The following is a 57,671-nucleotide window of genomic DNA, read 5'->3' as shown; positions in this document are numbered from 1 at the left end:
ATCATCGCCGACCGCCGCAACCAGATCGGCTCCCTGCTGACCAGCACCGATCAGGTGACCACGACGCTGCGCAACCAACAGGGCCAACTGGGGGCCATGATCGGCCAAGGCCGAAATGTGCTGGCGCAGATCATCGCCCGTCAACACGCGATCGAAACATTGCTGAATGCGACGACCACCCTGGTGCATCGGCTCGAGCCGATCGCCGCGGGCGATCAGCCCGAAATCCAGCAGCTGCTGAGCAACCTGACCCGGATGACCGCGATACTCGCCGGGCGCGACGACCTGCTGCGCAACATCCTGCAGATCCTGCCGGTGCCGTGGCGGCTGTTCGCCAACGCCCTGGGCACCGGCCAGGAACTTGTCGGCAATGCCCCCGACGGCGCCTTCATCGACTCGTTCATGTGCGCGCTGAGCGGCTACGCCAAACAACTCAACCGGGCTCCCTACTTCGAGGACTGCAAATGAAATCCGCTGTCCGCGTGGCGAAACTGGCTCTCGTCGTGGCTTCGGCGGTCTTGGCGGCCGGATGCTCGGGCGCACCGTCGGCCGCGCTCGCCGACACCTCGAACACGGTCACCGCCCAGTTCCAGAACACCAACGGCCTGTACGTCGGCAACCCGGTCTCGGTGCTGGGCATGCGGATCGGCAAGGTCGCGGCCATCCATCCTCGCGCAACATATTCCGAGGTGACCCTGAACCTCGACAAATGGGTCGAGATCCCGCGCGACGTGCAAGCGGCCACGGTGTCGGACTCGGTGCTGACCGACCGGCACATCGAACTGACCCCCGCCTACAACGGCGGACCGACCTTGCCGGATCACGCCGTCATCGGCCTCGACCACACCCACACCCCGGTGGAATTCGACAGCCTGATGTCAATGGCCGACAAACTGTCCAAAGCACTGGGCACCGAAGGCCAGGGCCCCGGGCCGGTGGGCGGGCTGCTGGACACCGGATCCCAGATCGCCGCCGGCAACGGCAACAACCTGCGTCAAGCGATGAGCGAGTTGTCCCGCGCGCTGCAACTGGGCCCGGACAACGGCGACGCGACCCGCCGAGCCATCACCACCGTCGCCGCCAATCTCGACTCCCTCACCGCCGCGGCGGCCCACAACGAACAGGCCCTGCGCGAATTCGGTTCGGGCATAGCCCAACTCAGCGACATCCTCGCCGATCAGAACCTGGGCGCAGGCGACACCGGAGCCCAGCTCAACCAGATCATCGTCGCGGTGACCGACTTGCTGCAACGCAACCGCGGCAACCTGCAACAACTCACCGCCAATTCGAAAACACTCACCACGTCCCTGGCGGACTACAACGACAACATCGCCGAGTTCCTCGACAACTTCCCCTTGGTCGCCGACAACGCCTATAACGCCATCGACCAGAACATCGGCGCCCTGCGGGCCACCGTCAGCCTCGACAGATTCTTTCTCGACGGCCAGATGCTCAAAGAGGCCTGCAACCTCATGGGACTCAAAGACCTCGGCTGCGCCACCGGCACTCCCCGCGACATGGGACCGGATTTCGGCATCGGCCAAATGCTCTCGGTCATGGCCGGAGTGCCCGCGAAATAGCAGTGTCATCGAGGAGACAACGACAATGCGACCACCAGTGCCACCACGCCTGCGCGGCATTGCCGCCGCGGTGACCGTCTCGATCGCGGCATGGACGGCCACCGGCTGCTCGACCAGTCTGGACACACTGCCACTACCAGCACCGGGAGTGGGCAGCGGCAGCTACTCACTGACGGCCACCTTCGACAACGCGCTCAACCTGCCGACCAAAGCCAAGGTCCGGCTGGACGGCGCCGACGTCGGCGAGGTCGCCTCGATGCAGGCCGACAACTACACCGCGGTGGTGTCGATGCGCATCAGATCCGGTGTGCGGATACCTGGCGGCAGCACCGCCGAACTCCGCTCGGCCACACCGCTGGGCGACGTCTTCGTCCAACTGATCCCGCCCGCGCACCCGAACCCCGCGGTCCCCGATCTCAGCGACGGGGCGAGCATCCCGCTGCCGTCGACCTCAGCGGCAGCCACGATCGAGGAACTGCTCACCCGCGCCTCGCTCCTGGTCAGCGGCGGCGCCATCGAGAACCTGACCCGGCTGGCCAACAACCTCGGCAAATCGGTCGGCGGACGCGGCGACCGGCTCGCCGAAATGATCCAGCAGACAACACAACTGGTGAACAGCCTCGCCGCCCGCACCGACAGCATCCGCGGCGTGCTGGCCACCACCGCCGACCTCAGCGCCACCCTGGCCGCGCAGAGCAACGGCCTCGGCGACGCCGTCGCCGCTGCCGGACCCGCACTGCAGGTCATCGGCGAGAACACGCAGAACATGGTCGACCTCATCGGACAGGTCGACCGGATCTCCCGGCAACTGGCCCGCTTCCCCTCGGTCAACGGCACCAACGACGGCAGCCTGATCGAGTCGGTGAACAAGCTCGCCGCGGGCCTCAACACCGCCGCGACCAATCCGAACGTCGACCTCAACGGCCTCAACAGCATCCTGCCGATCATCGTGAAGGTCACCGACGCCTCCTCGGCTCATGTCGACGTCGACGTCGCCAAACTCGCCCTCGGCGCGGCTCCCGACCCGAACACCCCCGCCGACTCCGGCGCCAGAGCCCCCGGCCTCACCGACTGGGTGAACTTCGTCGGATCCCTCGAATACACCCTCGACCGCGTGAACGACCACCTGAGGGGACCCCACCGATGAACCCACGCGGCCTCGCCTACGCCTTGCTCGAGCCACCCGCCCGCGCGGCGGTCGTCACCGTCCGCCTGTGCACCCGCCACCGGACGCTCACCTCGGTGCTCGCGCTGGCGCTGGTCCTGGTCCTGGGTACCGGATACCTGATGCTGGGCTCATTGGATTTCAATCCGCTCCGATCGCAATACCAGGTCCGGGTCGAACTGGCCGAGTCCGGTGGCCTGCTGCCAGGCCAGGACGTCGCCCTGCGCGGAACGCGGGTCGGCCGTGTGCAATCGGTACAGCTGGAACCGAACAAGATCGTCGCTGTGGCCACCATCGATTCGGACATCCACATCCCCGCCAACGGCGATATACGAGTTATGTCACTGTCCGCGGCCGGGGAACAATTCCTCGACTTCCTGCCTCGCGCCGACCACGGCCCCTACCTGTCCAACGGCTCGGTGATCACCCCCGAGCACACCGCGATCCCGGTCCCGATGGCCACCGTGCTCGCTGATGCCAGCGGCACCCTCGACCAAATCGACCCGGCCAAGATCGCCACCATCGTGCACCAGGTCGGCGCCGGCCCCGCAGGCCCGGACAAACTCGCCGACATCCTCAACGGCGGCATGTTCCTGCTCACCACCCTGGGATCGGTGCTGCCGCACACGACCGCAGTCCTGGACAACAGCAAAACCGTGCTGGCCACACTCGGAAACGCCGCGCCCACACTGCAATCGACCGCGGCCCACCTGAACCGGACAACAGCGGGAATCTCATCGATGACCGGCGGCTACCGCACACTCGTCGACACCACACCCGCCACGCTGACCGCGATCGATCACCTCATCGCCGACAACTCCGACAACATGGTGAAGATCCTGGCCAATCTCACCACCACCTCCCGCATGGCCAACGGGCACGTGCCCGCCCTGCGGGAATTCTTCTTCCCCCAACAGCGCACCGGCTCGGTTCTGGACGCCATCAGATCCGGATTCCACGGCGGCGGGATCTGGGCCCTGGTCAGCATCTATCCCCGCTACGCCTGCGACTACGACCTCCCACGATCAGTCGGAAGCAACCCCGATTCCCCCGAGCCCTACCTCAATGCCCGCTGCAACAACCGCGACCCATCGGTACTGGTTCGCGGCGCGGCCAACGCACCCCGCCCACCCGGCGACAACACCGGCACCACACCCCCCGGTGCCGACCCCCGGCAACGGGCCGACCACACACCGACCGGGCCGCTCACCATTCCCACCCCCTACGGCGGCCCCCATGTCCCGAAAATCAATGCACCCCAACGATGATCGTTGGCCGCTTCCGGTGCCCGGCCGATATCGCTCAGATCATTCGCCCTGAGCGAATGCCGGTCCCAGGAAGTTCTTCAGCATCTGATACTCCACGTCGGGATCCTTCACCGGCCAGCACCACAAGGCCAAGACCACACGCAGCAACCATTGCGCCGCAACCGAATCCGGTTGCGGGCCGCCGATCATCTCCTCGGCCAGCCGTTCCACGACCGCGGACTCTGTGACCCACGCACCGTCGCGCCCGTTGCGGATCGAACCGATCACCATCGGGCCCAACGGATGCGACCGGATCCGTTGCAACGCCACCACGACGGCGGTGACCACCCGATCCGGCCCCTCGAGCGTCCGGATGCTTTCGAGCACGAGTTCGACGATGCGAGCCGAGATGATGCCGATCACCGCCTCGCGAATCGCTCCCTTGCCGCCCGCGTGCCGATAGATCGTCGCCGGTGAGCAATGAATCTTCGCGGCCAACGTCTCGATCGTGAACGCGTCGAGCCCGTCGCGGGCGATCAATTCCGCTGCCGCAGCATAGATCCGGTCGGACGCCTCGGCCTGACGGTCCCGCCCGATCAGCCAGTCCCTTGTCGACACGGCCCCACACCCTCTGATAGAAATGCCAAATTCTCCTCGCAATGAGAAATTCTATCCAACAATTCTCGCGGGAAGGGTGTTTTCGTGGTGGTATCGATGCTTCCGGGTTCATGGCGGCAACAGCCCATGGGTGACATGGACGACGGCGTGCGTGCGGCCGCCGCGCAGCAGGCGCACCGCATCGTCATGGCCGAAAGCCTGACCACAGTCGGCATCGAACACCGAGCTGTTACGACTGACGGCCGGTCGCATGACGGTTCGGCGGATGGTCGGCGGTGTACTCGTCGAGCTGGGTCCAGTAGCCGGGCGCATAGAACCGGGCAACGCCGGCGGTGCTCACCGCGAGCACCCCACTCGGGCCGAAGGTGTAGCTGTAGCCCGCTCCGTAGTCTACGGCGGTCGAATCGGCAAGATATACGACGAAGGCCATACGTCAGGCTATCGCTTTGTGCGATCGCAACGCCGGTTTGGCCGGATGGCACCGAGGTGACGTGCGTGCCGGCGCTGTCCGGAGTTACTTCCTGAAGCCTGAGAAGGCCCGTTCGGATGGTCCCGGATCGTCGTCGCCGTCAGGATCGCCGGCAGCGCGGTAGCCGGAGCGAGGAAGAAGTTCCAGTGGCCCCGCGGCAGTGCGGACCGGACCAGTGCCGCAAGAACCAGGAGGCAGAACGCGGGGAAGGTTATGCCCGGTCAGGGATGCAGCTCGGTCAGCGCGTGTTCGAGGTGCCGGGCGATGTCCCAGATGTCGGGAACGGCGTCGGGGCAGGCGAGGATGCCGAAATCGAGATGTCCGTCGTAGGACATGACGGTGATGTTGAGGCTGCCCGACAGCTCGGTCAGGACCGAGACGGGGTAGCTGGCCAGGACGCGGATTCCGTTGAGGTACAAGGGTATCTGCGGTCCCGGAACGTTCGACACGATCAGGTTGGCCAGGGGTAGGGCGGCTGCGGCGGCTCGGAGCAGGGTTCGGGTGGGCATGCCGTGTCCGACCGGTGTCAGCAGTGCGGTGATCTGGTGGAGCAGGGTCGGTGGTTGCGTACCGAACCGGTCCTTTGCCGCGAGTAGATCGCTGTGCAGGAGTTCGAGTCGATGGTGCGGGTCGGGTTCGGTGATCGGTAGCGGCGAGAGCATGATGGAGAACTGGTTTCCCGCGCAGCCGAACTGTTCTGGAGTTCGCACCGATACCGGCACCGCGGCCAGTAGCGGCCGGTCGGTGGGGATGGCGTGGTCGTGCATCCAGCTGCGCAGGGCCGAGGTGCACAGTGCCATCACCACGTCGTTGACGGTGCCGTTGACCGATTTCTTGATGGACTTGATCTTGTCCAGCGGCAGCGAGGTGTACGCGAGACTGCGAGCGGCGGTGGTCGGGCCGTTGAACGGCACATCGGGATGCTTGTGGTGCAGATCGTCGCGGGCACGCAGCAGCGCCGGCCCCGCGCCGAGCATGGCGTGTGCGCGCGTCGATTGCCGGGTGACCGCGTTCGGGACGCTGCGGGCGAGCATTTCGATGGCGGAAGGGGTCCGGTCGCGGCGCATGCCGTCCGCGGGTAGTGGTGTGGCCGTGGGTGTTTCGGAGATGTCGAGGACTGCCGCCATGATCTCTGCCGCCGAGACACCGTCGATCACGGCGTGGTGCACCTTGGTGTAGACGGCTTGGCGTCCATCGGTGAGTCCTGAGATGAGGTGGCATTCCCACAGTGGGCGAGATCGCTCGAGTGGTTGGGCGTGCCGCCGCGCGACATACGCGGCAAGGTCCCGATCGGTCGCGCCGTCACGCAGCAGTACCTCGCGGACGTGGTAGCCCAGATCGACGGTCGCACAGTCTTCCCAGTACGGCTGGTCGAGACCGAGCGGGACGGTGCGCACGCGGCACCGTAGCGGTGCCACCAGGTGCAACCGAGCGGCGAACAATCGGCGCAGTGACTTGATATCGAGCGGGCCGCGCGGTGCATCGGCGGAGTCGAGGAGCATGAGCGCGCCGACATGCAGTGGCGTCGAGACCGATTCGCTGTCCAGCAGGTACAGGTCCAGTGCACTCAGTTGCCGTGGCTTTCCGAAGACTGCTGCGTTCGGAATAGTCGTTGCCGAAGGGGGCCGTATCGCGCCCGCTCGGTCTGTGCCCAGTGCTTGACCCGGCGTCTCGATGCGCACGGTCGTGCTACGACCGTCGAGAACTGTGCTGTCCGAGTTGCCCATGAGTTTCCTGCCGATCGTGTCGGTTCCGGAATGGATGCGCCGAGGTCGGGGATAACCGCACGGCATTGATCCCGGATATCTTGCGTGACACCGCGCATCGTGGAGCGGGGTACAGGGTTCGCGTATCGTTGCTCGAACGGAGAGACCGTCTCGATTTCCGAGACCGAGGGCACGAGTCTAGTTTCGATGACGGGTTCGTGGGCTGGGCCGAGAGTTACAGCTCGTTAAGTGTGTGCAAACAATCGACGCGGGACATCTGTCCAGAACGGTCGTGGCGTGGTGCGCGATGGGTTGACGGCGTCTTTCGGGTAGGTCGGTGGTGTGGCGGAGGTAGACGCAGCAGCCGTGGTTGGTGCGCGATATCGTCCCCTCGAGCAGGAGTGCGGCATCCGTCACGGCCGCCCGCCCGGAGCAACAAAATATGGGCAACCGGAAAACGCCTGGTCATCGGTGGTTCGTATCCAGTCTGAAGGTTGCATCGAACGTGTCTGGGTCAGCCGGTTGTTCCCATGTGAAGCTCGAAGGTTCACGTGGTCAGGCGACCGCAACGATGTCGGCGCGTGCGGTGGTGATGGTGGCTGCGGCTGCGGACCGAGCATCGTCGACGGTTCGCCGGCCGAGCCCGCACGCGGTGGCCACCCCGTACGCGTTACGGCCCGAGGCGTGTTCGAACAGTGTGAGCGCGCGGATGCTGTTGTCGACATCGTCGGGACAGACGACACCCGCGATCAGTTGCCAGCCGGGATCCAGTCGTCGCAGCGGACGGTAGAACGCCGGGTCCAACGGCGCCGGATCGGCACCGTAGGCGCAGGGAACATGCACGACCGGCAGCGGCACCCCGCGCTTGCGCAGTAGTCGAGACAGCTGGCCGAGCAGGTTCACCACCGGCCGTAAACTGCTGGGAGTCAGCAGGTTCTGGTGCTTGTGGTCGCCATAGCACAGGTGCAGGGTTGTCGTCGCGCTGATCTCGTGGGTACGGATGAGAAATCCGCCGAGCTGGTGCGCCAGCAACGGCCCCAATGGCCACTGGGCCCGCAGTTGTTCGGCCTTGACGATGCCGAGCGTTGCGATCGGTGATTCCACCTGCCATACAACGTGATCTCCGTACCGAGCGGTCACCTCGGACATCTCCTGCAGTACCGCGGCCGTGAATACCGGCAAATGCCGAAGTGCGGTGACGACCGCATCGAGGTTGCGCACGGCGGGCAGCACAGGTAGACCGAGCGAGACCGCTGCGCCGGCGAAAACGTATAGTGCCAGATCCAATGGGTTGGGCTGGCTGATCTGAACGCGCTTGTTCGCCAACTCCGGGCGGCTGCGCTGCAGGGACTCGAATTCCGAGACGATCGCACCGATCCGCTCGACGCGCCCCATCGCCACATCGCGTGGTTCCAAAACGTGGCCGGGCCGTACACCGTAACTGCGCATATCGCTGTAGTCGGCGTAGTCGCCCGCGCGGACGACATCGAAGGCGTTGCGTTCTTCGAGAGAACGCAGATAGGCGACGACCCAGCCCGCATCGAGGTCGCGCGGCACTGCGGTCAACGGCCAGCTGTCACTGTGGTCGGCGAACCACTCCAGGACTTCTCGATCGCTGGTCATCAGGGCCTCGGGCAGGCTACCGACGAAATGCGCGCACCTGGTCATAGGGGCTCCCTCGATCGACTGCAGATAGCCGACGGGCATCCAACTCGTGGCGCACTGTGTGAACGATTCGCATCGTATGTCTGTCTGCGCGCGGCTGGCTTACCGTTGGCGGGAAGCCGAATCGTCGGTGGGGGCCTGCAGATTGCGCGGTCCGGCGTGTCGTGGCTGGGCGTCGACACCAGCGGAACGTCGTTCACCACGGCGGGTGGGCACCGTGTCCCGGCTGACCAAAATGTTGCCCATGAGGACGGTGACAACGCCTTCCGCAAGTACTGGGCCGGCTGGCAGGTGGTCCCTGTTCGTCGGACCGGTGGGGCTCGTAATCGCAATCAGGGCTTCCTCGTGGTGGCGACAACGCCGCGGCGAGGATGTGGACAAGAGTTTAGGGTGTCGAGGGTCGACGCTACGAGCAGCTGGGATATTGCTATGAGCCGAGGACGAATTCGCTGCGAACCGGCGGGTTGAGATGGACGAGGTCGGTCGCGGTCTCGACGGGGATGGTGAGTGGGTCGTCCTGCCGGAACCGGGATGGGACCCGAATTCGCCACTTCCGACGGTGGCGATGGTCGGCGGCTGGAAGCTCGGCGAGTCCGGTAAACCTGGCCCGTTCCAACCCAACCCCCATTACAGCCCCCGCGATGCCGCCATGCCTACCGATCCCCTCGATGCGGTGCTGCGCCTTTTCGCCGCGGGCGGGGATGTCGGGCACCAGATCGTGCCCGCGGTGCTCGATGCGGTGCTGCAGATCGGATGTGACGATCGCGGTACGCCGCTGGTGGGTCACGCTCCGGACGGAGTGTTGTGCGTCGCGGTGGTCACAGCAGAGGCGCACAAGCGGCGGGTGGCGGCGGACCGCTGGCTGTCCGTCAGCGGCGATTGCCTGCCTGAGGTAACTCCGCCGGGGGTTGACATCCTGTTCAATCCTGGCGGGTCGGCTCAGTTCCGGCTCAGGGCCGGGATACTGCGGCGCGGGGAACGACGTGGCTGATGAGCAGACTCGCATGGCAATTCGAGCAGGTGAGCAAGCGGCTCAGTCAAGGCTTGAAGGAGGGGGCTGACGCAATCGGTGCCCGCCTGATCGACACCCGGGAGCGAATCGGGGCGGCTGCCCGGGAACTGGTCGATAACGATGGCGCGAACCGAATACCATGGCGCGACAACAACGTCGAGTTACGCGGTACCAGCGACGGCGCAAAGTCTTTGCGGTTCAATGCGCGTCAGGTGCGCAGCATCCCCCTGCGGGCGTCCGACGGCGAGGTCATCGGGGTATCGTTCCCATCGAAGGCCGACGATGCCAAGGAACTGCGTCAGTGGGCTCGCATGCCTAGACGGAACGCCGCCACCAAATACCAGGACGTGGAGATGATTCCCACGTACGACGGCGATGGTGTGAAGCACATGTGGGGTTTCGGCCCGTATAAGACGTCGCCCTGGGCCGACAGGGACACCATCTACGCACACGCCCACGGCAACACGGCCTCGTACGACGTGACAGTCAGCAGGTGGACCCTGTTCGGACGCCGGAGCACTGTTGTCGGCCTGGACGGTACGGAGTACGGCAAGTTGCTCGAGGCCAACAGGTACTTCAACCGAGCGGCGGGGGCCGCCAAGGACAAGGACCTCGTGCTGATCTCATGCTTCGCCGGATCTCCCGAGGGCTCCGCACTGGAGGGCACGGCGGGACATCTACATGAATCGGGCGCCCTCACCGGGAGGGTGCACGGGTTCATCAACGAGGTCATCTGGCCGTCCAATCCGGTCACCGGAGAGGCCGACCTCGGCGCCGCGCAGGTGACGGACGCCTCGGGCGATCCCATATCGCCGATTACGACGATCTCGCGCCCGTCCGGGGCAGATCCGCCGTAAGCGCTCCCTGGCGGCTGCTGCGCAAGCGAAAGCGCTTGCCGCGCTTCGAAATGGCACGCAGGCTGCTCGGTTGCCAGCGGGGCCTGATCCCGGTTGCGGGCGGGATTGCCCATGTTTGTGTTTCCCTGCCGATTCGTACCAGGGCAACTGTTCGACCTGTATGTTTCGGTTCGCGTTGGCGACACGGAGTGTTGTGCGGGTCGGGAAACGCACTCACCTGCGGAAACGTCGTCGCAGGTTGGTGCCCGGGCAGGATTCGTACCTGCGGCCTGGCCTTTAGGTGATGGTTACAGCCTCTTGGTGCCCCCGGCGGGGCGCTATAAGGATGGGACCGGCGCTGACCGGCGGTTTTCCTGGGGAACGCTGACGATTGAAACGGGTTTCGGCTATCCGAAGCCAAATTGAATGCGTCGGCCCTAAAAAAGCCTGCAGCTGATGGACGAACTCGGCGCGCGGACCGGCTGCCGCCGGATCGTGTCGTCGACTCGAACTACCCGATCAATGGGCCCTCTCGCAGCGGAATCTCGGTCACCGCCTCAGTGCGCAGTTGCACTTTGGAGACTGCATACCCCGGCGTTTCGGGCAACGCAGGTGCGCGCCTGTCGATGTCTGGAATCCAAGGTTTCAAGATGGCTGGGCGCGGGCGCCGGGAGGGGCGGGTGTCAGGCTGGAGGAAGGGGCCGATCGGAGAGGAGTGTTTAATGTCAAAGCCGAAGATTTTGTTCATCGTGAGCGGGGCCACGTACTGGGTGCTCGAGGACGGCACGAGGTACGCGACCGGTTACTGGGCCGAGGAGTTCGCCAACCCCTACAAGATGCTTACCGACGCAGGCTACGAAGTCGTCGTCGCCACTCCGGGTGGCACCACGCCGAATGTCGACATGATGAGCCTGCGCCCCTCGATGGCGGGCGGTGAACAGGCCGCGCTGGACCTGGAGGCGATCATCCGTGACGCGGAGGCTCTGCGTCGGCCGCTCGAGTTGTCGGACGTGCGCCTGGAGGACTACGTGGCGGTCTATTTGCCAGGCGGCCACGGCCCCATGGCCGACCTGGCGTTCGACGCCGATGCGGGCCGCCTGCTCACGGCGCAGCTGGAGTCGGGCAACCCGCTGTTCATCGTGTGCCACGCGCCGTCCGCGATGCTGGCCACCAGGATCCACGGCGTCTCGCCGTTCCAGGGCTACAACGTCACCGGCTTCTCCAACGAGGAGGAAGAGGCCGTCGGCCTCGCTTCACGGGCCACGTGGCTGCTGGAGACGGACCTGAAGGAGAAGGTCAAGGTCAACTACAGCCGCGGCCCCATCTGGGAGCCGTACATGGTCGAGGACCGTAACCTCGTCACCGGCCAGAACCCGCACTCCGCCGCGGTTCTGGGCGAGCGGATGCTGGAAATCCTGAAGTAGGAACGCGGACCGCCCAGCGGCCACCCAGCACAGAACGCCCCGATCCCTGACGTAGCATGCGCCAGGTCAGTAGCGCGCGCCGGTGGGGGCCGGGATGGCGTCGAGATCGGCCAGGTCGGCCCCGGACAGTTGGACGTTTGCCGCGCCCGCGTTGTCGATGAGGTACTTCGGGGTCTTTGTCCCCGGAATCGGCACGATGTGCTGTCCCTGAGCCATCAGCCAGGCCAGCGCCACCTGTGCCGGAGTCACCCCGATACGCTCGGCTACCCGGCGGACCTTCGCCGCAATGTCCAGGTTGGCGCGCAGATTGTCCTGCTGGAAGCGGGGCAGACGACGACGCTGGTCGCTCTGTGGCAGTTCATCGAAGGACGTGAAACGACCCGCCAGAAAACCACGGCCCAGCGGCGAGTACGGCAGGACGCCGATGCCGTGCTCCTCGCAGTACGGCAGGACTTCGGCCCGGACGTCCCGGGTCCACAGGGAGAACTCGGACTGCACGGTCGTGACCGGGTGCACGGCCTGGGCGCGCTGGATCTGCTCCACGTTCACCTCGGACAGGCCGAGGTAGCGAGCCTTGCCGGCGGTGACGGCCTCGGCCAGGGCGCCCCAGGTCTCCTCGATCGGGACCTCAGGGTCGACACGATGGAGCTGGTACAGCTCGACATGGTCCGTGCCCAGTCGGCGCAGGCTTGCGTCGATGGCAGCGCGGACGTGCTCGGGCCGGCCGTTGGGCCGCACCAGCGGTGATCCGCCGGGTCCGCCTGTCGGATCGATCGCTTCCATACCGACCTTGGTGGCGATCACTGCTCGGTTCCGGTGGCCGACCAGGGCCCGGCCCAGGAGTTCCTCGTTGGTGAACGGGCCGTAGACATCGGCTGTATCGATCAACGTCATCCCCAGTTCGAGGGCCTGGTGGATGACCGAGACAGAAGTGGCCTCGTCACGCGGGGTCGCCATGTCGTAGGCGAAGCTCATCCCCATCGCGCCCAAGCCGATGACGCCGACCTGCGGGCCCTGACTGCCAAGAGTGGTGGTACGCACTTCGTGTTCTGCCTTTCGTGCCGGTGCGAAGGATCGCCGCAGCCGACGAAAGCAGTCGACCGTTCAGCTATTCGGACCGTAAGCGGCGGATCCGCACTTGGGCCAGGACACGATTCCTTCCTTTGATAGGCCTGACCTCCCAGCACTCGTCGGTGCGGCATTCCCCCGATCGGGGGGCGAACCAGAACTTGCTGCGCCGTCGAAGATGGCCAGCTCTCGTGGGTTCGCCGTACGGGGCTGCGAACTTTTCGGCAACCCGTCGGATGCCTGGCGCCATCCTCGAGCGTTCAATCGCTCGCTCCGGTCACCACGAATAGGGTCTCGGTAATCCGAACGTCTTCTCTGCTTGTTGGAATTGCGCGGTGCGAGTAAACTCTTTCTGTATTGCTTGGCGTGTTTCTTTGTGGAGACGTCATGCTTGTTGTATCGGCGGTGTGGATAAATCAATTTATATATCGATAATCACGAGTTGTCGCGTGTCGTCACACAATTTGTCGGGATCGTCGACATGAGCACCAGCCAACCCGCCGGGCAAGAACTCGGGGGCGTGCACCGACTTGCCAAACGCAATATAACTGCGGCGGCTCGCACTCCGGCGAAAGGCCCTGCAGATGACAGCAACTCACGTGGTAGATGATCTCGGCCGGTTCGTTGTCGACACCAACTTCTCCGACATTCCCGCAGTGTCGCTGCAGATGCTCGAGCGCAATGTGCTGGACAGCATCGCGTGTGCGTTGGGAGCCCTCGACGGCGAGCTCATTCCCGCGATACGGGCACAGGCCGAACAATTCAGCAGCCGGCCCACCACCACGTTTATCGGTGGAGGGCGCACCTCGGTTGACCAAGCAGCGTTCTTCAATGCCGTGCTGGTGCGCTATCCCGATCTACTCGACACCTATTTGACTCCCGGCGGGCTGTGTCATCCCGCCGACAATTTCGGCGCCGTCCTCGCGATGGCCGAACACGTCGAGGCCACCGGCGCGGACTTCCTGCTGGCGTTGGCACTCGCCTATGAGGTGCAATGCCGGTTCAGCGCGCAGGTTCCGCTGATGGCGCGCGGGCTCAACCATGCGCTTCAGCTGGCGATGTCCGTTGCGGCCGGGGCATCGAAACTGCTCGGACTCGACGCGGACGGCACAGCGGCGGCCATCGCCGCGTCTACTGCTGACAACGTCTCACTGGCGGCGGTGCATACCGAACCCGTGTCGAACTGGAAGGGCATCTCGCCGGCCATTACCGGGATGCGCGCCGTTTATACAACGCTGTTGGCCGCGCGTGGAGTCACCGGCCCGAAAGCACTGATCGACGGTCCCCTCGGCCTGGTCCAACTGCTTGACCAGCCTATCGACTTCCGCACCGTCGACCATTCACTGACCGCTGTCGAACAGACCTATCTCAAACAGTACTGCTCGCTGATCCACGGCCAAGCGATCATCGACGCGATACTGGCAGTACGTGACGAGTACAACCTCAGCGGTGACGACGTCGCTCATGTGACCCTCGAGGTCTTCCAAGGCGCATACGACTTCGCGGGCGGCGGTAGTTATGGCGACAAAGACCACCCCTGGACCAAGGAACAGGCCGACTACAACCTGAAATACCTCAGCGCGGTGGCGCTTCTCGACGGGCAGGTCGGACCTGAACAGCTCGAGACCGCGCGAGTCCGCCGCAGCGATGTCCAAGATCTGCTGACCCGCGTCGACGTGCGGCCGGCCGCAGACTTGACCGCGGCCTACCCAGAACGGACTTCGGCCCGCGTACACGTCGCCTTGCACGACGGGCGCGGGTTGGACCGTGAGCAATCCGACTTCGAAGGATCCCCGACGCGGCCGATGTCGTGGGAACGTGTCATCGACAAGTTCCATTGGCTCGGTGAGCCGTTCGCCGATGACGGCCTCCGGGGGGACATCATCACTGCGGTCGAGCACCTGCAGGACATTCCGATCGCCGAGCTCACCAGGCTGCTCGGGGCAGTGAGTCCTGAGGCGCGCCGCCCCCGCAGCCGACAACGGTTATAGCGGGCGAGATTCAGCGGAGGGCCTTGCGGCCCGCGCACAATCGTGCCGAGTGCTTTCGAATTCACGATTGCGGCTGGTGCTGCGGCGGAATGAAGCTGGTCCAGAATTCGTGTCGGACCGCGTCCCACAGCTTCGCCAGTTCTGGAAACAGTTCGCGAACCTGCGCCAGGTCGGGGAAGTGGTCTGGGCCGAAGGAGGCGACCGGCGTGGCGTCCCGTGCATAGGTGACGGCAATGACTGCGATGATGTGGTGGCGGATCAAGCGCCAAGTCACCCGCAGGCCGTCGACTTCGGTTCTGCGCACGTCATCCATGTCCGGCACCCTCTTCCCGGTATCGACCGCTTGTTCCTTCGGCCACCAGTGCGGGCCGCCCCAGGATGGCGTGCGCTGAATCGGATTGTGAAGGTGGCCATTCGGTCACTGCCACAGTCTCCGCTGTGGTGCCGACCACGGTGCGTATCATGCGGTGTCCTTCCGAGATCCCCGACACGATTCGAATCCGGTCGTGACGCGGAGTCCAGGACGGTGCTCTTACCTCTGATCGGGCGGACTTTCCACGACAGCCGGCGAAGTATCGCCGCTGACGAGCGTGTCGCGGTGCGGATCGTCGACCGGTGTCCAACACGAGCCGGGCGGAGGGACAGTCCAGCGGTTGTTGCGGGCGAGCGTAACCAGCGACTCGACGGCGTGCCGAACGCTCACGCGGTCGTCGTCGGCGCGGTGCAATAGTGACCACGTCCACAGCGGAATCGGGTCGGCAACGGGACGGTGTCCGAGGGTGGGTGGTGTGACGGCGGTGTGGGCTTTGGGTGAGGCGAGGACGGGCGCCTTGATATCGCGGACGTGAGCGTAGAACGCGTCCCCGGTCACGCCGCCGTCGTCGATCTTCGCGATACTCGCGCCCACTTGGATCGCGAATTCGGTGGCGAACCGGTGCCATGACGACCAGGCCCATTCGTCGCTGTCGACCAGCACGGTGATGCCGGACTCGGACACCGGCTTGATTGAACTCACACCCGGGTAGACCGCCCCGAGAGGTTGTGCGCGAACCAGATGCGCGCTGAGCCCATGGGTATGGGCGGACCTCGCGCTGATCCAAGCCAGTGCGAGGTCGAGGCTGCCTTTGGCGACTCGCTCGGCCTGCACGTGGGACGGCAGCACCCATTCGTCGATACGCAGAGCCACCGTCGGGCCGAGACAGGCGATAACGTTGTCGGGCAACCAACTGACGTAGCCCAGCCGTAGCGGAATCGCCTCAGCCTCCCGCTGCCGGACTCGTTGCCGCGCACCGTCCGTGAGGGCGAGAACCTGACGTGCGTCTTCGAGCAGTGATCGCCCGGCTTCGGTCAGTTGTACACTGCGCCGGTCGCGGCGGAACAGTTGCACTCCGAGATCTCGTTCCAGGGCGATGATCTGCTGGGATAGCGCAGGGCCCGAAATGTACACCCGCTCAGCGGCGCGGCCGAAGTGGAGTTCCTCGGCTACAGCGACAAAATAGCGCAGCTGCCGCAGTTCCATCCATCGATCGTAGTGTCCGACTGCGGCAGGCGCGGACGCCTACCCGTGTGGCCGACTATTCCGTTGTCAACAACAGCGCGGAGGGATTGTGAGCCCGCACCTGCGGCGCGAAGCAGCGGCGGCAATCTGTTCGGGCAAAACCAGCTCACGTACCCGAGCTGCGATGGCTATGTGGTCAGCGCCGTCTCGTGTGTCCTCAGTGCTGCGGCCCGCCGGCGAAGCGCGACCCGGGTGCAGCGCGCTCCGGGTGAGAGGCAACGCCGAACAGAGATAGAAGATCGGTCGTGGCCCCACTGCGCGTGATGCGCTTGCCTGGTTCAGTGACGACAACCGAGACCCACACCCGACCACAGGCTGCCCGGCACCGCCTCGCGTTGGCCGCGATCTGCATCGGCTTCCTCATGATCACCCTCGACGCGACGATCGTGAACGTCACGCTGCCGACGATCCAGAACGCCATCGGCGGTAGCCTCGGTGCCCTGCAGTGGGTCGCCGACGCCTATACCGTGGCTCTCGCGGCGGTGCTGCTCACCGCTGGGACCGCCGCCGACCGCCGTGGGGCCCGGCAGGTCTTCCTGGCCGGCCTCGTCGTGTTCGTGGTGGCGTCCGCGATGTGTGCGTTATCCACGAACATGACCATGCTCGTCGCCGCCAGGTTGTTGCAGGGGGTGGGCGCGGCCGGGCTGCTGCCGCCCTCGCTGACACTGATCGTGCACGAGTTCCCCGACCCCAAGCGACGTGCGCACGCACTCGGCATCTGGGGCGGGATGAGCGGTATCGGGCTCACCGCAGGCCCGGTGCTCGGTGGCCTCGCCGTCGCTACGATCGGCTGGCGGTCGATCTTCCTGGTCAACGTGCCAGTGGGGCTGGCCGCGATCGTGCTGACCGTGCGCACGGTGTCCGAAACACCACGGCAGCCCGGTGCCCGCTTCGACTGGGCCGGTCAGTTACTCAGCATCGTCGCGCTGGGCACGCTCGCCGCGGGTCTGATCGAGGTCGGCCAACTCGGCTGGTCCCATCCGATGGTCGTGACACTGCTCGTGACCGGGCTGGTCGCCGCGGCTGTGTTCGTGCTCGCCGAACACAGGACCCAGGCGCCGATGCTGCCACTGCGGGTATTCGGCAACCATCGGTTCAGCAGCGCCAATGGGATCGGCTTGCTGTTCAACTTCTGCCTCTACGGTTCGCTGCTGTGCATCCCGTTGTACCTGCAGCAGAGCCGACATCAGTCCGCGCTGGCGGCGGGCCTGCTACTGGTGCCGATGACCGCGATCGTCGGGATCAACGCTTTCTACGGCGGCAAGCTCACCGGAAGGGTCGGCGCGCGGATCCCGATGCTGCTCGGCGCGAGCGCCGGCGTCGTGGGGGCGGTGCTGCTGGCCTTCCTCGGTGACAACACATCGCTGGCGTGGTTCTTCGCCGGGTCGGCGATGTTCGGGTTCATTTCGCTCGCCATGCCCTCGATGACTTCGGTGGCGATGCAGGCGCTGCCCGCGAGCCAGGCCGGGATGGCCAGTGGCGTATTGAACGCCGCTCGCCAAACCGGCAGCGCGCTCGGCATCGCGCTGCTCGGATCGCTGCTGTCCACCAGATCCGGAGGGGTCTCGATCCACCGGCCGTTCGCGGTCGTCGCGATCGCGTTCGGCGTGACCGCCGTGCTGGCTGTGCTCGCGACCGCCGACGTCCATCGGGCAGGACAGTCCGGCCGCGCACCCGCACGCCGTGAGCACCAGAAGTCATGACCGTCCCGGAGCCGGGAACCAGGTGATTGCCCGACTGTTGCCCTGGTGCGACCCGAAGATCCGGCGGGAGCATGGACATCAGCAACCATCCCGCTGGCCGACTTTACGAATTCGCCGATCGAGGAGGCGCCGACGATGGAGTTCCTGGTGACCATGACCACCCACGTGCCGGACGGCACGCCGAATGAAGAAGTCGAACGCGTCCGTGCTCGCGAAGCCGCCCGTTCTCGCGAACTTGCCGACGAGGGCCGACTGCTACGGCTGTGGCGCCCTCCGCTCCAGCCTGGCCAATGGCAAACGCTCGGGCTCTTCGCCGCCGAGGACGCGGAGCAATTGGAGATGACGCTCGCCTCGATGCCGCTGCGCGTCTGGCGCACCGACGAGGTCACCCCCCTGTCCCCGCACCCGAACGATCCGGCGAACACCCGAACCTGATGCCCACCGCCGTCTCCCGGCACCTCGCCGAAATCATCACCGGCTCCGACCAACTCTGATCATCCGATTCCAGAAATGAGCAATCTGCCATGAATTCGACACGAAAAGTCGCAATCGTCACCGGCGCGTCCCAGGGCATCGGGGCGGCACTGGTCCCCGCCTATCGCAAGCTCGGCTACGCCGTTGTCGCGACCGCCCGCTCCATCGGCCCGTCCAATGATTCCGAGGTACTTGCCGTGCCCGGCGATCTTTCCCGGCCGGGTACCGGCGCGCAGGTCGTCGAGCGTGCGCTGGCCCGGTTCGGCCGGATCGACACGCTGGTGAACAACGCCGGGATCTTCATCGGCAAGCCGTTCACCGACTACACCGACGCCGACTATGACGCCGTCACCGGAGTCAACCTGCGCGGCTTCTTCGACATCTCGCGCGGCACCGTCGCCGCGATGCTCGCCGCGGGCAGCGGGGGGCACGTGGTGAACATCTCCACTTCGCTGGTCGATCACGCCAACTCACAGGTGCCCTCGGCGCTGGCCTCGCTCACCAAGGGCGGACTGACCGCTGTGACCAAATCGCTGGCGATCGAGTACGCGGCCCGTGGTATCCGGGTCAATGCCGTGGCGCTGGGCACCATCCGCACGCCCATGCACTCGCCCGAAACGTACGACACCCTTGCCGCACTGCACCCGATCGGTCGGCTGGGTGAGATCGGCGACGTCGTCGAAGCGATCGTCTATCTGGAGCAGGCACGGTTCGTCACCGGGGAGATCCTGCACGTCGACGGCGGCCAGAGCGCGGGCCACTGAACTCGAGACAGAGGTGTCGATGAACAGCACGGAGCACAGCATGACAAACAACAAGGCAGCCGACGACAAGATCCTGCGCGATGTGCTGGACCGCTGGAAGTCCGCGGTCGATGCACACGAACCCCATCGCGTCGCCGACAATTTCACCGAAGACGCGATTTTTCAGGGACTGCACCCGTACACGGTCGGACGGCAGGGAATCGCTGATTACTACGATTCGCAGCCGCTCGGCATGACGGCCGTGTACCGAATTCTGGAGATTCGTCGCCTCGCCGACGACCTCGTCCTCGGCTACCTGAGCGTCGATTTCTCGTTCACCGACCGACCGACCCTCTCGGTGTATCTGTCCGTGCTGGTGACCCATTCGCCGAACGGTAGCCAGATCTGCCACTACCAGGTATCCAAACTCGATTGACCAGGCACCACCTTTGCCCGAACACACTGCAAGGCAAGGCAAAGTGCGTTGCATCCGCACCGCCTCGTACCCCATTCGGGTAAGTAGGACGCGGGGCTACGACACGATCAGCCGATCCCGGAATTCCTGCACGCCTACAGAACTCGTCGGTACCAGTCGCCGCTCGAACGCGGTCACGGTCGCCGGGTCCGGCGGCGGGACCATGGGCAGTGCGGTGATGACCTGTTCGGCAAAGTCGCGCAGTTTGCAGCCGCCGATTATCGCAAGAACATCACCGCCGAGTGATGGCGCCGGCCTCAGCGACGCAGTGCCGATACGGCCCCGCGAACCATCCGTCACACCCCTTGCCTCGCGACTGGGCTTCAGTTCGTTGACCTGCAGTGTTAGCTGTCAGCAACCCCCGATGGTTCGAACCTGCGACGTACGACCTGCGGTTTCTGGAACATCCACTAGCTCCGTGCTCGCGGACCTGCTCTGACCTGCAGAAACATGTCGCAGGTTGGTGCCCCCGGCAGGATTCGAACCTGCGGCCTACCCTTTAGGAGAGGGTTGCTCTATCCCCTGAGCTACGGAGGCTGGCCGGTGGTGGGATGGGCACCGGGCTCGGGCGAGTCTACCCGGTTGGGGGTGGATGTGTGGTATCTCGGGTCAGGAGTGGGCGGGGGCGGTGGACTCTTCGTAGTCGGTGGGGGTGAATTTCCTTGTCTTCCAACGGAAGAGGAGGGTGGCGCCGGGCCAGTTGTTGGTGATGCGGCCCGACGTGTTGCGGTACCAGCTGGAGCAGAAGTTCCAGGGGGTGTCCTTCAGGCGGCGCTGGAGCCAGTCGTCCCAGGACTGTTCGACGGTCGCGCGGGCGGACAGATAGTGGCCGGGGCGGGTGGACAGGTACTGGACGATCCGGCGGATGTACCGGGCCTGGGATTCGAGCATGTAGATGATCGAGCCCGCGCCGACGTTGGTGTTGGGGCCGTACATCAGGAACAGGTTCGGGAAGTCCGGCACCGACATGCCCAGGTAGGCGCGCGCACCCTCGGGGGCCCAGACGTCGGCGAGTTTGCGGCCGGCGCGGCCGTAGATGTGCATCGGGGCGAGGAATTCGGTGCCCTTGAATCCGGTGCCGTAGACGATGACGTCCACCTCGTGCTCGACGCCGTCGGCGGTGCGGATGCCGTTCGGGGTGACCGCCTCGATCGCGGTGGTCTCCACGGTGACGTTGGGCTGGCTCAGCGCGGGGAAGTACTCGTTGGAGAACAGGCCGCGCTTACATCCGGCGGCGTAGTCGGGGGTGAGCTTGCTGCGCAGTTCCGGATCCGGAACCTGTTGTTCGCGATGGCGATCCGCGATCGCGATCACCGGGCCCTTGATGCCGGGAATGTCGGTGAGCGCGAGCGCCATCACCTCGAAGAACAGCCAGATCGCGAACCGCTCGGCCCATCGGCTCGGCGGGAAGTAGCTGAACAGCGCGTGGTGGAAACCGGTGTACTCGGTGTCGAATTTCGGCAGTACCCAGGCCGCCGAACGCTGGAAAAGCGTCAGATGCGCGGCCTGCGGCTGGATCGCCGGAATGTATTGGATCGCACTGGCTCCCGTGCCGATGCAGGCGATCCGCTTACCGGTCAGGTCGACGCTGTGATCCCATTCGGCGGAGTGGAACGCGGCGCCGGTGAAGGTGTCGATGCCCGGGATGTTGGGCAGCGCCGGACGTGACAGCTGGCCGACCGCGGGGATCAGCACGTCCGCGGTGAGGGTGCTGCCGTCGGCGGTGCGGACCTGCCAGATTCCCTGCTGCTCATCGAATTCCGCGTCGGTGACCTCGGTGCCGAACCGGATCTTCTCGGGCAGCGCGTATTTGGCCGCCACCGAACGCATATACGTGTGGATGTCGCCCTGCTGCGAAAAGCGCCGCGGCCAATCGTTTTTCGGCTCGAATGACCACGAGTACAGCGGTGAGGGAACGTCGCAGGCGGCGTTGGGGTAGGTGTTCTCCCGCCAGACCCCGCCGAGATCGGCGGCCTTCTCCAGGATCGTGAAATTGTCCAGGCCGTTGCGCTTCAGCTCGAGCGCCATGCCGAGCCCGGCGAATCCGGCTCCGATGATGAGAATGGACGGCGTGCGGGTCATAACCCGAGATTATGTGGTCGAACCGGGTTTTCTAGGGCAACCCCGGACATTCGATCAATATTTTCGGCCAACCTGCACGGGCGAGTGCCGCTGATTCACCCGACCCGACTCTGCCGCGCCGAGCTATTATCTGCGTATGAATGCAGATAGCGAGATGGGGCGTTCGCTGATCGAGGAGGACCAGGTCCGGCTGGTCGTCGAGGTGTTCCGCATGCTCGCCGATCCGACGCGCGTGCAGTTGCTGTGGGTGCTCGCCGGTGGTGAACTCCCGGTCAACGATCTGGCCGCGCGGGTCGGCAAACCTGCGCCCTCGGTCTCGCAGCATCTGGCCAAACTGCGGATGGCCCGGCTGGTCAGCACCCGCCGGTCCGGTACCTCGATCTATTACGCCCTGGAGAACGAGCACGTGCGCCAGCTCGTCGTGGACGCGGTGCACAACGCCGAGCACGCCGGTCCGGGAGTTCCGGCGCATCATCGTGCCGTCGCGTCGGTCCGGGAATTCCCGCGCACGGAGGTGGCGGGCGAATGAGCAACGCACACAACGAGGTTCGGCATTCGCACGAGCGTGACGAACATTCGCACGGGCGCGGTGAGCATTCGCGCGGTGAGTCGCATACGCATGGCGGACACTCCCACACGCACGGACCGCACAGCCATTCGCACGGTGTGCGCGGGGTGCTGCGCGAGCTGCTCGTGCCGCACAGTCATGACGCCGCCGACAGCATCGATGACGTGCTCGAATCCAGTTCCGCGGGCATCCGGGCGGTGAAGATCAGCCTGGTGGTGCTGGGCCTGACGGCGGCGGTGCAGGTGGCGATCGTGCTGCTGTCCGGGTCGGTGGCATTGGCGGCCGACACGATCCACAACGTCTCCGACGCGTTGACCGCGGTGCCGCTGTGGATAGCGTTCGCGCTGGGGCGGCGGGGTGCGACGCGCCGGTACACCTACGGGTTCGGGCGAGCGGAGGACCTGGCCGGGTTGTTCGTCATCGTGGTGATCGCGCTGTCGGCGCTGCTGGCCGGATACGAGGCGGTGTGGCGGCTGATCCATCCGTTGCCGCTGGAACATCTGGGCTGGGTGGCGGCCGCCGGACTGGCCGGATTCGCGGGCAACGAGATCGTCGCGCTGTATCGGATCCGGGTCGGGCGGCGGATCGGTTCGGCCGCGCTGGTGGCCGACGGACTGCACGCCCGCATCGACGGCCTCACCTCCCTGGCGGTGCTGATCGGGGCCGGTGGCGTCGCGATGGGATTCGCGCTCGCCGATCCGATCGTCGGGCTGCTGATCACCGTGGCCATTCTCGGCGTGCTGCGGACCGCGGCGCGGGATGTGTTCGCCCGCTTGATGGATGCGGTCGATCCGGCCCTGATCGCCACGGCCGAAAGCGCTTTGGCGGCCGAACGCGGCGTGCTCCGCGTGCGGAGTGTGCGCATGCGCTGGCTGGGACACCGTCTGCACGCCGACGCCGAACTCGACATCGACCCCGACACCAGCCTGGCCGAGGCGCATCGCATCGCCCACGAGGCGGAGCACACGCTCGCGCACGCGGTGCCACGGCTGGATCACGCATTGGTGCACGCGTATCCGGGACATGCCTGAGGTACATTGCGCCACTGAGCCATTCGAGAGTTTCGCCGCCGAGCGTATGCGTTGTCGGGGTGCACTCGGCGATCGGAAGGGCGTGGGGGATCGGGCGCTGCTGCGGGACCGCGCATCGGTCGTGTTGTGGCGCATCGCAATCGGCATGAGGGGTCGGCGTTTTCCGCGGCCGCGCTGGTTTGCGCGGTATTCGCCAGGTGCAGGGCCTTGGTGAGCTGGGGGATCGGTCGATTCGGTGCTGCGGTTGGGTGCCACCGGCCTGCGTTCGAGCGCGGCCGACTCGGGTGCGAATCTCCAAGTTGATCATGATCGGCGCGTTTAGCCTGCTCTCAGGGTGTGTTGCAGGTTGGTCTGGCTTCAGTCGACTCAATAACGATGACGCGCGGTATCAGCTATCCTCGCGGCAGGTGTGACCTCGTTCACGGTTGAAGGAGTGGCGTTCGGATGTTGAGCACGATGCAGGACGAGCAGCTGTCGCTGGCTACGCTGTTGCGGTACGCGCAGAGTTTCCACGGCGATGCGACGATCTCGACGTGGACGGGTGAGGGTGTTCGCACCACTACTTATCGGGAAATGGGCGCCGAGGCGGCGCGGCTGGCCAATGCGCTGCGCGCGCTGGACATCGGGGAGGGCGACCGGGTTGCCACCTTCATGTGGAACAACACCGAGCACATGGTCGTCTACGCGGCGGTGCCGGCGATGGGTGCGGTGCTGCACGCGCTGAACATCCGGCTGTTCCCCGAGCAGCTGGTCTACGTGGCCAATCACGCCGAGGATCAGGTGGTGATCGTCGACGGCTCGCTGCTGCCGATGTTCGCCGGGTATCTGCCGCAGCTGCGCACGGTCCGGCACGTCATCGTCGCCAACGGCGATCCGGCCGAACTCACCGCGCCCGACGGCGTCCAGGTGCACTCGTATGCCGAACTCCTTGCCGCACAACCGGATACCTACGACTATCCGATTCTGGACGAACACGCCCCCGCCGGGATGTGTTACACCTCCGGCACCACCGGGGACCCCAAGGGCGTGGTCTACTCGCACCGTTCCAACTGGCTGCACGCCATGCAGGTGATCTCGCCGAACAGCATGGGGTTCAACGACAAGGACACCGTGCTGGCCATCGTGCCGCTGTTCCACGCCAATGCGTGGGGAATGCCGTATGCCGCGATGATGGCCGGGGCGAGCCTGCTGATGCCCGACCGGTTCCTGCAGCCGGGCCCGCTGCTGGAGATGATGGCCGCGGTCCGGCCGACCTTCGCGGCCGCCGTGCCGACCATCTGGGGTGGCGTACTGGCCGCGCTCGACGCGCATCCGCAGGACATCTCGCACCTGCGCTCCTGCGCGGTCGGCGGTTCGGCGTTGCCGCCCTCGATGATGCGCGCGTTCCAGGAGAAGTACGGCGTGAAGCTGCTGCACGCTTGGGGAATGACCGAGACGTCGCCGCTGGGCAGTATCGCCCATCCGCCCAAAGGCGCTGCGGGAGAAGAGGAATGGGCCTACCGCGCCACCCAGGGCCGGTTCCCGGCGTCGGTGCAGGCCCGGATCGTCGCCGATGACGGCAGCGTTCTGCCCAACGACGGAAAGTCGGTGGGCGAGTTGGAGGTTCGCGGCCCGTGGATCGCCGGATCGTATTATTCGCCCGACGGCAGCGAGGTGGACTCGGGCAAATTCGACGACGGCTGGCTGCGCACCGGCGATGTCGGGCACATCAGCCCGAACGGCTATCTGACCCTGGTGGACCGCTCCAAGGACGTGATCAAATCCGGTGGTGAGTGGATCTCCTCGGTGGATCTGGAAAATGCGATGATGGGTCATCCGGCGGTCGCCGAGGCATCGGTGATCGGTGTCCCCGACGAGAAGTGGGACGAGCGACCGCTGGTGGCGATCGTCTTGAAGGAGGGCGCCACGGCCGATCCGGCCGAGCTGCAGGGCTTCCTGGTGGACAAGTTCGCCAAATGGCAGCTGCCCGAGCACTGGACGTTCATCGACGAGATTCCCAAGACGAGCGTGGGTAAGTTCGACAAGAAGCGCCTGCGTGCCAGGTACGCCGATGGGGATCTGAAAGTCGTCACGCTGTAGGGGTATTCATCAAATGACGCTGGGGTTGCTCCGCTCCTTGGGAGTGCGGGCGTGGACCGAGCTGGAGTATGTGCGGTTGTGCGTGGGCAGCGGCGTCGTCGGGTTCGAGACGCCCGCGACGCTGCTGTCCGCGGCTGGCGCGCTGCTGAAGTACGGAGTTCTGCCCGCGGCGCTGAACCTTTCGGCCGCTCGCTACGGCGATCGGACCGCGCTGATCGACGAGCTGGGCGCGCTGAGTTACCGCGAGCTGGACGATCGGTCGAACCGGTTGGCCAATCAGTGGCGCGTTCGCGGCTTGCGCGACGGCGAGGGCGTGGCGATCCTGGCGCGCAATCATCGCGGACTACTGGACGCGGTCTTCGCCGCCGCCAAGTGCGGTGCTCGAATCATCCTGTTGAACACCGATTTCGGCGGACCGCAGTTGCGGGACGTCGCCCGCCGCGAGGGCATGGACCTGCTGGTGTACGACGAGGAGTACGAGTCGATTCTGGGGTCGCTGAGCCCGCGTCGTGGGGCGTACCGCGCGTGGTCGGACACCAGGGATGCCAGCGATCTGGAATCGCTCATCGCCGCGGGCGAGGGCGCCGCGCCACCCGCGCCGGGAACGAATTCGACCATCGTCCTGCTGACCAGCGGCACCACCGGCACGCCCAAGGGTGCGCCGCGCCCGGAACCGCGTTCGCTCGAACCGCTGGGCGCGATTCTGAGCCGGGTGCCGCTGCGCACCCGCGAGGTCGTGGAATGTCCTGCGCCGCTGTTCCATACGTTCGGTTTCGCGATGGCGATGCTGGCCGTCGGATTCGGGTCCACGCTGGTGATCCGGCGGCGTTTCGATGCGACGCGGGTGCTCGAGAGCATGGCCCGGCACCGGGTGACCACACTCGTCGCGGTGCCGGTGATGTTGGCCCGGCTGACCGAACTGGACCCTTCGGCGTTCGCGCGAAAAGACCTGTCCGCCTTGCGGATCATCTTCGTCGCGGGAGCGCAGCTGGGTGCGGATCTGTGCTGCCGGGCGACGGCGATCTTCGGGCCGGTCGTGTACAACCTGTACGGATCCACCGAGGTCGCCTACGCGACCGTCGCCACGCCGCGGGACCTGGCGGCCGAACCCGGTTGCGTGGGCAAACCGCTGCTCGGCGCGGTGGTGAAGATTCTCGACGATTCCGGCCGGGAACTGCCGCGCGGGGAGACCGGACGCATCTTCGTCGGCAATGCCGTTCAGTTCCGGGGCTACACCGGCGGCGGCGGTAAGGAGCGCGTGCGGGGCTTGATGGCCTCCGGCGATGTGGGCCACTTCGATTCCGCGGGAAGGCTTTTCATCGACGGCCGGGACGACGACATGATCGTCTCCGGCGGCGAGAACGTCTTCCCGGTCGAGGTCGAGGAACTGCTCAACGCGCACAGCGACATTCGCGAAGCCGCGGTCATCGGCGTACCCGACGACACGTTCGGCGCACGGCTCAAGGCGTTCGTGGTGATCAGCGACGACGCGCAACTCACCGAGGACGACGTGAAATCCCATGTGCGGGCGAGCCTGGCCCGCTACAAGGTCCCCCGCGAGGTGGTGTTCCTCGCGGAGCTGCCGCGCAACCCCACCGGCAAGGTGCTCAAGCGAGTCCTGCAGCAGCTCTGACGTTTCGTTCATCCGGAGCCCGGTGCGGGCGAGGGACCGCCCGCACCGGAATCAGGTCCGGATCAGCAGTTGCGGAGCTCGGGGCTCTGGTTCAGCAGCTGGGCGCGGGTGGAGATGAAGGTGGTGTAGGTGTCGCCGCCGACCGCGGAGATCGGGAAGGCCGCGACGCGGTGGCAGTTCTGGAAGGCCAGTTTGACGCCGAAGTGCCGTTCGAGGCCGCCGCGGATGGAATCCGACGCCATGGCGCGCAACAGCTGGCCGCGTGCCGTCTCGTCCGGCGGCGGAGTCTGGTTGTCAGCCAATTCCGCTGTGCCGGAACGCAGATCGGCAGCCACGCGACTGACGACTTCGTAGGCGTAGGGCAGCGAGTTGCGGACGCATTCGACGAATTCCTCGTCGGACACTTCACCGCGTTCGGCGCGCTCGAGCAGTGCGGTTGGTACGTCGAGTGACATGACGCTCTCCTCCTGGGATGGCGGATGATGCCCTCCGAGTCTAAACGAAAAACGTTGTCAATAACACTGGATTGGGCGCGAAAGTGCTTTTTCCAGAGCCGCTTTCGCCTCCCCGGAGAGCCGGCGAACCAGATCGCCGGCCGGTTCCCGCCCGGCCAGGGCATGCGCCTGACCTGCCCAGAGGTTTACCGCGTCGGCGTCGCCGGAGGCGCGGGCCGCGGCGCGCAGTGGCCCGGTGGCGTAATGGATTTCGGGATAGGCGACCGGCGCTTCGGGGTGATCGAGCATGAACCGGTTACGCAGTCCGCGGGCGCGACGGCCGGTGAATGCCCGGGTGAGCATCGTCGGAATGTCCAGTGCCAGCGCGTCTCGATGCAGCTGCGGGGTCCCGGCCTCCGGGCAGTTCAGGAAGGCGGTGCCCAGTTGGGCCGCGGCCGCACCGGCGGCGAGGGCCGCGGCCACCCCCGCGCCCGTGGCGATGCCGCCCGCGGCGACGACGGGCAGATCCACGGCGGCGATCAGCAATTGGACCAGTGCGAGGGTGCCGAGCGGGTCGGTGCCGTCGTCCTCGGTGCGGTCGGCGAAGGTGCCGCGGTGTCCGCCCGCTTCGGCTCCCTGCGCCACCAGCACATCGGCCCCTGCCTCGCGGGCGATGCGGGCCTCGGCGACCGAGGTGACCGTCACCCAGGTCTCGGACCCGGCCGCGCGCAGGCGCGCGATCTCCTGTGCCGAGGGGCAGCCGAAGGTGAACGAGACCGCCGGGACCGGGTCGGTAGTGAGCAGGTCCAGCTTCGCGGCCCAATCGTCGTCGTCGAACCGGGCTTCACCGAGGGGATGGTCGCGGCCGACCTCCTCCAGATATCGGGTGTATCGGTCCGCGGGCGTCGGGGTGCCGGGGACGAACAGGTTCACCCCGAACGGTCCGGCGTCCAGGGCGCGGGTGGCGGCGATCCGCTCGGCGGTGGCCGAGGCCGCCAGATATCCGGCGGCCAGGAAACCCAGGCCGCCGGCGCGGGAGACCGCGGCGGTCAGTTCGGGAGTGGACGGCCCACCGGCCATCGGCGCCAGCACGATCGGGGTACGGAGCTCGTCGATGATCACTCTCACAGTGTGGCTCCCCGAGGGCTCCGAGATGCTTGTGATCCCACTCTCACCTGCGTTTATTCCGAGAAAGGTTGCGAAAAGGTCACGACGGAGTACAGTTTTCGTCACACCGATGCCGAATCGTTACCGAAATGCAGGTTTCGACCTTCGGGAGCGTGCCGGCATCGACAACCGAAGTGAATCGACGCTAGGACGCACCTTGCCGCAGCACCGGGAGACATCGAGTTCCGTATCGGTCAGGGATCTGCTCGGGGATGGCGTCGTGAGCCGTTCGGCCCGGCACCGGGCCGAACCACGCCACGAGCGGATGCGGCTTGCCGCCGGCACCGCGGTCGCGACCGGCGCACTGATCGGCGTCACCGCCCAGTTCGCCCAGGCTGCGCCGCTGCCGGGTGTGCACACCGCCAACAGCGCCGACACCATCGCGCTCAAACCCGTTGTCGCGCCGGTCGCCGAGGCCACCGAGGCCACCGAGGCCCCCGCGCGGGTGCCGCTGGAGGCCGCGGCGCCCACCCCGGCAGCCGCACCGGTCGCCGCGACGGCGCCCGCCCCCGCAGCCGCACCCGCACCGTTCGGCTTGCAGAATCTGCCTCCCGAGGTGGCCGGGCCGCTCGCGCAGGCCGAGCAGGTGATCAAGAATCTGCAGCAGCAGGCCGCGCCGCAGACGCAGGCGCAGGCACAGGCCGTCCGCCCGGTCTCCGGTCAGCTCACCTCCGGATACGGTTCGCGTTGGGGCGCATTCCATTACGGCGTCGACTTCGCCGATCCGATCGGCACCCCGATCCGATCCGTGGAGAACGGCACGGTCATCCAGGCCGGACCCGCCTCGGGATTCGGACTGTGGGTGCGGGTGCGGCAGGACGACGGGACCACGGCCGTCTACGGCCACGTCAACCAGATCCTCGTACACGAGGGACAGCGGGTGAACGCCGGCCAGACCATCGCGACGGTCGGCAACCGGGGCGATTCCACCGGCCCGCATCTGCACCTCGAAATCTGGGATCCGTCCGGCCGCAAGGTCGACCCGGCGCCCTATCTGGCCGCCAAAGGGGTCGTATTACAGGCGCAGTCGTGGGGATCGGGCCAGTAGCCGTGGGCGCCGCGGGCCGCACGCGGCCACGGCTCGCCGTCGTCGGGGGTGGTCAGACCGACGTGCACGAATTGTTCGACACCGGCTCCCTCTACGGGCGCACCTACGCCACCCTGGTCCAGCATCCCCGGGCGACGCTGGCCGAATTGGCCGCGCACCTGGAATGCCCGCCGGAACTGGTCCAGGCCGCCCTCGACCGGTTGTGCGAGGTGCAGGCCGCGGTCCGGATCGATGCCGCCGGCCGCACCGTCTGGGACGCGCACGCACCCGAGGCGTTGTCCGAGGCCGAGGCGCGCCGCCGTCAGCAGGACACGGCCCGGATGCATGCCGCCGCGGCGCGGTTGGGCGAGACGTTCCGGTCGGTGCGGCGATCGGGTCGCGGCGACGGCGTCATCGTGCCGATGTACGAAACCCGGGAGATCATCGCGGAATTCGAGGATCTGCACCGCGGCGCACGCAAGAACGTGCGGCTGATCGAACGCGGCCCGTACGTCTGCGACGCCGAACGTTCCGAGCGGCTGTTCGAGCTGAAGTCCGCGCGGCTGGCCGCCGGGGTCCGCTATCAACTGCTGTATCAGGACACCATCTATCAGGATCCGGATCGGTTGCGGCACGCGCTGGCCGTCACCGCGGCGGGGGCGCAGGCGCGCACTCTGCCCGATCCGCCGCTGAAGGTGATCGTCGCCGACGGCGAACGGGCCACCATCGTGTTGCACAACGACGAGCGGCGCGGCGATCCGATGGGTCTGCGGATCGGCCCCTCGCCGACGCTGGACCTGATGATGCGCACCTTCGACGTGCTGTGGTCGCTGTCGGCGCCTATCTCGGTGAATCCGAGTGAGCCCCTGGACGAGCGCGATCGCGCGATCCTGACCCTGATGGGACTGGGCGCTACCGATGACACCATCGCCCGGCGGCTGGGGATGTCGCGGCGCACGGTGGTGCGGCGGACCGCCAGTCTGCTCGAACGGCTCGGTGCGAGCACGCGTTTCCAGGCGGGAGTGCAGGCGATCCGGCGCGGATGGTTGTGAGGACCCGGTACCTCCGTGGCGGCAACGCCGAGATCTACAGCCGTATATGCTTTCTCGGACCGTGCGAGTGAGGTTCGACCTGAGTTCGGCGGTGCGGACCGGCCGACCGCGAGAGGTGACATCGCTCGAATGCATACAGCTCGTCGTACCGCACGGGGAAATCGCCGTCGGCGTTCCGGCAACCCTCTGTTCGGTCAATTGCTCACCGCCGCAGTGGAATCGGCCGCCGATGCGGTGGCGATCCGGGGGTATGCCAGCGGTGATCCGGCCGCTGTGCGCGAGCTGACCTATCGCGAGTTCGACGAGGCGTCCTCGCGGCTGGCCCGGGAGTTGATCGCCCGTGGCATCGGGCCCGGCGATGCGGTGGCCGTGGGCATCGATCGCTCGCTCGAATGGGTGCTGGCGGTCTGGGCGATCGCCAAGGCCGGTGCGGCCTGCGCACCGGTGGACCCGGCCGGCCCGGCCGAACGACTCGCCCGCATTCTCACCGAATCCGGTGCGGCACTTGGCTTGACGACCACCACGTGCCGAGCCGACCTCGGTGACGAGCTGGTATGGCTCGAACTCGACGACGCGCACACCGGCGAGCACATCGACGCCCACGCCGCGCATCCGATCTCCTACACCGACCGGGTGCGCCAGCTCACCGAGCAGCATCCCGCCTTCGTCGTGCACCCGTCCGGTTCGGCCGGTGGCGTCGTGGTCACCCACACCGGCCTGGCCACCGTGGTCAACGCGATGCGCGAACACCTCGGGGTGGACGGCGAATCGCGGGTGGCCCAGCTGGGGGCGCCGGATTCCGGCCTGGCGATGCTGGAGTTGATGCTCACCTTCTCCTCCGGTGCGATGCTGATCGTCGGTCCGCCGGAGGTTTCCGGCGACCGGCTCGCGGATCTGCTGCGGCGCGAGCGGATCACTCATCTGCTCAGTAGCCAGGAGGCGCTCGAATCGGTGGATTCGTCCGGCTTGGACGATCTCGAGGCCGTCGCGGTGATCGGCGACCGGTTCGATGCGGAGCAGATCGGCCGTTGGGTACGTGGCGGGCGCGCGGTGCACACCGCGTACGGACTCCCCGAGGCGACGATTCTGGATACCGTCAGCGGCGTCGTTCAGTCCGGCCAGGCCGCGACGATCGGTGCTCCGATCGCGGGAATCGGTGCGTTCGTGCTGGATTCGCGGTTGCGGCCGGTACCGGTGGGTACGGTCGGCGAGTTGTATCTGTCCGGACCGGTACTCGCGCAAGGGTATTCGGGTCTTCCGGGCGCTACCGCCGGTCGGTTCGTGGCCAGCCCCTTCGGCGCGGAGACCGCGCAGCCCGGCATGCGGCTGTTGCGGACCGGAGATCTGGTGCGGCGCAACGAGTCCGATGGTTCCATCGAATTCGTGTCACGGATGCCCGAGCCGATCTCGGCGATGCGGGGGCCGGTCCCGTCCGTGTTGTTGGAGCAGGCCGTCGCGGAAACCTTCGCCGCCCTGCTGATTCCCGCCGACGCCGGGCAGCGCTCGATCCAGGCCACCGACGACTTCTTCGCCCTGGGCGGCGATTCCCCGCTGGCCGAGGTGGCCGCGGCGCGGATCGGCGCGACGTTGGGACTGTGGGTGCCGGCGCGGTTCGTCTTCGAGGCATCCACGGTGCGGGGCCTGGCCGAACGCATCGGGCGGCACGTGGAGTCGGTGGCCGCACGCGAACTGCGGCCCATGCCCCGTCCGGAGCGGATTCCGCTGTCCTATGTCCAGCAGCGGATCTGGTCGCGCAACCGGTTCGATCCGGCGAGTGCGACCGACAACATCCCGGTGGCGATGCGGCTGCACGGCCCGTTGGACATCGAGGCGCTGCGCCTCGCGGTCCGGGACCTGGTGGGGCGGCACGAGATCCTGCGCACCTTGTTCCCCGAATTCCGCGGTGCCGGTTATCAACTCGTCCTGCCGACAGCCGATCCCCGAGCGACACCGGAGGTCCGGGTCATCCGTGCGGCGGAGAGTGAACTGCTCGGTCTGGTATCCGAAATCGTCGGCGCCGGCTTCGATGTGACCGCCGAACCGCCGCTGCGGCTGCGCGTGCTCTCCGCGAGCGAGACCGACCATGTCCTGGTGTGCGTACTGCATCGCATTGCGGGAGACGGCTTCTCGACCGGGCCGCTGAGCCGTGACCTGATGACCGCCTATCGAGACCGGGCGCAGGGCCAGGCCCCGCGGTGGCCCGCGCTCGAGGTGCAGTACGTCGATTACGCCCTCTGGCAGCGTGAGGTGCTGGGTGCCGAGGACGATCCGGATTCCGTTCCCGCGCAGCAGATCGAATTCTGGCGCGGGGAACTGGCCGGACTGCACGAGCAGGCGGAGCTGCCCGCGGACCAGCCGCGTCCGGCCATCGCCTCGCAGCGCGGCGCGACGCTGGAGTTCGAGATCGACGCGCGAGTGCATGCCGTGCTGAATCGGGTGGCGCACGAGCACGGCGCGACCTTGTTCACGGTGCTGCACGCGATGCTGGCGATCCTGCTGGCACGCTTGTCCGGCACCCGTGACATCGCGATCGCCGCCCCGGTCACCGGACGCGGCGCGGTGGCGCTGGACGAACTCGTCGGAGCCTTCGCCAATATCCTGGTGCTGCGCGCGAATATCGATCCGGGCATCGGATTCGCCGATCTGCTGACCGCGGTGCGTGATTCGGACCTCGCGGCGCTCGGCAACGCCGACGTGCCGTTCGAACAGCTGGCGGAGGAATTGGATCCGGTGCGGTCCGCGGCCCGGCATCCGCTGTGCCAGGTCGCGCTGACCTTGCGCAATAGCGCACGGACCCGTCCGGAACTGCCGGGCCTGACCGTCGACGATATCGAATTCGACACCACGCGAGCCGAATTCGACCTGCAGCTGACCATGTCCGAACGTCTCGGCGAACACGGCGACGCGCAGGGGATGACGGCCCGGTTCACCTATGCCACGGATCTTTTCGAGGATGCGACCGTCCGCGATTTCGCGCATCGTTTCGGCCGGGTGATCGATGCCGTCACCGCCGACGACCGGGTGATCGCCGGCGATATCGACGTGCTGCTGCCGGGTGAGCGCGAACTGGTTCTGCGCGAATGGAATACGCCAGGGACCGTGGTTCCCGCGGTGACGCTGGTGGATCTGATCGCCGAGCGGGCGAACGAGCGTCCCGGCGCGATCGCGATCCGATCCGGTGATACCGCGTTGAGTTTCGGCGAGCTGATGCGGCGGGCGAACCGGGTCGCGCGGGCGTTGATCGGCCATGGTGCGGGGCCGGAGTCGGTGGTGGCCGTGGTGGTCGAGCCCAATGCGGACCTTGCGGTGGCGTTGCTCGGCGTGCTGCTGTCCGGGGCGGGTTACGTTCCGATCGATCCCGACTCGCTGGTCCGGAACGCCACGGCCGCGAGTACGCGGCCCGGTTCCGGGCCGGATCCGCTCGAGTCCGTGCTCGCCGACACCGCGGCGGTCTGCCTGCTGACCACGGCCGAGGTGCGAACTTCGGTGCACGGCAACCAGATTCCGGTCGTCGTCCTGGACGACGTCGAACAGTTCCACGACGCTCCCGTGACCGACGCCGACCGGATTCGCCCGTTGCGGCCGGAGAACACGGCGTATCTGAACTACTCCGCGGGTCCGGGCGGTACGCCCAGGGCTGTGAACATCAGCCACCGCAACGTGGTCGAGCTGTTCGTCAATGCCCGGCCGCTGTTCGATATCGCCGAGACCGACGTGTGGGCACTGTGCCATTCGTACACCGACGACCTGTCGGTGTGGGAGTTGTGGTGTGCGCTGGCGACCGGCGCGGCCGTCGTGGTGGTCGACCGGCCGACCGCGCTGTCACCGGAGTCGTTGCGGGAGTTGCTGGTTCGGGAACAGGTGACGGTGGTACAGCAGACGCCGCCGGAGTTCGACGGGCTGGTCGAGGCCGATCGGGCCGCGAGCGACAGCGAATTGGGCAGCTCGGCCAGGCTCGCGCTGCGCTATCTGGTGCTCGGTGGGGAGGCGCTGAACCCGCAGTCGGTGCGGCGCTGGTACGAGCGGCACATCTCGAATTCCCCTCAGCTGGTGAACATGTACGGAATCGCCGAGAGCACGGTGCACGCGTCGTTCCTCGCGGTGGACGAGCACTGGGCGGACGATCCGGTGAACGCGGTCGGGCGGGCCCTGCCGGGGCTGGCCTGTTACGTGCTGGACGAGCGGTTGCATCCGGCTCCGATGGGTGTGGCCGGGGAGATGTACCTCTCGGGTGGACAGCTGTCCCGCGGTTGTGCCGGTCGGCCCGGACCGACCGCGACGCAGTTCGTGGCCGATCCATTCGGGGAGCCCGGATCCCGGATGTATCGCACGGGTGATGTGGGCCGCTGGATCGGTTTCGGAGGCGAGGCTGTGCTCGAGTATGTCCGGCGTGCCGAGCGGGTTCCGGTGGATGCGCCGCCTCGGACGACGGCGCGGAGCCGCATCGCGCAGCCCGAACCGGACTACACCACAACCGAACTCGCGCCGCTGGATGGCCGTGCGGCGGGTACGGCCGGTCCCGCGTTGGCGCAGGCGCTGGCGGCGATCGTCGAGGACGATCCGGACGGGCCCGCGGTGGTGTCCGGTGCGAGCGCGTTGTCCTTCGCCGAACTCGACGTGCGATCCTCGCGGCTGGCCCGGGTCCTGATCGACCGGGACTGCGGCCCGGGCGTCGGCGTCGCGGTCCGGTTCGACCGCGGGTTCGGCGCGGTGGTGGCCGTCTGGGCGGTGCTGAAAGCCGGTGCGGCAGTGGTGTTCACGGCGGCGAATGCGCCGGAGCCCGAGGTGTCGGTCGGGCTGACCGGCGTCCCGACGTACGGTTCGCACATCGACTGGCTGGTTCCGGCCAATCCGGCGGTGGCCGCCGAGATCGACAGCCGATCGGCTCGTCCGGTGACGTACGCCGACCGCACCCGTGCGCTGCGGGGTGGAGATCCGGCATTCGTCACCGCGGATACCGTTCTCGATTACGACGAATTGGCCGCGGCCGTGGATCGATTGCGCTCGGGCACCGAATTGGATATCGAATCGCGCACTTTTCATCTGGGGGCTCCGCAGTCTCCGGCGGCATTACTGGAAATTGTGGCGGCCGGTGCGGCGGGCGCGGCACTGGTATTGCCGCCGCCGAATCCGGACGAAGCGGTCGACGCCACGGTGCTTGCCGCGGAATGGGTGACGCATCTGTTCACCGACGCGGCTGGGCTCGCGCGGCTGGATCCGGCGCCGCTGGCGGATTTGCGGGCCGTCGTTCTGGACAATGGCGCGGCGCCGGCCGAGGGCTTCGGCGTCGTGCGGACGTTCATGGTGCTCGACGAGTTGATCCGGTGAATTCCGGCCCACCGGGTGACCATCGGGCCTTCGTACTCCACAATGGTCTGGTTCCGCGGGCGGCCACCCTCCGCCTCGGAATATCCGCACGACGGTGATATCGGCCGCTGTCGTGTTCGATCGATCGAGGGTGGCGTCCCCAGCGGCGCATGAGCAACAACAGGCAGGGTGTGAGGCAACGTGCTTCGGGTGTTCGGACGGCGCAACATGATCCGGCAGGGGATTCCGGCATGAGCCGCCCGAGTCGCCACCGGTCTGCCCGCAGCCGCCGGACGCGCGTGGTCACCCTGCCTCAGCTGATGTCGACCGCGGTCGAGGCCGATCCGGACGGCACCGCGATCGTCCTCGCCGATGCGGCCGGTACGCTCGCGGAGCTGACCTATGCCGAGCTGGACGAGCGTTCCACGCGTCTGGCGCGGCTGCTGATCGCCCGCGGTATCGGTCCCGAAGACCTGGTCGCCGTGGCTTTTCCGCGTTCGCTCGAGGCGGTGATCGCGCTCTGGGCGGTTGCCAAATCGGGCGCGGGATTCGTTCCGATCGATCCGGACGATCCGGCCCAGCGCATCGCGCACATCGTCGTGGATTCCGGCGTGGTGCTGGGCCTGACCGTGGCCGCGACCCGCGCGGCACTGCCCGGCACGACGCCCTGGCTGGCCGTCGACACCGCCGCGATCGCCGTGGAGCTGGAGGAATTCGACGCCGATCCGGTCACCTACGCCGACCGCTTGCGGCCGCTGCGCGCCGAACATCCCGCCTACGTGGTGTACACCGTCGACGCGATCGGCGCACCGCACGGCGTCATGGTGACGCAGGCCGGACTGTCGGTGCTGTCCGATGCGCAGCGGACGCGTTATCAAGCCGACGGCGATTCGCGGACGCTGGCCTTCGCGGCTCCCTCGGACGATGCGTCGGTGCTGGAACTGCTGCTCGCCGTCGGCGGGGCGGCGACGATGGTGGTGGCGGCGCCGTCCGTGCGCGGCGCCGGCGAACTGGCTCCGCTGCTGTTGCGCGAGGACGTCACGCACGCGTACCTGCCGCCCGAGGCCCTGGCGGCCATGGATCCGGCCGGACTGGACGAATTGCGCGTGGTGATCTGCGCGGGCCGGTCGTATCCGCCGGAACTGGTGGACCGCTGGACGCAGCCGATCGGCGCGGGTCCGTTCGGCGCGGCCGTGCGCCGTTTCCTGCACGGATACGGGTCGGCGGAGACCACCGTCCTGACTAATATCGGCACGCCGAATTCGCCGGCGGAGGCATCCGGGATCGGCGCGCCGAATCCCGGGATCACCGAATATGTGCTGGACGAGCGGCTTTCGGTGGTGCCCGACGGGGAAACCGGTGAGCTGTACATCGCCGGTGCGCAGCTGGCGCGCGGATATCTGCGGCGTCCGGCGCGGACCGCCGCGTATTTCGTGGCGAATCCGTTTCTCGGCGGACCCGAGGGCGCGGGTCTGTCCGCCGCCGATTCGCGGCTGTTCCGGACCGGGGACCGGGTGCGTCGTTCGGCCGACGGCTCCATCGAGTACATCGGCCCCGCCACTGCAGTGGTGACCGCCGGTCTCATGCCCGGGGTGCGGGATGGGCTCGATCGGGCGCCGGTCGAGGGGGTGTCCGGCGCGGGTGCCGATGCCGGCCGGGCGAGCGTCGACCCGCGTCCGGCTTCCGGGCAGGAGGCGGCCGATCGGCCTTCGGCCGTGCGGGATTCGGCGGTCGGTGCGGGTTCGTGGGACAGCGCGCGGGGTGGCGATCGCACCGCGGGCGCGGCATCGGTCGAGAACGCGTCCGGTGCGTCGAGGATCGATGGGCCGTTCGCGGATGCGCCCGCCGGGTGGGGTTCGGGGTCGCGGTCGGCGGATGCGGATCGGCGTGAAAAGGCTGTTACCGGGGCGGATTCGCTCGAGTTGGGGCGGGACCGTTCGTTCGCCGAGCCGGATTCGTCCGGCGAACGGCGTTCGGACGCGTGGTCCGCGGATGGTCCGGGCGACGTCGGTGCCGATTCGGTTGTGAGCGGGGCCGACGCATCGGTCGCGGCGGCGCGTGGCAGCGATTCCGTGGCGCCGGAGGACGCGGACGCGAACCGGCGGCAGGCGGCTGGGGGTACTGCGCCGGATTCCGTCGATGCCGATGCCTCGGTGGGAAGTGATCGGTCGTTCGCTGTCGAGGATTCGATCGGTGTGCGGGAATCGGCGGACAGTGCCGGTGCGGCCGGCGATCGGGCTTCGGAGCCCGACAGTGTGGGCGCGTTGCCCGATTCGGGCGCACGGCCCGAGCCGATTCCGTTGACGGCGATGCCGCGGCCGTCGACGACCGTGGAGTTCGAGGACACGGTGCTGCCGGGGGTGCCGTTGTCGGCGGCGCAGGAGCGGATGTGGGCGATCAATCGCTCGAATCCGGCGACTTCGGCGCACAACGTGTGTTTCGCCGTGCGGATCAGCGGGCGGATGCGGGTGGAGGCGCTACAGGTCGCGGTGGTCGACGTCATCGAGCGGCACGAGATGCTGCGGACGGTCTATCCGCAGTCGGACGGGACCGGATATCAGGTCGTGCTGCCGCTGGACCGGGTGCTCGCGGATCTGACGCCGGAGCCGCTGCGGGAATCCGAGATCGAGGGCTGGCTGGGCGATTACGCACGCCTTGCCTTCGACGTGACCGCCGAGATCCCGGTTCGGATCGGCGTCGCCCAGATCGCCGAGGACGAGCACGTGGTGGTCGTCGTGGCGCACCGCATCGCCGCGGACGAGGCCAGTGTGACGCCGTTTCTGCGCGATCTCGCGGTGGCTCTGCTGGGTCGGCGCAATCGAGCCAAGCCGTCGTGGGCGCCGCTGCCGTTGCAGTATGCCGACTACGCGCTGTGGCAGCGCTCGGTGCTCGGCGATGCGACCCGGCCGGGTTCGCCCGCGGCGCGGGAGATCGCTTACTGGCGAAGAGCTTTGGCCGGTATCACGGACGGGCCGAGTCTGCCCGCGGACCGGCCGCGGCTCGCGACGCCGTCCGGACGCGGTGCGGTGTACGCCTTCTCGGTGGATCGCGAGGTTCAGGCCGCACTCCTGGAACTCGCCCGCACCGCGGGCGGCACGCTGTTCACCGCCCTGCACGCGGGATTCGCCGCGCTGATCGGGCGGCTGTCGGGTGCGAGCGACGTCGTCGTGGGCACCTCGGTTCCGGGCCGCGATGCGCGTGAACTCGACAGTGCCATCGGCCTTTTCGAGAATCCGGTGGTCCTGCGCACCCGGGTCGATCCGACCATGTCCTTCGCCGATCTGCTGGCGGCGGTGACGCGGCACGACCTTGCCGCGTTCGAACACGCCGAGTTGCCGTTCGGGCTGTTGGCCGAGGCGCTGGGCGCGGGGGCCACGCGAGCGTACCCATCGTGGTTGCGGGTCGCGCTGACGGTTCGCCAGGAGCGTTCCGCGCAACTGGATCTGCCCGGATTGTCCGCTACGGCAGTCGAATTCGACGGCGGTGGGGCGGAATTCGACTTGCGGCTGGACGTGTTCCCGCGCACGCGGGACGGTGTGCCCGACGGGTTGTCGGCCTCGTTCTGCTATGCCACCGACCTGTTCGACGAGATCACCGTGGCCGGATTCGCCGACCGCCTGGTCCTGTTGCTGGAGGCGGTCACGGCCGATCCGCGTCGTCCGGTCGGCGATGTGGAGTTGCTGCAACCCGACGAGCGGATGCGGATCCTCGGCGACTGGAACAACACCCGGTACGCGGTCGAGCCCGGACTGCTGCTGGACGGCTATCGGCGTGCGGTGCGGGAGCATCCGGACGCGATCGCGGTCTCCAGCGCCGACCTGGAACTCACCTACGCCGAGTTCGATACGCGGGTGAATCAGCTTGCCCGCCTGCTGATTTCGCGCGGGGTCGGGCCCGAGACCACGGTGGTGCTCGCGATCGCGCCCTCGCTGGATCTGTTGATCGGCATGTACGCGATCGTGACCGCGGGTGGGGCATACGCACCGGTGGATCCGGACCATCCGGCCGAGCGGATCGGGTACATCCTCGAGACGGTGCGGCCGGTGTGCGTGGTCACCACCGTCGCGGATTCGGTTCCGGTGCCGCACGATACGCAGAGCCTGCGGTTGGACACGATGGATCTGAGCGGATTCGATCCGAGTCCGGTGCGGGCCGAGGAACTGACGCGCCCGCTGCGTCCCGGCCATCCCGCCTATGTCATGTTCACCTCGGGATCGACCGGGCGGCCCAAGGGCGTGGTCGTCTCGCACGCGGCCATCGACCACCAGCTCGCCTGGATGCTCGCGGCCTACCCGCTGGCGAGCGATGATGTGTACCTGCAGAAGACACCGCCGACCTACGACGCCTCGCTGTGGGGATACTTCCTGCCGTTGCGGGCGGGGGCGCGGCTGCGGCTCGCCGCGCCGGACCGTTCCGATCCACTGTATCTCGCGGAATCCATTATCGCGCACGGCGTTACGGTCACCGACTTCGTGCCCTCGCAGCTCGCGGCATTCGCGGACCGCACCGCGCCCGGAATCTGCCCGACGCTGCGGGAGATCTTCGTGATCGGCGAAGTGCTGCCGGCCCGGACGGTCGCGGCGTTCGCGCGGATCAGCGATGCGCGGGTGCACAACCTGTACGGTCCGACCGAGGCCACGGTCTCGGTGACGTACTGGCCAGCCGCCGGCGCGGACGGGATGAACGTCCCGATCGGGTTGCCGCAGTGGAACACTCGGGTCTACGTGTTGGACGACCGGCTGCGCCCGGTGCCGGTGGGCGTTCCGGGCGAGTTGTATCTGGCGGGTGCGGCACTGGCCCGCGGCTACGCGAATCGGCCCGGCCACACCGCGGATCGATTCGTGGCCGATCCGTTCTCGGAGCAGGATGCCGGGGGGCGGATGTACCGCACCGGCGACCTGGTCGTCTGGCGCGAGGGTTCGGGCGAACTGCCCGCGCGGCTGGATTTCCTGGGCCGCACCGATTTTCAGATCAATATCGGTGGTCGTCGGATCGAACCCGGCGAGATCGAAACCGCTCTGCTAGCGCAATCCTCGGTCGGAGACGCGGTGGTGGTGGCGCGGGACGACCGGCTCGTCGCCTATGTCGCACCGCGTCCGAACAAACGGATCGTGACCGAACGGGTGGCCGCCTCGCTGGCGGAAGTCCTTCCGGAGGAACTCATTCCGGACGTCGTGGTCCCCATGGACGCGCTACCGCGCACGGCCGCGGGCAAACTCGACCGTGGTGCGCTGCCGGACCCCGCACTCGGCGTCGCGACCTCGTCCTCGCTGAAGGTCGTCCGCGTCGGCACACCCGCACCCCGCACGCCCGAACCCGCGTCGCCGCCCCCGGTACGGAAGGAGACCGACCCCGCGGCGGAGACGGGTTGGCTGTCCAAGCAGTGGAAGCTGGACCCGCTGTCGGGGTCGGACACGCCGGTGGAACCGGAGCCGGAGCCCGAGTCCCGAATCGAACTTCCGCGCCGGTCGACAGCTGAGCCCGGCCGACCGGGCGATGCCGATCAGTCCGCTGCTGGTTCGGATTCGGAGGTGTCTGCGGAGCCGGAGTCGGGGGTGATGCTGCCGCGGCGGTCGCGGGCCGAGGCGCGGCGGCGGGATGATGCCGAGACGGATTCCGGTGCGCAGTCGGCGTCGGTGGAGTCTCGGGCGGGGGTGGGACTTTCGGGTCGGTCGGAGGACGAGTCTCGTAGTGGTGCTGATGCCGATGAGTTCGGTTCCGCCGCGGGATCGGAGGCGTTTGCGGAGCCCGAGTCGCGGGTGATGCTGCCGCAGCGCTCGCGGGGCGAGGCGCGGCGGCGGGATGATGCCGAAGAGTCCGGCTCGGCTCCGGGTTCGGGCTCGTCGGAGTCCGAGTCCGGGATGGGACTTCCGCGTCGGTCGCGGGGCGCCGCCGGCCGGCAGGTCGATGACGGCGTGGCCGAAGCTGCTGCGCAACAGACTGCGGCGCAGGGTGATTCGACCTCCGATTCGGGGGACGCGGGACGGTCCGCGAGGTCGCATGCCGGATGGTCGCCGCGGTTGGTGCCCTCGGAGGAGAACGGCGCGGCGGAAGATGCTCGGGCGGAAGCTGATTCGTCGTCGCGTTCGGAGCCCGTTCGTCTGCCGCGTCGTGCGGCGGGGTGGTCGCCGCGGGTGGTGTCGTCGCAGGAGTCCGGTGCGGGGGATGAAGGCGTTTCGGAGTCCGATTCGTCGTCGCGTTCGGAGCACGTTCGTCTGCCGCGTCGTGCGGCCGGATGGTCGCCGCGCGCGTCGTCCTCGGCGACCCGCGGAGCGCAGGACGACGGTGCTGCGGAGCCCGCGCCCGACGAGTCGGCGGCAGAGGCGAAGCTGGATTCGCTGCAGCCGGGGTCCGGGTTGTCGTCGCTGCGGGCGGGCTTCGACCGTGGATTGCGTTCGGGCGCAGGATGGTCGGATGAGGCCGAGTCGTCGTCGGTGCCGAGTGCGGAGCAGACCGCGGAATCGCCGGAGCGGCCGGGCCTTCCGCTGCGGCGACCCCGCGACGAGGCGGATTCGGACCAGGAGTCGCTGTCGGACAACGGTTCTCAGGCGGAGTCTCGGACGATGCTGTTGCCTCGCTGGTCGGTGCCGCAGGAGTCGGAGGCGCCTGCCGCCGGTGCGGCTCGGGCGGATGTCGAGCCGGTGCCGTTGTCACCCACGCAGGAGTGGCTGTGGGCCTTCGGCCGGGACGAACAGGGCGGGCATGTCCCGGCGGCGTTCCATCTGCCGTTCGCGTTGCGGTTGGCGGGAAGTCTGGATGTCGAATCACTGGGTGCCGCGCTGGACGACGTGATCGCTCGGCACGAGGTGCTGCGCACGGTGTATCCGCCTGCGCGAGAACCGGATTCGGGCGCCGTGCAGCGGATCCTGGCTGCCGTGCCGCGTCCGCCGCTGACGACACGGCGGATCGCGCGCGCCGACATTCCGGCGGCGGTGCGAGAACTCGCGGCCGCGCCGATCGACGTGACCGCCGAACCGCCGCTGCGGGTGCAGTTGTTCGAGATCACCGATCTGGCACCGGGTTCGCGCCGCGAGCACGTGCTGGCCATGGTGGTGCATCGCATCGCCGCGGACAGCTCCGCGCTGGGCCCGATCGTGGCCGATCTGATGGTGGCCTATGCGGCGCGGACCGCGAATCATCCGCCGCGATGGGCGCCGCTGTCGGCGCAGTACGCGGACTACGTCCGCTGGCAGCAGTCCATGCTCGGTGCCGAATCCGATCCGGAATCGGTCGCCGCCCGGCAGATCGCCTACTGGCGCGGTGAACTCGCGGGGCTGCCCGACGTGCTCGACCTGCCCGGAGCCCGCCCGCGCCCGGAAGTCGCGTCGATGGTCGGTGCGTGGACCGGCGTCCACATCGATGCCGACACCCACACCGCGCTACTGGAACTCGCGCACACCCATGCGACGACCCTGTTCACCGTCGTGGAGACCGCCGTGGCGGCGTTCCTGGCCCGCCTGTCGAACGGTGACGACATCGCGATCGGCGCTCCGGCCCCGGGACGCGCCGCGGGTGAGTTCGAGGATCTGATCGGCTCGTTCGGCAACACGGTGGTGCTGCGCACACGACTGAATTCCGCGGAGTCCTTCAGCGACTTGCTGATTCGTCAGCGGGACAGTCAGGAACAGGCCTTCGCACACGCGGACCTGCCGTTCGCGAGTCTCGTGGAGGCGCTGGGCATCCGCCCGTCCACCGCCCGCAATCCGCTGTACCAGGTGGGTGTTTCGGTGCAGGCGCCCGCACGCACGACGGTGGAACTGCCCGGCCTGACGGTCGAGAATCTCGATACCGAACTCGAGGTCGCACCGGTTGACCTGAACCTGACCGTCACCGAGACCTACGACTCCGACGGCAATCCGTCCGGCATCGACGGCAGGATCACCTACGCCACAGACCTTTTCGACCAGAGCGCGGCAGAGAGCCTGGCCACCGGCCTCACCGGCCTGCTGACCACCCTCGTCGCCGACCCCACCCGGCCCCTGGGCGCCATCGGAATAGGTGGCCTCGACGCGGTCGGCGAATCCGACGCCCCGGCACCGGCACACGCCTCCGAAAATGCCGCCGCCCAAGCGGAGCATCGGGATGCCGAGCCCGCCGATCGAGCCGATGCTCTTCCGCCCCTGGCTCAGCGTCGCGGAACCCGCGGCGCGGCACCTGAAACGAATGTCGCGAGTGCCACTGCGAGTGGGGATTTCGCTGGTCGCGGGGATTCGGGACGTGCGAGTGACTCCGCTCGCGTGGATGCCTACTCGGAGCATCGGGATGCCGAGCCCGCCGATCGAGCCGATGCTCTTCCGCCTCTGGCTCAGCGTCGCGCAACTCGGGGCGCGGCACCGGAGTCCGCGGCAGCGAATGCTGCTTCCGATGCCGGGCAAGCGGTTCGCGGGGATTCGAACGACGCGAGCGTGGATGCGCGGTGGGGCCGGGATTCCGACGCGGCCTCGGACGAACACGGCGACGGGACGACCCTGGTGTCGCTGTTCGAGGACGCGGCGGAGGCCGAACCCGACCGGGTGGGAATCATTTCCGCCTCGGCGGAGAATGCCGGTGGGCCGGCGGAATTCGCCCTCGGCGAGCTGGACGCCTGGGCGAACCGGTTGGCGCGGTATCTGATCTCGCTCGGTGTCGGCCGGGGATCGGTTGTGGCGCTGGCTGTTCGGCGCTCGGTCGATCTCGGCGTCGCCGTCTACGCGGTGGCCAAGGCCGGTGGTGCGTCGCTGCCCATCGATCCGGAGGGAGATGCGGACCGCAATCGGGAGATCCTCGCGGGGGCCGGGCCGGTCTGCGTGTTGGCCGATGCGGAATATCCGTTCGTGGCCTCGAATCGCCCTGGCGGTGACGGGAGTTTCGACGCGCCGACCGAACTGCTCACCCCGATCGGGCGCACGCCCGCGCATCGGCCCGCCGCGGGCGGACAGCCGATGGTCGTCCGGGTCGACAGGCTGAATCTGGACGGTATCCCGACCCATCGGCTCGCCGATGCGGAGCGAATCGAACCGCTGCGGGCGAACCATCCGGCGTGGATCATCCAGTCCGCGGGTGCCGATCGCGCGGTCGTCTCGCACGCCGGCGCCGTGGGGCAATTGACCGGCAGTGCAACCGAATTCGGGCTGGACGCCGAGGGCCGGGCCCGGTTGGCGACTGCCGCGACGGCAGATCTTTCGGTGTGGGAATTCTGGACGGTCGCGGTGGGCACCCCGGTTCAGCTCGGTGAGCAGGCCGCCCGGCCGCGCACCATCCCGGAACTCATGACCTCGGCCGTGGCCGCGAACCCGAACGGTGCGGCGGTGGTGTTCCGGGGCCGCAGCTTCACCTACACCCAGCTCGATCGCGCCTCATCCAAGCTGGCGCGGCGGCTCATTCAGCTCGGTGCGGGCCCGGAGAAGCCGGTGGCCGTGGCGATTCCGCGCTCGCTGGAGGCGCTGGTGACGCTGTGGTCGGTCGCCAAGACCGGCGCGGCGGTGGTGCCGGTCGAGCCGAGCCTGCCCGGTGATCGGATCACCGATCTGGTGTCGGATTCCGGTGCGGTCCTGGGCGTGACGGTTCGCGCCGTGGTCGCGGGGCTGCCGCAGATCGACGGCGAATGGCTGGTGCTGGACCATCCGAATTTCGCCGCCGAGGTGGATGCGCAAGCAGGCGAGCCGGTTTCGGATTCGGAGCGGATCACCTCCCTGCTTCCGGACGACGGCGCGTACGTCCTGTACGGCTCCGCCGACGTCGATCACAGCCAGGGCATCGTGGTTGCCCACGAAGATCTGGCCGATCTGGCCGAACAGGCGAATCACTATCGGCTGCATCATGATTCACGGGTCCTCGCACTCGCCGCGCCGTCGTCGGACGAGGCGGTGCTCGAGCTGGTCCTGGCCCTGGGGGCGGCGGCGGCACTGGTCGTGGCCCCCGCGACCATCGGCGGCGGCCCGGAACTGGCGCGACTGATCCGCTCCGAACGGGTGACGCACGCCTTCCTGCCCGAGGCGGCGCTGCGGACGGTGGACCCCGCCTCGCTGGACGGTGTCGAGGTCGTGGTGACCGATCGCGCCGTGGCCGGGGAGGAGCACGCACCGGAGGTCGACTACTCGGGTCAGGCGGGCTACCAGGACCAGGACGGGTACTCGGCACCGGGCGGATACACCGAACAGCGGGCCTACGCCGAACAGGCCGACTATGCGGAACACGTCGATTATCCCGCGCAAGCGGAACCGGCGGGACAATCCGGCTACTCCGAACAGGACGGTTATCCGGAAGAATCCGGGTACGCCGATTACCCCGAACAGCCGGAGTCCGTCCGAGACCCGGAGTACGCCGAAGACGTGGAGTACGCCGAACAGCCGGAACACCCCGAGCGTCCCGGATACCTGCCCGAGGCCGAGTACTCGCGTTCGGAGCAGACGACGGATCCGGAGCAGGCCGAACACGCCGGATACTCCGAGCCTCACCTACCACCCGAGCGTCCCATGACGCCCGCGGAACGAATCATCGCGGAGGCTCGCGCGAGCGCCCCGCCCCCGGAGGAATTCGACAGCGCCACAGTATTGTCCGCGCCGATGCAGCCCCGGCGGGCGCTGCCGAACCGTGCCGCTGCCGCGCTCCCGCAACGGGACGCACCCGAAGCCGTGCCGGCCGAACCGGAGGCGCAGATCGAGGCGGCGAGCCGGCGATCCGAGCCGGACGAGCCCGGCACACTCCCGCTGTCCCCGCGAGCGGTGCGCCTGTTGGAGGTCGACCCCTCCGGCCGCCAGAGCCGCGCCATCGCCCTGGACGTTCCGGCCGGCGTGCCCACGGAGAGCATCCGCACCGCCGTGCGGACGATCATGCGGCGGCATCCGCTGCTCTCGGCTCGCCTCGCCGTCCCGGGACGATCCGGTGACGACTCGTTGCGTGCCTGGTCGCCCGTCTTCGCGGGGTCGGCACACGAGGCTCGGCTGGTACTGGCGCAGACACCGCCCGAGTTGTCCCCGCGCCGGTTCGCCCACTCCGAGGGCGCCGCGGAGATGGCGGTGCGCACGCTGGCCGTCGAGCTGGATCCCGGTCAGGGCCGCAATATCGGCTTCGGGCTGATCGATCCGCCGGAATCGGCCGAGCCGCAGGATGATTCACGAACCCTCGTGATCGCCGCCAATGGTCTGGTGGTGGACGACGTCTCGTGGCGGATCATCATCGACGAACTGTCCCGGGCCTGGTCGGACGGCCACACCGAACTCGCCGACCCCGCACAGGCCGCACCCGCCGCAGTCGCGCACGCGCTGTCGCGGCGCGCCGCCGACGGTGCGGTGCGCGGCGAGGTCTCCTGGTGGCGGCGCGCACTGGCCGACCTGCCCGCCGAAAGTCCGCTCGACGGTGTGGATCTCACTGCCCGCGGCCGGGTTTCGCTGGTGATCACCGCGGAGGGCGCGGCGGCGGTGTCCGCGGTGGCGGCCTCGTATCACACCGATGTGGAAGACGTTCTGCTGACGGCACTGGCCCTGGCGATGATGCCGGACACCCGCGCGGCCGAGATGCTCGGTCCGGTGGTGCAGTTGACCGTGGACGGCCGGTCGATCGCGGGCGGTGAATCCGCCGGTGCGGTAGGCGGATTCACCGCAACCTACCCGATGGCGCCGAATGTCGGCGGCATCGATCTGGACGAGGCCCTGGGCGGCGGCGCTGCGGCGGGTGCGGCCATCTCCCGGGTGAAGGAGCAGCGGCGCGCGGTTCCCGCGGGCGGCGCGCAATACGGTCTGCTGCGTTATCTCGATCCGGCGACCGCGACCGAGATGGCCGCACTCGCGCACGGCCGCATCGCATTCCGCTATCGCGACCTGAGGCCCGCGCGTCCCTATCCGGACACTCCGGCGGCCGACCTGTTCCTGGATCTCACCGTGGACGCCACCGAGGAGGGCTTTCGCGCCCGATTCGACTACGCCTCGGCGGTTCTGGAGGCGGACGAGGTCAAAGAACTTGCCGGGCACTGGGTTCGATCGCTCGGTGGCCTGGCCGAGCACGGAACCCGGCCGGAGGCAGGCGGTTTCACCCCTTCGGACTTCCCGATGGTGCCGCTGACCCAGGACGATATCGACCGGCTCCAGCATGCGAACCCCGATCTCGCCGAGGTCTGGCCGGTCTCACCCGGACAGGCGGGTCTGCTGGCGACCGCGCACCGGACCGGTGGTGCGCAATTCGCCGTCGACCTGCGCGGCCCGCTGGACGACCGGCGACTGCGCCTGGCCGCACAGGCCGTGCTCGACCGGCACGACGGTTTGCGCGTGGCCTTCGGCGAATGGGCGGGCGGCCCGGTTCAGGTGATTTCCGATCCGGTCGACATCGCCTGGCGGACGGTCGATTTCACCGATCTCGCGCCCGCCGACGCGCGGGTGGAGGTGGAGCGGTATCAGGCCGCGGACCGGCTCGCGCCGTTCGATCCGCACAGCGCGCCGCTGATCCGTTTCGTACTGCTGAAGTCGGCGGGCACCACCCATCGGATCCTGCTCACCGCGCATCCGCTGCTGCTCGACGATCGATCGTTGCGCCTGGTGATGCGTGATCTGCTGACCGTGTACGCCCGTGGCCCGCGCTCGCGGCAGTTGCCCGACGTGTATCCGTATCGCGCCTACCCGACGTGGCTGGCCGCCCAGAACGGCCCCGCGGCCAGGGCGGTCTGGCGGGAGGCGTTGTCCGGATATCGCGCACCGGCATTGCTCGGCCACGCCGAAGGGACCGAAATCGCCTCCGCCACAGCGGAAGTCGGCGTCGAACTGCTGCCCGCCGATGCGGTGGAGCTGAGCGGTCTGGCCACCCGCCTGGGCGTGACGGTGCAGATGGTGGTGCAGGCGGCCTGGGGCCTGCTGCTCGCGCGATTCGCCGATCGCGACGACGTGGTGTTCGGCGTGTGCGCGCCCGGACGTTCCCCGCAGGTGCCGCACGTCGACAGCCTGGTGGGCCGGTTCGGCGGCATCGTCCCCGTGCGGGTGCGGCCGGAACCGCAGGAGTCCCTGGAGGAGCTGCTGCTGCGGATCCGGGCGGAGTGGTCGGCCCGCCCCGGCTACTACTGCCCGAGTCAGGCCGATATGGCCCGGTCGCTCGGAGTGGACCGGTTGCTGGATTCGGTGGTGATGTTCCGGGACGACGCGGCCGACCTGGCCGAACTGTCCGGAATCATCGACGGCATCCGGATCGCCGAGGTCGATTCCGCGCCCGCGTTCGCCGATCGGGTCGCGGTGGCGGTGGTGCTGAACGGCCCCATCCGCCTCTCGCTGCGCTACCTGACCGAGGAGGTCAGCGAATCTGTGGCGAACGTGCTGTCCTATGGGCTGGCGTCGGCGATTCGGCAGATCGCGGCAGCACCGCACACCCTGATCGCCGATCTGGATCTGCATATCGAGCATGCGCCGAGCGATGCCGGGGTCGGCCGATAATGTCCGGTTACCTCGGCTGTCGCGGCGCGGGAGTGAAATCTATTCGGACAGCGGCGATCCGGGATGGGAAGGGCGGCGCTGGTGACGTATCGTCGGGCGGGATGTCGCACGGCCCGCGGGGGAGTCGGCGCACCGGTTCCGACCGGACTGCTGGAAATTCGAACCGATAGTGAAGGTGTGCACAAGTGATTCGTCGACGCTTCCGGCGTGGCATTCGAGCCGCCGCCGTTCTGGCGGCCACAGGGGTTCTCGCAGGTGTCCTGACCGGGGTCGGCGCGACGAGCGCCGCGGCCGACGATCCGATCATGACGGCCAAGGCCCTGCTGGCCGATCCGAAGGCGCCGGACGGCTCACACATCACTCGCGCCACCTACACGGACAACCGCAATATCCGGCTGTACGTGTACTCGGCGGCCATGGACGAGACCTATCCGGTCGACGTGCAGCGCCCCGCCGACGCGTCCAAGGCTCGCCCGACGCTGTACCTGCTCAACGGGGCGGGCGGCGGCGAGGACGACGCGTCGTGGGTGAAGAAGACCGATATCGTCAAGGGCTTCCTCAGCGACAAGAACGTCAACGTGGTGCAGCCCATCGGCGGTAAGTGGAGCTATTACACCGATTGGATCAAGGACGATCCGGTACTGGGCCGCAACAAGTGGAAGACCTTCTTCACCCAGGAACTGCCGCCGCTGATCAACGCCGCGCTGGGCACCAACGGCGTGAATGCCATTGCGGGCCTGTCGACTTCGGGCACCAGCGTGCTGAATCTGGCGATCGCCAAGCCGGGTCTGTACAAGTCCGTCGCGGCGTATTCCGGATGCGCGCAGACCGCCGATCCGGTCGGCCGGGAGTTCGTCAAGCTGACGGTGAACGTCTGGGGCGGCGGCGATGTGCTGAACATGTACGGCCCCGACGGCGCACCGGCCTGGGCCGCGAACGATCCGTATGTGCACGCGGACAAGTTGCGCGGGATGAACCTCTACATCTCCACGGGCAACGGCCTGCCGGGCGTCTACGACACGATGAACAACAAGTACGCCCTGCCCGGCGCCTACGGCCTGGCCAACCAGCTGCTGATCGGCGGCGTCATCGAGACCGGCGTCAACTACTGCTCGCACAACCTGCAAACCAAGCTGAACTCCCTCGGTATCCCGGCCACCTACAACTTCCGCAACTCCGGCACCCACTCCTGGGGCTACTGGCACGACGATTTCCTGAGTTCCTGGCCGGTGCTCGCCAAGGGGCTCGGGCTGTAGAACTCGGCGCCAGTTCGGGCCGTCACATTTTCGGGTGCCCTATGGACGAAAGTTCGGGCACCCGTAAACTGGGTGGATGAGCATCGCGATCGGTACTCCGGCCGCCGCGTTCCGGCGTGTGCGGTCGGCATCGATGCTGCTCGGGCCAGCTTTCGTCGCGGCGATCGCATATGTGGATCCCGGAAACGTCGCGGCCAACGTCAGCGCGGGGACGCAGTACGGCTATCTGCTCGTATGGGTGGTCGTGCTGGCCAATCTGATGGCCGCGCTCGTGCAATACCTCTCCGCGAAACTCGGCCTGGTCACCGGACGCTCACTGCCGGAACTGGTGCACGCCGCCGCCGGGCCGCGAACCAGGCTCGGATATTGGGTCCAGGCCGAATTGGCCGCGATGGCAACCGATCTCGCCGAGGTGGTGGGCGGGGCGATCGCACTGCAACTGTTGTTCGGGCTGCCGCTGCTGCTGGGCGGCGTGATCACCGGCGTCGTCTCGATCCTGCTGCTCACGGTGCAGAACCGGCACGGACAGCAGCGGTTCGAGCGGTTGATCATCGCGCTGCTGGCGGTCATCTCGATCGGATTCGTGGCGAGCCTGGTGATTTCGCCGCCTTCGGTCACGAAGACCGCGGGCGGGCTGGTACCGCATTTCCAGGATACGAACAGCGTGCTGCTGGCCGCGGCGATGATCGGCGCGACGGTCATGCCGCATGTGATCTATCTGCATTCGGGGATGTCGCGTGACCGGCACGGCCACAGCGCACCCGGCCCGGCCCGGACCCGGCTGCTGCGCGCGAACCGGTGGGACGTCGGCATCGCGATGCTGATCGCGGGCGTGGTCAATCTGGCCATGCTGCTGATGGCCGCGCACACCTTCGCCGGACACGGCGACGTCTCGACCATCCAGGACGCCTATCACGCGGTCCACCACTCGCTGGGCGCGCTCGCGGCACTGCTGCTCGCGATCGGTCTGCTGGCCTCGGGCCTGGCCTCGACGTCGGTGGGCGCCTACGCGGGGGCGATGATCATGGACGGCCTGCTGCGCCGCCGCATTTCGCTGCTGCTGCGGCGCACGGTCACCCTGGTCCCCGCGCTGCTGATCCTCGGCGTCGGATTCGATCCGACGCGGGCGCTGATCGTCTCGCAGGTGGTGCTCTCGTTCGGAATCCCGTTCGCACTCATCCCACTGGTGCGGTTCACCGCGAATCGCACGCTGATGGGCGTCGACGTGAACCATCGCGTCACCACCGCGCTGGCCTGGGGCATCGCGATCCTGATCACCGCCCTCAACCTGTTCCTGATCTACCTCACCGTCACCGGTGGTGGGGCATAGGCCCGCCCGCGCATTGCTAGCATCGCGCGGATGCGGCGCAAGCTCACGATCATCGGCGCGGTTCTTCTGGTTGTTCTGTCAGCGGTTTGCATCGGGCTGTACGCGCTGATGAACTCCCGCACATACCAGGTCGCCGGACGACTGGTGCATCATGTCGATACCAGCGACAAGGTGGTCGCCCTGACCCTGGACGACGGGCCGTCCGACCGCACCGGGGAAATTCTCGAAACTCTTTCCGCCGCAGGCGTTCACGCCACCTTCTATCTGATCGGCGCCGAGATCGCCGCACACCCCGGCCGGGCCGCCGCGATCGCCCGCGCGGGCCACGAGATCGGCAACCACTCCTATCACCATCAGCGGATGGTGTTCATCACCCCGGCCACCGCGCGGGAGGAGGTCGAGCGCACCGACACACTGATCCGGAACGCCGGTTACTCGGGTCCGATCACCTTCCGACCGCCCAACGGCAAGAAGCTGTTCGCCCTGCCGCTGTACCTGTCGCAGCACAACCGGATCACCGTGACCTGGGATGTGGAACCCGATTCCGGCGTCCACCCGGGGGCGGACCGGATCGTCGCTGACACGGTGTCCCGGGTCCGCCCCGGATCGATCATCCTGCTGCACGCGATGTACCCGTCCGGTGCGGAGTCGCTGGCCGCGATCCCGCGGATCGTCGGCGAACTGCGCGGTCGCGGCTACCGATTCGTCACCGTTTCCCAGCTGATCCGGCACTGAATTCCGGCGACCCGTGCGAGCGAGTCGCCGGAGTTTCTCAGCCGCTGGACTCCGCGGCGCGCCGGTAGCCCCGAATGGCCGGATAGGCGAAGACGACGATCGCGCCGAGCGTCCAGGCGAGGGTTTTCAGCAGCGGCAAGGTGACGGGGCCGTCCCAGCTCAGCCCGCGCATGGCGTCGATGGCCGTGCTCATCGGCTGATTCGCCACCGTCGACTGCATCCAGGTGGGGTAGACCGTGGTGGGCACGAATCCGGAGTTGAAGAACATCAGCAGGGTGTTCACGATGGCGACGATGTTCACCAGCATCACCCCGCCCGAGACCGTGGCCAGGGAGGTCACCAGCACCGCGAACGCCACCCCGAACAGCACCGGAATCGCGATCATCGCGAGCGAGGCCAGCGGCCCGTTCCAGAAGCGGAATCCGATGCAGCACCCGACCGCGATCACGAACAGCGTGGTGACCAGCACGCGGATCGCCTCGGCGAGCAGACGTCCGGTGAGTCCGGCGGCCCGATGCACCGGCATCGTCCACATCCGGCCCAGCAGCCCGGTGTACTGCTCGTTCTTGAATCCCAGCGCGCTGACCACCGCACCCGACATCGCCGCGACCAGCGTGATCATCGGCACGGTGCCGTACTCGCTGGGTACGCCGGTGGCCTTGGTGATCGAATCGCCCAGTACGACGCGCAGCATCAGCAGCGTCAGCGCGGGATAGATCAGCGTCTGGATGGTCGTCGCCGGATCGCGCAGCCACACCAGCAGCAGTCGTTTGCATTGAATCAAGCTGTGCCGCAGCCATGCCCCGAGCGCGCGCTCGGATTGCGGCGGCACGACCGGCAGCGGCGCCTGCCTGCCGGAGGTCTGCACGGGTTCCATGACAACAGCACTCATTCTCGCCTCATACTCGCCCAGATCGCCAGCGGCACGAAGCAGACCGCCAAACCGCCCAACCACACCAGCGGCACCCACAGCACATGCCAGCTCACTCCGCTCGCGGCCATATCGCGCATGGCGAAGGAGAACTGCGATATCGGTTGATTGCGCGCGAACGGCCGGACCCACGCCGGAAAGCCCGTCTCCGGGACGAATCCGCAGGAGAGCATGCCGAAGATCAGAGTGGGCAGCGTCAGCGCCTGACTCAGCGATTCCGGGCTCTTGGTCAGGCAGCCCAGCGCGTCGGCCCCGATGGCCAGAACCGTGCCGACCCCCAGCGCGAACGCGCAGAACAGCACCGACTGCCACACACCCGAATGCAACCGGAAGCCGATCACGTACCCGAATATCAGCGCGGCGACCAGCGAGGTCACCGAACGCACCAGTCCCGCCGACAGCCGCGACAGCAGCGGGACCACCCGGCCGACCGGCATGGTCTGCATGCGTGTGTTGAGGCCGCTGGCCGTCTCGAACGCCGCGATCTGCGCATTGGACATCATCGTGAACGACATGGTCTGCAGCACGATGATCGGCATCACGAACTGCCCGTAATCGATGCCCTGGACCCGCATCACCCACCGCAGCGGCAGGTAGAACCCGAGAGTGAAGACCAGCGGCGTGATCACCGCGACGATCAGTTCGCCCCTGGTCGCCATGGTCCGGACGATCCGTCCGGTCAACGCCCGCCACTGCGCGAATCCGGACGGGCGCACCCGGGTGACCCCGGCGAACAGCCCACTGCCGGACTCGGTGAGCTGTTCGGTCACTCGTGCCCGCCCGAATGGCCGGTGATGGACAGGAACACGTCGTCGAGAGAGGGGCGCCGCAGGCCGATATCGGCGAGTTCCACCGCGCCCGCGTCCAGACGGCGCAGCGCCTCGGCCAGGGTGGTGGCGCCGTCGGGCGCGGGAATGGAGATCCGGTCGACGCCGGCGGACTGATCGGCGAATTCCTTCGCGATCGACTCGGGGACCAGATTTCCCAGTGCCTCGATCGCCTGCGAGACCCGGGTCGGGTCCAGCGGCACGATCTCGCAGTAGCTGCCGCCGGTCTTCTCCTTGAGCTCGTCGGCGGTGCCCTCGGCGATGACCGTGCCGCGATCGATGACGATGATGTTGTCGCTGAGCACGTCGGCCTCCTCGAGGTACTGCGTGGTCAGCAACACCGTGATGCCCTGGTTCTTCAGGGCGATGACCAGATCCCAGACGCCCTGGCGGCTGCGCGGGTCCAGCCCGGTGGTGGGCTCGTCGAGGAAGACCACCTCGGGCCGCACGACCAGTCCGCACGCGATGTCGACGCGCCGGCGCATACCGCCGGAGTAGCCGCGCACCGCGCGCTTGCCCGCACCGACCAGGTCGAATTCCTCGAGCAGCGTATCGGCGCGGTCCCGGGCGGCCTTCTTGCTCAGACCCATCAGCCGCCCGAACAACTCCAGGTTCTCGCGGCCGGACAGATTCTCGTCCAGCGCGGCGTACTGACCGGTCATCATGATCGATCGCCGCACACCGGCCGGATCGCTCAGCACGTCGTGCCCGGCGACCTCTGCGGTACCCGAATCCGGGCGCAGCAGGGTGGACAGGATCTTGACCGTGGTGGTCTTGCCCGCGCCGTTGGGGCCCAGGATGCCCAGCACCGAGCCGCGCGCGGCGGTGAAGCTGACGCCCTGTAGGGCGTGGACGTCTCCGAAGGACTTGCGCACGTCGGCGACCAGGACCGCGGTTTCGGGCGGCGACTCTGCGTTGTCCAAGCTCGGCATCGACTCTCCACTATGGCTGGGGCGGCAACCGGATTGTCCGGGATCGCCTGTACGTACGTCCGGTTTGGTGATCCCATCCACCGTGGGCGATGTTACTGGTTGGGCTCGGTCGAATGGCCTCCGCTCCGCTCCGGCGGGTTCGCCGCCCCCGAAGTCGCACCGTCCGCGCTCGTGGCGGGCACTGGTTCCTCGTATCCGTCACGCGTCGGCCCCGGCGACACGGGCTGTCTCCGCTGTGCTCGGCGGGTTCGCGGCCGTGCGGGTCTCGGCGTGCCCGTGTCGGCACGCGTTTCTCGCCTCCGCCACGCGTGCGAACGGCGAGACAGGCCGGAACTGTGTTGGATCGTCTCCGCTCCGCTGTGCTGCGGCTCTGCGGCCCTGCGGGTCTCGGCGTGCCCGTGTCGGCACGGCGTTCCTCGCATCCGCCATGCCTTCGACGGTGAGACCGGCCGCGAATCCTGGTGTCGGCGTCGGCCGTGGTGGTGGCGGAAGCGGCGGCATTTAACTGTGGCGTTACTCACAATTCAGGAAACCGACCGGTACGGCCCGGGTGTCGTCCCTGGTCGGGCTGCGAACCGGCCGGTACGTCCGGTGCGACGGAACCTTGTCGCGTGGGCCCGGCCGCCCATAGTCTGACGGACAAGGGGAAGAGACGGACACTCACTTGTCTGCGGCAACCTCGTCCGGCGAGCGGGACGTTCGGTTGTCGCGGACTCACGTCGGCGAGAGGTTGACCGATGGCAGAGTCTGCCCGCGGTGTGCACAGCGGGCCCGTGGCCCGCTCCCGAGTCCTGACGTCCTTCGACCCGCGCACGGGCGAATCCGTCGGCGACTACGCGGTGATGGGTCAGGCCGATCTGAGGCGTGCGGTCCGCGCCGCGCGGTCCTCCGAAAAATGGTGGGCCGCATTGGGTTTCGCCGGGCGTAAACGCTGGTTACTGGACTGGAAGCGGATCATCGTCCGGCGCGCGGGCGAATTGGTGGACCTGATCTGCGCGGAGACCGGCAAACCCGAGGCCGATGCGGCCATCGAGGTGATGCAGGCGGTGGAGAATCTGGATTGGGCCGCGCGCAATGCCGAACGGGCACTGGGCCGTCGGCGCCTGGGCGGAAGTTGGTTCACGCGCAACGAACGCGCCTCGGTCGGTTACCTCCCGCTGGGTGTGGTGGGGGTGCTCGGCCCGTGGAACAACCCGGTCTACACGCCGATGGGGTCGATCGCCTACGCCATGGCCGCCGGCAACGCCGTGATCTTCAAACCCAGCGAACTCACCCCGGGCGTCGGGGTGTGGCTTGCCGAGAGCTGGGCCCGGCTCGCGCCGAATCAGCCTGTGCTGCAAGTGGTCACCGGGGACAGCTCGACCGGCGCCGCGCTGTGCCGCGCACGGGTGGACAAGATCGCGTACGCGGGTTCGGACGCCGGTGCGCGCGAGGTGATCTCGCTGTGCGCGCAGACGATGACACCGGTGGTGGTGGAGCGTTTCGGCAAGGGCGCCATGGTCGTTCAGGTCGACGCCAAACTCGACGACGCCGCCGAGGCCGCGGTCTTCGGCGCGATGTCCAACGCCGGACAGAGCCCGGCCGGTATCCAGCGCGCCTACGTCGCCGAATCGGTGTACGAGCCGTTCCTGGAGCGGGTTGCCGCGCGCGCGGGCAAGCTGCGTCCCGGGGGCGACCGGCGTGCCTCCTACGGTCCGATGATCCTGGAGTCACAGGTGGAGGTGGTGCGGCGGCAGGTCAAGGATGCGCTCGCGCAGGGCGGGCGGCTGGTCGTCGGCGGCCTGGACTCGATCCGCGAACCCTATGTCGAGCCGATCGTGCTGGCCGGCGTGCCCGAGGACTCCCAGGCGATCACCGGTGAGGCGGCGGGTCCGGTGCTGATCGTGAATCCGGTGGCGAGTATGGACGAGGCCGTGGCGCGGATCAATGCCGCCGAGCACGGCCTCGCGGTGGCGGTTTTCACCCGTGACGTGCGGATGGTCCCCGAATTCGCGGAACGCATCAGAACCGGTGTGGTGACGATCAATTCGTCGATGGCATACGCCGGAATCCCGGCCATGCCCTTCGGCGGCGTCGGCGAATACGGCCAGGGCCACACGCACGGCGAGGCGGGCCTGCGCGAGTTCAGCCGCACCCTGTCCATCGCGCGCAAACG

Annotated in this window: 36 protein-coding genes, 1 tRNA gene and 1 pseudogene (2 of these 38 only partly in view); 24 read left to right on the top strand and 14 right to left on the bottom strand. The window is 67.7% G+C overall.

Annotated elements, in window-relative coordinates:
• The 4 genes in view from AC5WS7_RS30060 to AC5WS7_RS30045 are tightly spaced (at most 25 nt apart) and all read left to right on the top strand, a layout consistent with a single transcriptional unit that may run on beyond the window.
• Nucleotides 1-468, top strand: the end of a protein-coding gene (locus AC5WS7_RS30060) for an MCE family protein (protein WP_495957967.1). The gene continues 588 nt to the left of window position 1, outside the view; 468 of the gene's 1,056 nt are visible here — the last part of the coding sequence; the start codon falls outside the window, past its left edge; its stop codon occupies nucleotides 466-468.
• Entirely contained in the window at nucleotides 465-1,580 is a 1,116-nt protein-coding gene (locus AC5WS7_RS30055) for an MCE family protein (RefSeq protein ID WP_495957966.1), read from the top strand. The genes AC5WS7_RS30060 and AC5WS7_RS30055 overlap by 4 nt, the downstream gene beginning before the upstream one ends.
• A 25-nt stretch (nucleotides 1,581-1,605) precedes the next feature.
• Nucleotides 1,606-2,727, top strand: coding sequence for an MlaD family protein (locus AC5WS7_RS30050; RefSeq protein ID WP_495957965.1), 1,122 nt, complete (start codon nucleotides 1,606-1,608; stop codon nucleotides 2,725-2,727).
• Nucleotides 2,724-4,013, top strand: a complete 1,290-nt coding sequence (locus AC5WS7_RS30045; protein WP_495957964.1) for an MlaD family protein — start codon at nucleotides 2,724-2,726, stop codon at nucleotides 4,011-4,013. Before AC5WS7_RS30050 ends, AC5WS7_RS30045 begins: the two co-directional genes overlap by 4 nt.
• Nucleotides 4,014-4,052: 39 nt before the next feature.
• Here the strand turns inward: AC5WS7_RS30045 and AC5WS7_RS30040 are convergent, their stop codons facing one another.
• From AC5WS7_RS30040 to AC5WS7_RS30025, 4 genes are all read right to left on the bottom strand, one after another.
• Complete coding sequence (locus AC5WS7_RS30040; protein ID WP_495957963.1) at nucleotides 4,053-4,610, bottom strand: TetR/AcrR family transcriptional regulator; 558 nt, start codon at nucleotides 4,608-4,610, stop codon at nucleotides 4,053-4,055.
• Nucleotides 4,611-4,839: 229 nt separating this feature from the next.
• Entirely contained in the window at nucleotides 4,840-5,040 is a 201-nt protein-coding gene (locus AC5WS7_RS30035) for a hypothetical protein (RefSeq protein ID WP_495957962.1), read from the bottom strand.
• A 260-nt stretch (nucleotides 5,041-5,300) separates the two neighbouring features.
• Entirely contained in the window at nucleotides 5,301-6,806 is a 1,506-nt protein-coding gene (locus AC5WS7_RS30030; protein ID WP_495957961.1) for a WS/DGAT/MGAT family O-acyltransferase, read from the bottom strand.
• A 534-nt stretch (nucleotides 6,807-7,340) separates the two neighbouring features.
• Complete coding sequence (locus tag AC5WS7_RS30025) at nucleotides 7,341-8,453, bottom strand: hypothetical protein (RefSeq protein WP_495957960.1); 1,113 nt, start codon at nucleotides 8,451-8,453, stop codon at nucleotides 7,341-7,343.
• A 466-nt stretch (nucleotides 8,454-8,919) separates the two neighbouring features.
• Between AC5WS7_RS30025 and AC5WS7_RS30020 the strand changes: the two genes are divergently transcribed.
• The 3 genes from AC5WS7_RS30020 (at nucleotide 8,920) to AC5WS7_RS30010 (ending at nucleotide 11,722) form a co-directional block, all read left to right on the top strand.
• The gene (locus AC5WS7_RS30020) at nucleotides 8,920-9,441 is read left to right on the top strand and encodes a type VII secretion system-associated protein (RefSeq protein ID WP_495957959.1); all 522 of its coding nucleotides are present in this window, start codon (nucleotides 8,920-8,922) and stop codon (nucleotides 9,439-9,441) included.
• Between the two features lie 29 nt (nucleotides 9,442-9,470).
• The gene (locus tag AC5WS7_RS30015) at nucleotides 9,471-10,319 is read left to right on the top strand and encodes a hypothetical protein (RefSeq protein ID WP_495957958.1); all 849 of its coding nucleotides are present in this window, start codon (nucleotides 9,471-9,473) and stop codon (nucleotides 10,317-10,319) included.
• A gap of 701 nt (nucleotides 10,320-11,020) precedes the next feature.
• Nucleotides 11,021-11,722, top strand: coding sequence for a type 1 glutamine amidotransferase domain-containing protein (locus AC5WS7_RS30010; protein WP_495957957.1), 702 nt, complete (start codon nucleotides 11,021-11,023; stop codon nucleotides 11,720-11,722).
• Between the two features lie 66 nt (nucleotides 11,723-11,788).
• Here the strand turns inward: AC5WS7_RS30010 and AC5WS7_RS30005 are convergent, their stop codons facing one another.
• Complete coding sequence (locus AC5WS7_RS30005; protein ID WP_495957956.1) at nucleotides 11,789-12,763, bottom strand: aldo/keto reductase; 975 nt, start codon at nucleotides 12,761-12,763, stop codon at nucleotides 11,789-11,791.
• A 626-nt stretch (nucleotides 12,764-13,389) separates the two neighbouring features.
• Between AC5WS7_RS30005 and AC5WS7_RS30000 the strand changes: the two genes are divergently transcribed.
• Entirely contained in the window at nucleotides 13,390-14,781 is a 1,392-nt protein-coding gene (locus AC5WS7_RS30000; protein ID WP_495957955.1) for an MmgE/PrpD family protein, read from the top strand.
• Nucleotides 14,782-14,842: 61 nt separating this feature from the next.
• On the opposite strand, the gene AC5WS7_RS29995 is transcribed toward AC5WS7_RS30000, so the two are convergent.
• Nucleotides 14,843-15,094 (bottom strand): hypothetical protein, encoded by a 252-nt coding sequence (locus AC5WS7_RS29995; RefSeq protein WP_495957954.1) that lies wholly within the window; start codon nucleotides 15,092-15,094, stop codon nucleotides 14,843-14,845.
• A gap of 219 nt (nucleotides 15,095-15,313) precedes the next feature.
• Nucleotides 15,314-16,300: a LysR family transcriptional regulator gene (locus AC5WS7_RS29990; RefSeq protein ID WP_495957953.1), complete on the bottom strand. Its 987-nt coding sequence runs from the start codon at nucleotides 16,298-16,300 to the stop codon at nucleotides 15,314-15,316.
• A gap of 320 nt (nucleotides 16,301-16,620) precedes the next feature.
• Here AC5WS7_RS29990 and AC5WS7_RS29985 point away from each other — a divergent pair, with 320 nt between their 5' ends.
• The 4 genes and pseudogenes from AC5WS7_RS29985 to AC5WS7_RS29970 all read left to right on the top strand — a co-directional run bounded on the left by AC5WS7_RS29985 (nucleotide 16,621) and on the right by AC5WS7_RS29970 (nucleotide 19,695).
• Nucleotides 16,621-18,042: an MFS transporter gene (locus AC5WS7_RS29985; RefSeq protein ID WP_495957952.1), complete on the top strand. Its 1,422-nt coding sequence runs from the start codon at nucleotides 16,621-16,623 to the stop codon at nucleotides 18,040-18,042.
• 135 nt (nucleotides 18,043-18,177) lie between these two features.
• A pseudogene (locus tag AC5WS7_RS29980) lies at nucleotides 18,178-18,459 on the top strand (muconolactone Delta-isomerase family protein); the annotation flags it as partial.
• Nucleotides 18,460-18,566: 107 nt separating this feature from the next.
• Nucleotides 18,567-19,280, top strand: a complete 714-nt coding sequence (locus AC5WS7_RS29975) for an SDR family NAD(P)-dependent oxidoreductase (protein WP_222966129.1) — start codon at nucleotides 18,567-18,569, stop codon at nucleotides 19,278-19,280.
• Between the two features lie 40 nt (nucleotides 19,281-19,320).
• Nucleotides 19,321-19,695 (top strand): nuclear transport factor 2 family protein, encoded by a 375-nt coding sequence (locus tag AC5WS7_RS29970; protein ID WP_495957951.1) that lies wholly within the window; start codon nucleotides 19,321-19,323, stop codon nucleotides 19,693-19,695.
• 500 nt (nucleotides 19,696-20,195) lie between these two features.
• Here AC5WS7_RS29970 and AC5WS7_RS29965 read toward each other — a convergent pair.
• Both AC5WS7_RS29965 and AC5WS7_RS29960 read right to left on the bottom strand, forming a co-directional pair.
• Nucleotides 20,196-20,271, bottom strand: a tRNA-Arg gene (locus tag AC5WS7_RS29965).
• Nucleotides 20,272-20,343: 72 nt separating this feature from the next.
• Nucleotides 20,344-21,816, bottom strand: a complete 1,473-nt coding sequence (locus AC5WS7_RS29960) for a flavin-containing monooxygenase (protein WP_495957950.1) — start codon at nucleotides 21,814-21,816, stop codon at nucleotides 20,344-20,346.
• Between the two features lie 136 nt (nucleotides 21,817-21,952).
• Between AC5WS7_RS29960 and AC5WS7_RS29955 the strand changes: the two genes are divergently transcribed.
• The 4 genes from AC5WS7_RS29955 to AC5WS7_RS29940 all read left to right on the top strand — a co-directional run bounded on the left by AC5WS7_RS29955 (nucleotide 21,953) and on the right by AC5WS7_RS29940 (nucleotide 27,127).
• Nucleotides 21,953-22,345, top strand: a complete 393-nt coding sequence (locus tag AC5WS7_RS29955; RefSeq protein WP_495957949.1) for an ArsR/SmtB family transcription factor — start codon at nucleotides 21,953-21,955, stop codon at nucleotides 22,343-22,345.
• Nucleotides 22,342-23,415, top strand: a complete 1,074-nt coding sequence (locus tag AC5WS7_RS29950) for a cation diffusion facilitator family transporter (RefSeq protein WP_495957948.1) — start codon at nucleotides 22,342-22,344, stop codon at nucleotides 23,413-23,415. Before AC5WS7_RS29955 ends, AC5WS7_RS29950 begins: the two co-directional genes overlap by 4 nt.
• A gap of 444 nt (nucleotides 23,416-23,859) precedes the next feature.
• Nucleotides 23,860-25,494: a long-chain fatty acid--CoA ligase gene (locus tag AC5WS7_RS29945; protein WP_495957947.1), complete on the top strand. Its 1,635-nt coding sequence runs from the start codon at nucleotides 23,860-23,862 to the stop codon at nucleotides 25,492-25,494.
• Nucleotides 25,495-25,507: 13 nt separating this feature from the next.
• On the top strand, nucleotides 25,508-27,127 hold the full coding sequence (locus AC5WS7_RS29940; RefSeq protein WP_495957946.1) for an AMP-binding protein: 1,620 nt from the start codon (nucleotides 25,508-25,510) through the stop codon (nucleotides 27,125-27,127).
• A 62-nt stretch (nucleotides 27,128-27,189) separates the two neighbouring features.
• Here the strand turns inward: AC5WS7_RS29940 and AC5WS7_RS29935 are convergent, their stop codons facing one another.
• Nucleotides 27,190-27,582 carry an SCO5389 family protein gene (locus tag AC5WS7_RS29935; protein ID WP_495957945.1) on the bottom strand — a complete coding sequence of 131 codons (393 nt, stop codon included), beginning with the start codon at nucleotides 27,580-27,582 and terminating at the stop codon, nucleotides 27,190-27,192.
• Nucleotides 27,583-27,639: 57 nt separating this feature from the next.
• On the bottom strand, nucleotides 27,640-28,683 hold the full coding sequence (locus AC5WS7_RS29930; RefSeq protein WP_495957944.1) for a nitronate monooxygenase: 1,044 nt from the start codon (nucleotides 28,681-28,683) through the stop codon (nucleotides 27,640-27,642).
• Nucleotides 28,684-28,948: 265 nt separating this feature from the next.
• Between AC5WS7_RS29930 and AC5WS7_RS29925 the strand changes: the two genes are divergently transcribed.
• From AC5WS7_RS29925 to AC5WS7_RS29895, 7 genes are all read left to right on the top strand, one after another.
• Nucleotides 28,949-29,776, top strand: a complete 828-nt coding sequence (locus tag AC5WS7_RS29925; RefSeq protein WP_495957943.1) for a M23 family metallopeptidase — start codon at nucleotides 28,949-28,951, stop codon at nucleotides 29,774-29,776.
• Nucleotides 29,758-30,807, top strand: coding sequence for a helix-turn-helix transcriptional regulator (locus tag AC5WS7_RS29920; protein ID WP_495957942.1), 1,050 nt, complete (start codon nucleotides 29,758-29,760; stop codon nucleotides 30,805-30,807). The genes AC5WS7_RS29925 and AC5WS7_RS29920 overlap by 19 nt, the downstream gene beginning before the upstream one ends.
• A 198-nt stretch (nucleotides 30,808-31,005) precedes the next feature.
• On the top strand, nucleotides 31,006-36,135 hold the full coding sequence (locus AC5WS7_RS29915) for an AMP-binding protein (RefSeq protein WP_495957941.1): 5,130 nt from the start codon (nucleotides 31,006-31,008) through the stop codon (nucleotides 36,133-36,135).
• A gap of 230 nt (nucleotides 36,136-36,365) precedes the next feature.
• Complete coding sequence (locus AC5WS7_RS29910) at nucleotides 36,366-49,505, top strand: amino acid adenylation domain-containing protein (RefSeq protein WP_495957940.1); 13,140 nt, start codon at nucleotides 36,366-36,368, stop codon at nucleotides 49,503-49,505.
• 260 nt (nucleotides 49,506-49,765) lie between these two features.
• Nucleotides 49,766-50,761, top strand: a complete 996-nt coding sequence (locus tag AC5WS7_RS29905; protein ID WP_495957985.1) for an alpha/beta hydrolase — start codon at nucleotides 49,766-49,768, stop codon at nucleotides 50,759-50,761.
• Between the two features lie 76 nt (nucleotides 50,762-50,837).
• Nucleotides 50,838-52,091, top strand: a complete 1,254-nt coding sequence (locus tag AC5WS7_RS29900) for an Nramp family divalent metal transporter (protein WP_495957939.1) — start codon at nucleotides 50,838-50,840, stop codon at nucleotides 52,089-52,091.
• A 30-nt stretch (nucleotides 52,092-52,121) separates the two neighbouring features.
• The gene (locus AC5WS7_RS29895; RefSeq protein ID WP_495957938.1) at nucleotides 52,122-52,826 is read left to right on the top strand and encodes a polysaccharide deacetylase family protein; all 705 of its coding nucleotides are present in this window, start codon (nucleotides 52,122-52,124) and stop codon (nucleotides 52,824-52,826) included.
• A 37-nt stretch (nucleotides 52,827-52,863) separates the two neighbouring features.
• On the opposite strand, the gene AC5WS7_RS29890 is transcribed toward AC5WS7_RS29895, so the two are convergent.
• Genes AC5WS7_RS29890 through AC5WS7_RS29880 form a run of 3 tightly spaced genes read right to left on the bottom strand, consistent with a single transcriptional unit; the run spans nucleotide 52,864 to nucleotide 55,516 of the window.
• Nucleotides 52,864-53,703 (bottom strand): ABC transporter permease, encoded by an 840-nt coding sequence (locus tag AC5WS7_RS29890; protein WP_495957984.1) that lies wholly within the window; start codon nucleotides 53,701-53,703, stop codon nucleotides 52,864-52,866.
• Nucleotides 53,704-53,714: 11 nt separating this feature from the next.
• Nucleotides 53,715-54,527, bottom strand: coding sequence for an ABC transporter permease (locus AC5WS7_RS29885; protein ID WP_495957937.1), 813 nt, complete (start codon nucleotides 54,525-54,527; stop codon nucleotides 53,715-53,717).
• Nucleotides 54,524-55,516, bottom strand: a complete 993-nt coding sequence (locus AC5WS7_RS29880; RefSeq protein WP_495957936.1) for an ATP-binding cassette domain-containing protein — start codon at nucleotides 55,514-55,516, stop codon at nucleotides 54,524-54,526. Before AC5WS7_RS29880 ends, AC5WS7_RS29885 begins: the two co-directional genes overlap by 4 nt.
• A gap of 737 nt (nucleotides 55,517-56,253) precedes the next feature.
• Here AC5WS7_RS29880 and AC5WS7_RS29875 point away from each other — a divergent pair.
• Nucleotides 56,254-57,671, top strand: partial view of an aldehyde dehydrogenase family protein gene (locus AC5WS7_RS29875; protein WP_495957935.1) — the 5' portion only. The gene runs 97 nt beyond the window's last position; only the first 1,418 of its 1,515 coding nucleotides appear in the window; the start codon lies at nucleotides 56,254-56,256; its stop codon lies off the right edge, out of view.

This window comes from Nocardia sp. PLKS1-43 (assembly GCF_059510335.1).
Note: the sequence above shows the minus strand (reverse complement) of the source record. Positions and strands in the feature narration are given on the sequence as shown.

Coding starts and splice junctions, on each gene's coding strand:
- AC5WS7_RS29880 (WP_495957936.1), bottom strand. CDS start 55,516: ATGCCGAGCTTGGACAACGCAGAGTCGCCGCCCGAAACCGCGGTCCTG.
- AC5WS7_RS29895 (WP_495957938.1), top strand. CDS start 52,122: ATGCGGCGCAAGCTCACGATCATCGGCGCGGTTCTTCTGGTTGTTCTG.
- AC5WS7_RS29990 (WP_495957953.1), bottom strand. CDS start 16,300: ATGGAACTGCGGCAGCTGCGCTATTTTGTCGCTGTAGCCGAGGAACTC.
- AC5WS7_RS29975 (WP_222966129.1), top strand. CDS start 18,567: ATGAATTCGACACGAAAAGTCGCAATCGTCACCGGCGCGTCCCAGGGC.
- AC5WS7_RS30030 (WP_495957961.1), bottom strand. CDS start 6,806: ATGGGCAACTCGGACAGCACAGTTCTCGACGGTCGTAGCACGACCGTG.
- AC5WS7_RS29995 (WP_495957954.1), bottom strand. CDS start 15,094: ATGGATGACGTGCGCAGAACCGAAGTCGACGGCCTGCGGGTGACTTGG.
- AC5WS7_RS29960 (WP_495957950.1), bottom strand. CDS start 21,816: ATGACCCGCACGCCGTCCATTCTCATCATCGGAGCCGGATTCGCCGGG.
- AC5WS7_RS30010 (WP_495957957.1), top strand. CDS start 11,021: ATGTCAAAGCCGAAGATTTTGTTCATCGTGAGCGGGGCCACGTACTGG.
- AC5WS7_RS29945 (WP_495957947.1), top strand. CDS start 23,860: ATGTTGAGCACGATGCAGGACGAGCAGCTGTCGCTGGCTACGCTGTTG.
- AC5WS7_RS29950 (WP_495957948.1), top strand. CDS start 22,342: ATGAGCAACGCACACAACGAGGTTCGGCATTCGCACGAGCGTGACGAA.
- AC5WS7_RS29940 (WP_495957946.1), top strand. CDS start 25,508: ATGACGCTGGGGTTGCTCCGCTCCTTGGGAGTGCGGGCGTGGACCGAG.
- AC5WS7_RS30020 (WP_495957959.1), top strand. CDS start 8,920: ATGGACGAGGTCGGTCGCGGTCTCGACGGGGATGGTGAGTGGGTCGTC.
- AC5WS7_RS30045 (WP_495957964.1), top strand. CDS start 2,724: ATGAACCCACGCGGCCTCGCCTACGCCTTGCTCGAGCCACCCGCCCGC.
- AC5WS7_RS30035 (WP_495957962.1), bottom strand. CDS start 5,040: ATGGCCTTCGTCGTATATCTTGCCGATTCGACCGCCGTAGACTACGGA.
- AC5WS7_RS30050 (WP_495957965.1), top strand. CDS start 1,606: ATGCGACCACCAGTGCCACCACGCCTGCGCGGCATTGCCGCCGCGGTG.
- AC5WS7_RS30025 (WP_495957960.1), bottom strand. CDS start 8,453: ATGACCAGGTGCGCGCATTTCGTCGGTAGCCTGCCCGAGGCCCTGATG.
- AC5WS7_RS29900 (WP_495957939.1), top strand. CDS start 50,838: ATGAGCATCGCGATCGGTACTCCGGCCGCCGCGTTCCGGCGTGTGCGG.
- AC5WS7_RS29890 (WP_495957984.1), bottom strand. CDS start 53,703: ATGGAACCCGTGCAGACCTCCGGCAGGCAGGCGCCGCTGCCGGTCGTG.
- AC5WS7_RS29955 (WP_495957949.1), top strand. CDS start 21,953: ATGAATGCAGATAGCGAGATGGGGCGTTCGCTGATCGAGGAGGACCAG.
- AC5WS7_RS29970 (WP_495957951.1), top strand. CDS start 19,321: ATGACAAACAACAAGGCAGCCGACGACAAGATCCTGCGCGATGTGCTG.
- AC5WS7_RS29910 (WP_495957940.1), top strand. CDS start 36,366: ATGAGCCGCCCGAGTCGCCACCGGTCTGCCCGCAGCCGCCGGACGCGC.
- AC5WS7_RS29935 (WP_495957945.1), bottom strand. CDS start 27,582: ATGTCACTCGACGTACCAACCGCACTGCTCGAGCGCGCCGAACGCGGT.
- AC5WS7_RS30055 (WP_495957966.1), top strand. CDS start 465: ATGAAATCCGCTGTCCGCGTGGCGAAACTGGCTCTCGTCGTGGCTTCG.